At 59.3% G+C, this 57,671-nt stretch carries 43 protein-coding genes, 8 pseudogenes and 1 other annotated feature (1 of these 52 running past the window's edge); of the genes and pseudogenes, 17 read left to right on the forward strand and 34 right to left on the reverse strand.

The features are described from left to right. Positions 1-281: 281 nt before the first annotated feature. From LMG28727_RS27135 to LMG28727_RS27145, 3 genes are all read right to left on the reverse strand, one after another. Positions 282-1,463: a lipocalin-like domain-containing protein gene (locus LMG28727_RS27135; RefSeq protein ID WP_201645423.1), complete on the reverse strand. Its 1,182-nt coding sequence runs from the start codon at positions 1,461-1,463 to the stop codon at positions 282-284. A 331-nt stretch (positions 1,464-1,794) separates the two neighbouring features. Next, positions 1,795-4,365, reverse strand: coding sequence for an FtsX-like permease family protein (locus LMG28727_RS27140; protein ID WP_201645424.1), 2,571 nt, complete (start codon positions 4,363-4,365; stop codon positions 1,795-1,797). Further along, positions 4,355-5,092, reverse strand: a complete 738-nt coding sequence (locus LMG28727_RS27145; protein WP_201645425.1) for an ABC transporter ATP-binding protein — start codon at positions 5,090-5,092, stop codon at positions 4,355-4,357. Before LMG28727_RS27145 ends, LMG28727_RS27140 begins: the two co-directional genes overlap by 11 nt. A gap of 684 nt (positions 5,093-5,776) precedes the next feature. Here LMG28727_RS27145 and LMG28727_RS27150 point away from each other — a divergent pair. The 6 genes from LMG28727_RS27150 (at position 5,777) to LMG28727_RS27175 (ending at position 12,401) form a co-directional block, all read left to right on the forward strand. Beyond that, positions 5,777-7,327 (forward strand): complex I subunit 4 family protein, encoded by a 1,551-nt coding sequence (locus LMG28727_RS27150; RefSeq protein WP_201645426.1) that lies wholly within the window; start codon positions 5,777-5,779, stop codon positions 7,325-7,327. Positions 7,328-7,699: 372 nt separating this feature from the next. Then, a complete protein-coding gene (gene cyoA / locus LMG28727_RS27155) occupies positions 7,700-8,599 on the forward strand; it encodes a ubiquinol oxidase subunit II (protein ID WP_201645427.1) in 900 nt (299 codons plus the stop codon). A gap of 3 nt (positions 8,600-8,602) precedes the next feature. Then, complete coding sequence (gene cyoB, locus LMG28727_RS27160) at positions 8,603-10,588, forward strand: cytochrome o ubiquinol oxidase subunit I (protein WP_201645428.1); 1,986 nt, start codon at positions 8,603-8,605, stop codon at positions 10,586-10,588. After that, positions 10,588-11,205: a cytochrome o ubiquinol oxidase subunit III gene (cyoC, locus tag LMG28727_RS27165; protein ID WP_201645429.1), complete on the forward strand. Its 618-nt coding sequence runs from the start codon at positions 10,588-10,590 to the stop codon at positions 11,203-11,205. Before cyoB ends, cyoC begins: the two co-directional genes overlap by 1 nt. Then, complete coding sequence (cyoD, locus tag LMG28727_RS27170) at positions 11,206-11,538, forward strand: cytochrome o ubiquinol oxidase subunit IV (protein ID WP_201645430.1); 333 nt, start codon at positions 11,206-11,208, stop codon at positions 11,536-11,538. It abuts the gene before it with no gap. Between the two features lie 392 nt (positions 11,539-11,930). Next, complete coding sequence (locus LMG28727_RS27175) at positions 11,931-12,401, forward strand: hypothetical protein (RefSeq protein WP_201645431.1); 471 nt, start codon at positions 11,931-11,933, stop codon at positions 12,399-12,401. A gap of 169 nt (positions 12,402-12,570) precedes the next feature. On the opposite strand, the gene LMG28727_RS27180 is transcribed toward LMG28727_RS27175, so the two are convergent. Together LMG28727_RS27180 and LMG28727_RS27185 are read right to left on the reverse strand one after the other, a co-directional pair. Then, a complete protein-coding gene (locus tag LMG28727_RS27180; RefSeq protein WP_201645432.1) occupies positions 12,571-13,470 on the reverse strand; it encodes an integrase core domain-containing protein in 900 nt (299 codons plus the stop codon). After that, on the reverse strand, positions 13,467-13,853 hold the full coding sequence (locus LMG28727_RS27185) for a hypothetical protein (protein ID WP_201645433.1): 387 nt from the start codon (positions 13,851-13,853) through the stop codon (positions 13,467-13,469). The genes LMG28727_RS27180 and LMG28727_RS27185 overlap by 4 nt, the downstream gene beginning before the upstream one ends. Before the next feature lie 269 nt (positions 13,854-14,122). Here LMG28727_RS27185 and LMG28727_RS27190 point away from each other — a divergent pair. After that, positions 14,123-14,727: pseudogene (locus LMG28727_RS27190) on the forward strand (IS5 family transposase); the annotation flags it as partial. Between the two features lie 162 nt (positions 14,728-14,889). Here the strand turns inward: LMG28727_RS27190 and istB (LMG28727_RS27195) are convergent. Then, positions 14,890-15,657, reverse strand: a pseudogene (gene istB, locus LMG28727_RS27195) (IS21-like element helper ATPase IstB). Between the two features lie 138 nt (positions 15,658-15,795). Beyond that, positions 15,796-16,572, reverse strand: a pseudogene (locus tag LMG28727_RS27200) (Mu transposase domain-containing protein); the annotation flags it as partial. A 59-nt stretch (positions 16,573-16,631) separates the two neighbouring features. On the opposite strand from LMG28727_RS27200, the gene LMG28727_RS27205 reads away from it, so the two are divergent. Beyond that, positions 16,632-16,886, forward strand: coding sequence for a DUF5372 family protein (locus LMG28727_RS27205; protein WP_201645592.1), 255 nt, complete (start codon positions 16,632-16,634; stop codon positions 16,884-16,886). Between the two features lie 74 nt (positions 16,887-16,960). Here LMG28727_RS27205 and LMG28727_RS27210 read toward each other — a convergent pair whose 3' ends face one another. From LMG28727_RS27210 to LMG28727_RS34685, 3 genes are all read right to left on the reverse strand, one after another. Further along, the gene (locus LMG28727_RS27210; RefSeq protein WP_201645434.1) at positions 16,961-17,509 is read right to left on the reverse strand and encodes an IS630 family transposase; all 549 of its coding nucleotides are present in this window, start codon (positions 17,507-17,509) and stop codon (positions 16,961-16,963) included. Further along, entirely contained in the window at positions 17,506-17,967 is a 462-nt protein-coding gene (locus LMG28727_RS27215; protein ID WP_201645435.1) for a helix-turn-helix domain-containing protein, read from the reverse strand. The genes LMG28727_RS27210 and LMG28727_RS27215 overlap by 4 nt, the downstream gene beginning before the upstream one ends. Positions 17,968-18,183: 216 nt before the next feature. Continuing rightward, positions 18,184-18,561 carry a hypothetical protein gene (locus LMG28727_RS34685; protein WP_328811371.1) on the reverse strand — a complete coding sequence of 126 codons (378 nt, stop codon included), beginning with the start codon at positions 18,559-18,561 and terminating at the stop codon, positions 18,184-18,186. A 502-nt stretch (positions 18,562-19,063) separates the two neighbouring features. On the opposite strand from LMG28727_RS34685, the gene LMG28727_RS34345 reads away from it, so the two are divergent. Then, the gene (locus LMG28727_RS34345; RefSeq protein WP_236592396.1) at positions 19,064-19,375 is read left to right on the forward strand and encodes a recombinase family protein; all 312 of its coding nucleotides are present in this window, start codon (positions 19,064-19,066) and stop codon (positions 19,373-19,375) included. Positions 19,376-19,423: 48 nt separating this feature from the next. Then, the gene (locus LMG28727_RS34350) at positions 19,424-20,158 is read left to right on the forward strand and encodes a recombinase family protein (protein ID WP_236592398.1); all 735 of its coding nucleotides are present in this window, start codon (positions 19,424-19,426) and stop codon (positions 20,156-20,158) included. Here the strand turns inward: LMG28727_RS34350 and LMG28727_RS34355 are convergent. Then, complete coding sequence (locus LMG28727_RS34355) at positions 20,097-20,303, reverse strand: hypothetical protein (protein ID WP_236592441.1); 207 nt, start codon at positions 20,301-20,303, stop codon at positions 20,097-20,099. The two genes, LMG28727_RS34350 and LMG28727_RS34355, sit on opposite strands and share 62 nt — an antisense overlap. Here LMG28727_RS34355 and LMG28727_RS34360 point away from each other — a divergent pair. Next, positions 20,253-20,951, forward strand: a complete 699-nt coding sequence (locus LMG28727_RS34360) for a helix-turn-helix domain-containing protein (protein ID WP_236592400.1) — start codon at positions 20,253-20,255, stop codon at positions 20,949-20,951. The two genes, LMG28727_RS34355 and LMG28727_RS34360, sit on opposite strands and share 51 nt — an antisense overlap. On the opposite strand, the pseudogene istA (LMG28727_RS34365) reads toward LMG28727_RS34360, so the two are convergent. Next, positions 20,952-21,686 (reverse strand): annotated as a pseudogene (gene istA / locus LMG28727_RS34365) (IS21 family transposase); the annotation flags it as partial. 252 nt (positions 21,687-21,938) lie between these two features. Between istA (LMG28727_RS34365) and LMG28727_RS27230 the strand changes: the two are divergent. After that, positions 21,939-22,154 (forward strand): annotated as a pseudogene (locus LMG28727_RS27230) (transposase); the annotation flags it as partial. Positions 22,155-22,707: 553 nt separating this feature from the next. Here LMG28727_RS27230 and LMG28727_RS27235 read toward each other — a convergent pair. From LMG28727_RS27235 to LMG28727_RS27260, 6 genes and pseudogenes are all read right to left on the reverse strand, one after another. Beyond that, on the reverse strand, positions 22,708-23,397 hold the full coding sequence (locus LMG28727_RS27235; protein ID WP_201645436.1) for a hypothetical protein: 690 nt from the start codon (positions 23,395-23,397) through the stop codon (positions 22,708-22,710). Between the two features lie 216 nt (positions 23,398-23,613). Then, a complete protein-coding gene (locus tag LMG28727_RS27240; protein WP_236592402.1) occupies positions 23,614-24,327 on the reverse strand; it encodes a hypothetical protein in 714 nt (237 codons plus the stop codon). Between the two features lie 144 nt (positions 24,328-24,471). Next, complete coding sequence (locus LMG28727_RS27245; RefSeq protein WP_236592404.1) at positions 24,472-24,945, reverse strand: hypothetical protein; 474 nt, start codon at positions 24,943-24,945, stop codon at positions 24,472-24,474. 41 nt (positions 24,946-24,986) lie between these two features. Continuing rightward, the gene (locus tag LMG28727_RS27250; protein WP_201645438.1) at positions 24,987-26,075 is read right to left on the reverse strand and encodes an integrase domain-containing protein; all 1,089 of its coding nucleotides are present in this window, start codon (positions 26,073-26,075) and stop codon (positions 24,987-24,989) included. 1,472 nt (positions 26,076-27,547) lie between these two features. Next, positions 27,548-28,366, reverse strand: a pseudogene (locus tag LMG28727_RS27255) (IS110 family RNA-guided transposase); the annotation flags it as partial. A 37-nt stretch (positions 28,367-28,403) separates the two neighbouring features. Further along, on the reverse strand, positions 28,404-29,381 hold the full coding sequence (locus LMG28727_RS27260; RefSeq protein ID WP_201645439.1) for an IS4 family transposase: 978 nt from the start codon (positions 29,379-29,381) through the stop codon (positions 28,404-28,406). On the opposite strand from LMG28727_RS27260, the gene LMG28727_RS27265 reads away from it, so the two are divergent. Next, the gene (locus LMG28727_RS27265; protein WP_201645440.1) at positions 29,380-30,888 is read left to right on the forward strand and encodes an integrase catalytic domain-containing protein; all 1,509 of its coding nucleotides are present in this window, start codon (positions 29,380-29,382) and stop codon (positions 30,886-30,888) included. The two genes, LMG28727_RS27260 and LMG28727_RS27265, sit on opposite strands and share 2 nt — an antisense overlap. A 148-nt stretch (positions 30,889-31,036) precedes the next feature. Here LMG28727_RS27265 and LMG28727_RS27270 read toward each other — a convergent pair. Beyond that, a pseudogene (locus LMG28727_RS27270) lies at positions 31,037-31,227 on the reverse strand (IS3 family transposase); the annotation flags it as partial. After that, positions 31,088-31,204, reverse strand: a sequence feature (AL1L pseudoknot). Its footprint overlaps the pseudogene before it by 117 nt. A 113-nt stretch (positions 31,228-31,340) precedes the next feature. Here LMG28727_RS27270 and LMG28727_RS27275 point away from each other — a divergent pair. Next, positions 31,341-31,472, forward strand: a pseudogene (locus tag LMG28727_RS27275) (IS256 family transposase); the annotation flags it as partial. A gap of 204 nt (positions 31,473-31,676) precedes the next feature. On the opposite strand, the gene istB (LMG28727_RS27280) reads toward LMG28727_RS27275, so the two are convergent. The 12 genes from istB (LMG28727_RS27280) to LMG28727_RS27340 form a co-directional block, all read right to left on the reverse strand. Continuing rightward, positions 31,677-32,477: an IS21-like element helper ATPase IstB gene (gene istB / locus LMG28727_RS27280; RefSeq protein WP_201645441.1), complete on the reverse strand. Its 801-nt coding sequence runs from the start codon at positions 32,475-32,477 to the stop codon at positions 31,677-31,679. Beyond that, positions 32,470-33,993: an IS21 family transposase gene (istA, locus tag LMG28727_RS27285; protein ID WP_201645594.1), complete on the reverse strand. Its 1,524-nt coding sequence runs from the start codon at positions 33,991-33,993 to the stop codon at positions 32,470-32,472. The genes istB (LMG28727_RS27280) and istA (LMG28727_RS27285) overlap by 8 nt, the downstream gene beginning before the upstream one ends. Positions 33,994-34,881: 888 nt before the next feature. Continuing rightward, a complete protein-coding gene (locus tag LMG28727_RS27295) occupies positions 34,882-36,066 on the reverse strand; it encodes a pectate lyase family protein (RefSeq protein ID WP_201645442.1) in 1,185 nt (394 codons plus the stop codon). Between the two features lie 107 nt (positions 36,067-36,173). Next, positions 36,174-37,199 (reverse strand): SDR family oxidoreductase, encoded by a 1,026-nt coding sequence (locus LMG28727_RS27300; protein WP_201645595.1) that lies wholly within the window; start codon positions 37,197-37,199, stop codon positions 36,174-36,176. 75 nt (positions 37,200-37,274) lie between these two features. Continuing rightward, complete coding sequence (locus LMG28727_RS27305) at positions 37,275-39,380, reverse strand: tetratricopeptide repeat protein (protein ID WP_236592408.1); 2,106 nt, start codon at positions 39,378-39,380, stop codon at positions 37,275-37,277. Then, entirely contained in the window at positions 39,346-40,509 is a 1,164-nt protein-coding gene (locus LMG28727_RS27310) for a sugar ABC transporter (protein WP_236592410.1), read from the reverse strand. The genes LMG28727_RS27305 and LMG28727_RS27310 overlap by 35 nt, the downstream gene beginning before the upstream one ends. After that, on the reverse strand, positions 40,502-41,221 hold the full coding sequence (locus LMG28727_RS27315) for a P-loop NTPase family protein (RefSeq protein ID WP_201645443.1): 720 nt from the start codon (positions 41,219-41,221) through the stop codon (positions 40,502-40,504). The genes LMG28727_RS27310 and LMG28727_RS27315 overlap by 8 nt, the downstream gene beginning before the upstream one ends. 5 nt (positions 41,222-41,226) lie before the next feature. Next, complete coding sequence (locus tag LMG28727_RS27320; protein ID WP_201645444.1) at positions 41,227-42,843, reverse strand: ABC transporter permease; 1,617 nt, start codon at positions 42,841-42,843, stop codon at positions 41,227-41,229. Positions 42,844-42,853: 10 nt separating this feature from the next. Further along, entirely contained in the window at positions 42,854-44,008 is a 1,155-nt protein-coding gene (locus tag LMG28727_RS27325) for a polysaccharide biosynthesis/export family protein (protein ID WP_201645445.1), read from the reverse strand. A 34-nt stretch (positions 44,009-44,042) separates the two neighbouring features. Continuing rightward, positions 44,043-46,223, reverse strand: coding sequence for a glycosyltransferase (locus LMG28727_RS27330; protein WP_236592411.1), 2,181 nt, complete (start codon positions 46,221-46,223; stop codon positions 44,043-44,045). 87 nt (positions 46,224-46,310) lie between these two features. Then, complete coding sequence (locus LMG28727_RS27335; RefSeq protein ID WP_201645446.1) at positions 46,311-48,812, reverse strand: CDC27 family protein; 2,502 nt, start codon at positions 48,810-48,812, stop codon at positions 46,311-46,313. A gap of 34 nt (positions 48,813-48,846) precedes the next feature. Beyond that, positions 48,847-50,106 carry a nucleotide sugar dehydrogenase gene (locus tag LMG28727_RS27340; RefSeq protein WP_201645599.1) on the reverse strand — a complete coding sequence of 420 codons (1,260 nt, stop codon included), beginning with the start codon at positions 50,104-50,106 and terminating at the stop codon, positions 48,847-48,849. 390 nt (positions 50,107-50,496) lie between these two features. Between LMG28727_RS27340 and LMG28727_RS27345 the strand changes: the two genes are divergently transcribed. Beyond that, positions 50,497-51,707 (forward strand): IS3 family transposase gene (locus tag LMG28727_RS27345; protein ID WP_407945874.1). Its coding sequence is split into 2 segments (ribosomal slippage): positions 50,497-50,833 and positions 50,833-51,707, totalling 1,212 coding nucleotides; the frame shifts between segments, so codons are not numbered across the junction. 89 nt (positions 51,708-51,796) lie between these two features. On the opposite strand, the gene LMG28727_RS27350 is transcribed toward LMG28727_RS27345, so the two are convergent. After that, entirely contained in the window at positions 51,797-52,348 is a 552-nt protein-coding gene (locus tag LMG28727_RS27350) for a tyrosine phosphatase family protein (RefSeq protein WP_201645448.1), read from the reverse strand. Here LMG28727_RS27350 and LMG28727_RS27355 point away from each other — a divergent pair, their 5' ends adjacent. Both LMG28727_RS27355 and glmS read left to right on the forward strand, forming a co-directional pair. After that, positions 52,349-52,774 (forward strand): NUDIX domain-containing protein, encoded by a 426-nt coding sequence (locus LMG28727_RS27355; RefSeq protein WP_201645449.1) that lies wholly within the window; start codon positions 52,349-52,351, stop codon positions 52,772-52,774. It begins immediately after the preceding gene. A 501-nt stretch (positions 52,775-53,275) separates the two neighbouring features. Beyond that, positions 53,276-55,093 carry a glutamine--fructose-6-phosphate transaminase (isomerizing) gene (gene glmS, locus LMG28727_RS27360; RefSeq protein WP_201645450.1) on the forward strand — a complete coding sequence of 606 codons (1,818 nt, stop codon included), beginning with the start codon at positions 53,276-53,278 and terminating at the stop codon, positions 55,091-55,093. 637 nt (positions 55,094-55,730) lie between these two features. On the opposite strand, the gene LMG28727_RS27365 is transcribed toward glmS, so the two are convergent. After that, positions 55,731-56,426, reverse strand: coding sequence for an HAD family hydrolase (locus tag LMG28727_RS27365; RefSeq protein WP_201645451.1), 696 nt, complete (start codon positions 56,424-56,426; stop codon positions 55,731-55,733). Between the two features lie 255 nt (positions 56,427-56,681). Further along, positions 56,682-57,671: the 3' portion of a HAMP domain-containing sensor histidine kinase gene (locus LMG28727_RS27370; RefSeq protein WP_201645452.1), read on the reverse strand. 84 nt of this gene lie beyond the right edge of the window; 990 of the gene's 1,074 nt are visible here — the last part of the coding sequence; its start codon lies off the right edge, out of view; the stop codon is at positions 56,682-56,684.

Genomic DNA, 57,671 nt, shown 5'->3' on the forward strand with positions numbered 1-57,671 from the left:
ACTCCACGCCGATGATAGTGCGGATTGCCCGTGTGAAAGTAGGTAATCGTCAGGCTCCCCAGCATGTCCAGAAACCCCACCCCAACAAGGTGGGGTTTTTGCGTTTCTGGCATCTCGTTTCCCCCTGCCAGGCAGCAGGAAACTCAGGCGTCACGGACCCTCCCGACTGACTCACCCCGATCGGCATCAGCAACAACCGCGAAGGTGGCCGGTCACCCCCAGCGCTGACCGGCGCCCCTGGCCTCCGCAACAACCCCCTCACGAAATGACGGCCAACGGGTTCAGCGCGTCCCCAGTCGCAGCGCATCCGCGTATCCCGTGAGTTCCAGATAGCCCTGACCGACGTCCGTGCCATCGCGATCCACCCGCACCGCACCTTCCCAGTACACCGCGCCGGTCGATTGCCGCGAATCCAGTTCCTGATCGTCCATCAGCGGCGTGAGATGCCACGTCTGCGAACCCGCCCTGAGCGTCATCGAGACAGGGTACGTGGTGTTCGTCCGCGGTGAGCGCCAGGTGCGAACCGGTGTGAAGTCGACTTCATCCGGCGTGAAAGCCGTTACCCGGCCCTGGCGATTGCGTAGCGCTGCGTGCGCCCACATCGCCCGCCCATCCCGGGTGCGGATCCTGAACGCCATCAGCGAGGAACCGTCAGTGAGATTCGCGCCTAGCCAATCCCAGCCCACTGCATTGGCGTCGAGCAAGGTACTCGACCACTCGTGATCAAGCCACGCTATCCCAGTCACCGCAGTCTCGCCGTGCGATGAAGTTCCCGTGGCGCCTGGGCGTACCACGTTGCCAGTCACGCGTAATTGCGGTTCGCTGTAGTAATAACTTGCCTGTTCCGGCCGTGGGCCTTTTTGCGAATATCCGCGATCGCCTTGAATCAGCGGCGCTTGTGTCGGCGTTAGCGCCAGATGCAACGAGAAGCCATTGGCGTCGGCCGTGACGTCGTAATGGCCGTCCGACGCTCGAATGATTTTCCAGGAATCGAGTTTGACGTCGGTGGTGGCGTCTTTGGCATAAGCGATCCCGAAACCTTGACGGGCAATGCGCTGGTCGTGGGCAAGATGCCCTAACGCGGGATCGCTTAATGCCGCGTGCGCAATGATCAATTGCGACGGTGCGAATGCGCCCGGATCGGCAGTATCGTGACCCGTGGCAGTTCGGAAAAATGTGATCTGGAAGCCGAGCGGCTGATGGTCCGGCGTCGTGAGCCAACCCGTCGCGTACCACCACTCAGTGCGGAAATTGGTGTGAGCACCGGTGTCTTGTAGGAATGAGATCGGTCGATCGGGTGTGACAACAGCAAATTCGGGCGGCTTTGCGAACGCGGACGACGTGCTCAGGATAACGATCCAAAGCAGGCGGTGCAGTTTCCATCGAACCGTTGCCTGGGGGCATGCAGTTGGTGACTCTCGTGTTGATGCCGACGGAGATAGCCGCGAGAAGAACGATGACATCGTCGACTGAATGCTCGACCGCAACCACCGCAGCGACCTCAACCACCGCAGCGACCGCAACCACCGCAGCGACCCCAACCACCGCAGCGACCCCAACCACCGCAGCGACCCCAACCACCGCAGCGACCCCAACCACCGCAGCGACCTCACCCACCACAGCGACCCCACCCGCCACAGCGACCCCACCCGCCACAACAACCTCACCCGCCACAACAACCTCACCCACCCCCGCATCAACCTCAAAACCCCGTCGCCACTTCTCACAATCGTCTCAAACATCGCGTCCTCAGGTCAGCTTATCCCAGCGATCCCAAACAAACCCCCACCGACCTCACCAATCCTCCTTCACTGCCCGCACCGCATCCACCGACACCGCACCGCGTCCCGCCACCACCGCCGTCGAGCAGGACGAAGCCAGCATCACCACCGCAACCGTGCCCAGCACCCTCCATGGCACGTGCAGCGACATGCTCCAGTGAAACGACTGCGGATTAACGACAAACACCAGAATCAGGCTCACCGCGAATCCCAGCACGAAACCCATCGCGATTCCACAGGCTGTCAGCATGCCTCCTTCGAGCGCGAGAATCGACAGAACCTGCGCGCGCGTCACGCCGACATGCCTCAGCATGCCAAACTCACGTGCTCGAGCAAGCGTCTGCGCCGAAAAAGTCGCGGCCACGCCAAACAATCCGATCACGATGGCGACCGCCTCGAGCAGATAGGTCACCGCAAAACTCCTGTCGAATATCACCAGCGTTCGCGCGCGGATCTCGCCCGGTTGCGACATATCCAGCGATGCGCCAAACGGCAATGCCCGCAACCCCGCAATCACCTGTTCGACCCGTGCGCCCGGTTGAACGGTAACGGCCACATCGGTCGCGTTTGCATCGCCGGTGAGACGCCGGTAATCGGCGAGCCGTATCTGAATCGCGCCGCTCTGCCGCACATAGTCCCGCCAGACGCCAGCGACGACGAACCCATGCGATCCCTTTCCTAGCGGCAATTTCACACGCTGACCGAGTCGATATCCATACAGATCGACCATCGCTTCGGATACCCAAACAGGTATTTCGTCCCGCTGAAATTGGGAGGACGGCAACACGGTGCCCGTCATCTGCAGGTTCGCGCCAGGATCGTCGGCATTGATTTCATGCGCCAGCACGGCGATGTCCGGCCGCGCCGGATCGAGCGTGAGATGCGACGTGCGTGCAAACGCGGCGCTCCTGATGCCGGGCACGCCCGCGAGGAGCGCCTGCTCGTCGGGTCGCAAACCGCCGGTATCGCCGTTCGGCGCGACCCGTACGTAGAGATCGGCGGACAGCAGATGCGTCAGCCAGTCTTCAACGGAGACGCGGAAGCTGGCCACCATGATCGCCATCGCGACGATCAGCGCAAAGCTCGACAACACGCCGCCCATCGCAATCGACGCATGGCCAGGTGCATTCGCGAGCCGCGCCAGCGCAAGCGTGCCGGTGGCGCTCACGCGGCGTCGTGCGCCGAACGCATGGCTTGCCGCGCCGAATACCCATGCGGTCACGCGCGGCATCAGCGCAATTCCACCGACCAGCAGCAACGCGACCGCAAGATAACCGCCAATGGGCGCATCGAACCAGGGCGGCACTTGCGTGAGCAGGGCGGCGGCCAGCAGGCAGATCAACGCGGGCCATGGCGTGGCGAGCCTCGCGAGCGCGCCTTCTTCGGCGCCGGCTTTGAGCGCCGCGGCCGGCTTCGCGCGCGCCGCTTCCAGCGCAGGCGCCAGACTGCCCACTACCGATACCGCGATGCCCAGCACCAGAAACACCGCGCTCGCCAGCGGTTCGAACCCCACCTGCGGCTGAACGCCAGGAAAGTATCCGCCGCCCAGATCGCTGCCGAAAAAGTGCAGCGCGCCGCTGGCCATCGCATAACCCAGCACGAGTCCGGACAGCGAACCCAACAGACCCAGCAGCGCGCCTTCTATCAGAATCTGACGCAGCAGCCGTGCGCGCGTCAATCCAAGGACGCGCAGCATGGCAAATTGCGCGCGGCGTCGCACGACGCTGAGTGCCTGGGTCGAAAAGACAAGAAATGCACCGGTGAACAACGCTACAAGCGCAAGCACGTTCATGTTGATCCGGTACGCGCGCGACAGGCGGTCGGTACGGCTTTCCGCGTCATGCGTTTCCGACACCACCCACTGATTGCCGAGCCGGTTCTGCAGATCACGCTTGAACCGCCCCCGGTCGACGCCGCGCTTGAGCAGCACATCGACGCGTGACAGCTTGCCGAGCCTACCGAACTTCCATTGGGCGGCCGCAATGTCCATCACGGCGAGCCGCTGACCTGGACGCGTCCTCACGAGGCCACCGGCGACGCGAAAATGGACAATCGACGTGCCGCTTTGCAGCGCGAGGTCGTCGCCGGTTTTTACGTTCAGCCATTGCTGCGCGGCGCTCGACAGAAACACCGTGTCGGACGCGAGCGTGTCGAACGGCCGCTCAGAGGATGGCACGCCGGTCAGATCGGGCGTGATGAGGCTCGCTTTGAAGACGTCGACGCCAAGCACGGGCAGCGCGGAGCCGCGACCCGGCACGGTGGCGTCGAACGCCAGCACGGGGCTCGTCAGCGCCACGGCCGCGTCGCTCGACAGAAGCGGATAAATCGACTCATCGGCTAAAGGCTGTGCGCCGCGCACCTGGAGATCGGCGTCGCCGGAAAGACTGCGGGCCGCGGCAGAGAACTCGTTAAACGCGGCACTGTTGATCAATTGCACTGCGTAGCCGAGCGCGACGCCGAGCGCGATCGTTGCGATGGCGACCAGTGCGCGTCCGCGATGGCTGCGCCACTCGGCGCCCAGCAGCCAGCGCGAGAGAACCCGATGTCCTCGCACGCGCGGCAACGGGCGGGCGTCAGCGGACATTATCGGCGGACGGGGTGGAGGAGCGCTGACTGGAGCGGGCTGGCCCGACGGAAGAGACGTGCAGCCCGCCGTCGCTCAGAATCAGCACGCGGTCCGCCACCGCCGCGGCGGCCTCCGAGTGCGTGACCATGATCGTGGCCGCGCCGGTCGCCTTGCTTTGCGCGCGGAACAGGCTGAGCACGTCGTGCGCGGTATCGGGATCGAGATTGCCGGTGGGTTCGTCGGCGAGAATCAGTTTCGGGCGATGCACAAGCGCGCGCGCAATCGCGACGCGCTGCATTTCGCCGCCCGACAGTTGCCGTGGGAAATCGTCGCCGCGACCGCTCAAACCGACCGCTGCGAGCATATCGAGAGCGCCATCCACCGGTAAATCGTTGAGCAGCAGCGGCAGTGCCACATTCTGCGCGAGTGTCAGATGGGGCAGCACATGAAACGCCTGAAACACGAACCCCAGTTTCTGCCGACGCAACCGCGTAGCGGCATTGTCGTCCAGCTGTGCAACGGGGTTTCCATCGATGATCACATCGCCGCTATCGGCGTTGTCGAGCCCGGCGATCAGGTTGAGCAGCGTCGATTTGCCGACCCCGGAATCGCCCATGATCGCGACGAACTCTCCGGGCCGCAGCGTGAAATCGAGGCGCGCGAGCACGTTACGGCCATGGCCGTATTGCTTGCTGAGTCCGCGGCATTCGAGTGCGGGAACGACAACTCCGTCACGAAGCGTCATGTGATGTCCGAAAAAGGTAGCCGTCGGCAGAGGTCCGGCGTGGCGAAGCCAGTGTGCCTTGCTGGACGAAATTTCGCTCGCAAGGGGCCCGGGCGCACGCATTTTCGTAATGAATTAGAAAGAAAACTAAGGATGATTGGCGCAGATGAGGCGGTCTTGGTCACCGAGGCGAAACTACGCCTTTAAGCCAGATGAAAGTAATCAATTTAGAGTGCCAGGCCAAAAATATTTTTTGCCTGGAAACGCTCGAAATTTTGTGGAGAGGGCGGAAATCGACGTTCACCGGGTGTCGTCCCTCAGCATGAACTATTCCCGTTCAAAAAGCGCCTCCGGCAATTTTTGCAAGAGACGCTAAGTAGCGGTCAAATTGTTTTCTTCTGTTTATAAAATTCGCCGCGCATAGTGGGCTGAAACGGATTTGTGCAGGCGCACATTTTTTGAACTTCTGCAATGGCACGTGTGGCAACAATGTATTGAGGGCGCCGTCCCTGCGCTGTTGCGCTGCAAAAGTATCCGTATCTTGGTAATCTCCCACCCTTGGTTATTCGGCTGCGGGTAAACGTGTACGGGCCATCACTGCTTACACGTCAATTTCAGTGAAATCCAACTTACATATCCATTTCAATGCTTTCGGGCCCGAAGGCATTGAGGTGGCGTTTTGTACTCAAGTTTTCCATAGCGCACATGCATCTTCTTAGCCTACTCATCTGGATCCCCATTGTCGCCGGACTCGTGGTTTTGCGTGCCGGATCTGACGCGGCACGTGGTCGCACCCGCTGGATCGCGCTGATCGGCGCGGTGGCGGGGTTCCTGCCGGTGATCCCGCTGGTCGCGAATTTCCGCAACGACGTCACGTCGATGCAGTTCGTCGAGAACATGCGCTGGTCGCCCACGTTCGACATTGCGTGGCATCTGGGGGTAGACGGCATTTCGCTGTGGCTTGTCGCGCTGACGGCACTGACCACGATCATCATCGTGGTCGCTTCGTGGGAATCGATCACCCAGCGCACCGCGCAGTACTACGGCGCGTTCCTGATGTTGTCGGGCTTCATGCAGGGCGTGTTCACGTCGCTCGACGGCATGATGTTCTTCATCGCGTTCGAAGCGACGCTGATTCCGCTGTACCTGCTGATCGGCACGTGGGGCAACAAGAACCGCTCGTACGCCGCCGTGAAGTTCTTCTTCGTGTCGTTCCTCGGCTCGCTGATGATGCTGATGTCGATGCTGTACCTGTACAGCCAGACGCACAGCTTCGACCTCGCCACGTGGCGTGAGACGCACCTCGGTACGATTCCGCAAATCCTGATCTTCCTCGGCTTCCTCGCTGCCTTTGGCGTGAAGGTGCCGATGTGGCCGCTGCACACGTGGCTGCCGGACGTCCACCTCGACGGTCCGACCGGCGCGGCCGTGATGATCGGTATGCTGAAGCTCGGCGGTTATGGTCTGCTGCGTTTCGCGCTGCCGATCGCTCCGCAGGCCAGCCACTTCTTCGCGCCGATGATGATCACGCTGTCTCTGATCGCCGTGATCTACTCGAGCCTGCTCGCGCTCGTGCAAACCGACATGCGTCGTCTGCTCGCGTATTCGACGATTTCGCACATGGGCCTCGTCACGCTGGGCCTGTTCGTGTTCAACCGCATCGGCCAGGCCGGCGCGATCGTGCAGATGCTGTCGTACGGCGTCGTGTCGGGCGCAATGCTGCTGTGCACGGGCATGCTCTACGACCGCACCAAGTCCGCCGCGATCAACGAATACGGCGGCGTCGCCAACACCATGCCGCGTTTCGCCGCCTTCGTGATGCTGTTCTCGATGGCCAACATCGGCCTGCCGGGCACGTCGGGTTTCGTCGGCGAGTTCATGGTGCTGATGGGCGCGATCCGCTTCAACTTCTGGATCGGCGCAATGGCCGCCTCCACGCTGATTCTGAGCGCCGCCTACACGCTGTGGATGTACAAGCGCGTGATCTTCGGCGCGATCGCGAATGCGCGCGTCGCCAAACTCAAGGACGTCGGCCGCCGCGAATTCGCGCTGCTCGGCGTGATGGCGCTGCTGGTGCTCGCCATTGGTCTCAACCCGAAACCGTTCACCGATGCAATCGACCCGTCGGTCGGCACGCTGCTGGCCCAGTCGGAGCGTTCGGCTCATCCGGAAGATGCACCGGCGGACGGTGGCGAGCATCTGCAGGCAGCGGCACCGGCACCGGTCGTCGCTACTGCGGTTCGCACGCCGGGTTGATAGAACGAGGCGCGTCGCAATTGCAACATCCGTGTGCGCGGATGCAACGTTGCCGGCGCGCTTTGTCGCATCGACAGAGTCTCTTTCAAATACATGCCGCGCGATGCCACCTTTCAGGTCGTGTCGCGTTTTTAGCGTGTATTCAAGGGGGTTTTGCGATGCGCCAAGTTTTCGATGCTTCTGAATGAGGCATTGCAAACCTACCGCTTGCACTCGGGGTGTGCGGCAACGTGTCGCAATGCGCTGCGGCGCAATAGATCGTTGCAAATTCGAGGGTTTATTACCACTCGTCGCGCCCCTATTATGCGAGCGCTTACTAATGGAGAGCGGTCGAATGACGTTCGTAACAGTCGTAAAAAAGAGGCAATCGATATGAAAGGAAAGACTCTGCGTGGGTCGGTAAGTTTCCTTTCTGCCGGCCTTGCGTTGTTGCTTTCGGGTTGCAGCAACCTCGATATTTTGAATCCGAAGGGCAGTGTGGGTCTGGCGGAACGTGATCTGATTGCCACGTCCACCTGGGCCATGCTGATTGTGGTCGTTCCGGTAATCGCGCTCACGCTGCTGTTCGCATGGCGTTATCGCGCGTCGAACAAAAACGCTGAATACCGTCCGGGTTGGGTTCACTCGACCGGTATCGAAATCGCCATCTGGACGATTCCGACGCTGATCATTCTGTTCCTCGCTGTACTCACGTGGAAAACCACGCACGAGCTGGATCCGTACAAGCCGCTCGAGTCGCAGGTCAAGCCGATCAACGTCGAAGTCGTCGCGCTCGACTGGAAGTGGCTGTTCATTTACCCGGACCTCGGTATCGCGTCGGTGAACCAGTTGGCGATTCCGGTCGGCACGCCGGTGAACTTCACGATCACGTCGGATTCGGTGATGAACTCGTTCTTCATCCCGCAACTCGGCGGCCAGATCTACGCGATGGCAGGCATGCAGACGCGTCTGCACCTGATCGCTGACGAAGCGGGCGATTACGCAGGCACGTCGGCCAACTTCAGCGGCAAGGGCTTCTCGGACATGAAGTTCCGCACGCTCGCGAAGTCGCCGGAAGAGTTCAACGCATGGGTCGCGCAAGTGCGCGCATCGTCGGATAACCTCAGCATGGACCGCTACCACAACGTGGCGGAGCCGAGCGAGAAGGATCCGGTGCGCTACTTTTCCGCGGTCGATCCGAAGCTCTTCCACAACATCATTGCCCGCTACAACAACGGTAACGTCATGGACAACATGAAGGACGCCAACTGCGCGCCCAAGGTTAAGGGGTAACGCATGTTCGGAAAACTCTCACTAGACTCGATTCCGTACCACGAGCCGATCATCATGGTGACGGCCGCGGGCATCGCCTTTGGCGGTGCGCTGGTACTGGGTCTGATCACCTATTTCGGCAAGTGGCGCTACCTGTGGACCGAATGGCTCACGTCGGTCGACCACAAGAAGCTCGGCGTGATGTACATCGTCGTTGCGCTCATCATGCTGTTCCGCGGCTTCGCGGACGCCATCATGATGCGTACCCAGCTTGCTCTGTCGTATAACTCGCCTGGCGTCCTGCCACCGCACCATTACGACCAGATCTTTACCGCGCACGGCGTCATCATGATTTTCTTCATGGCGATGGCGTTCATGGTCGGCCTGATGAACATCATCGTGCCGTTGCAGATCGGTGCTCGCGACGTTGCGTTCCCATTCCTGAACTCGCTGAGCTTCTGGATGACCGCGATCAGCGCAATCCTGATCAACATCTCGCTGGTGATCGGTGAATTCGCGCAAACGGGCTGGCTCGCTTATCCGCCGCTGTCCGAATTGCAGTTCAGTCCAGGTGTCGGTGTCGACTACTACCTGTGGAGCTTGCAGCTCTCCGGTATCGGTACGTTGTTGACCGGCGTGAACTTCTTCGTGACGATCGTGAAGATGCGCGCTCCGGGCATGACGTTCATGAAGTTGCCGGTGTTCACGTGGACCGCGCTGTGCACGAACGTGCTGATCATGGCTGCGTTCCCGATCCTGACCGTCACGCTCGCGCTGCTCGGTCTCGACCGTTACCTCGGCATGCACTTCTTCACGAACGATGCTGGCGGCAACGCCATGCTGTACCTGAACCTGATCTGGGCATGGGGTCACCCTGAGGTGTACATCCTGATCCTGCCGGCGTTCGGTATTTTCTCGGAAGTCGTCGCAACCTACGCCAAGAAGCCGCTGTTCGGCTACAAGACGATGGTGTGGGCAACCTGCGCGATCATGGTGCTGTCGTTCCTCGTGTGGCTGCATCACTTCTTCACGATGGGTTCGGGCGCTGACGTGAACTCGTTCTTCGGTATTGCAACGATGGTGATTGCGATCCCGACCGGCGTGAAGGTGTTCAACTGGCTGTTCACGATTTACAAGGGCCGTCTGAAGTTCACGACGCCGGTTCTGTGGACGCTGGGCTTCATGGTCACGTTCACGATCGGCGGTATGACCGGCGTGATGATGGCGATTCCGGGCGCGGACTTCGTGCTGCACAACAGCCTGTTCCTGATCGCTCACTTCCACAACGTGATTATTGGTGGCGTGCTGTTCGGCTACCTGGCCGGTTTCAACTACTGGTTCCCGAAGGCATTCGGCTTCAAGCTGAGCGAGAAGTGGGGCAAGGCATCGTTCTGGTTCTGGCAGATCGGCTTCTGGGTTGCGTTCACGCCGCTGTACGTGCTGGGCTTCATGGGCATGACGCGTCGTCTGAATCACTATGACAACCCTGCATGGCACCCGTGGCTGCAACTCGCATGGGTCGGTGCGGTGCTGATCGCAATCGGTATCGCCTGCCAGGTGATCCAGATCGTGGTTAGCCTGCGTGACCGCAACAAGCCGGAAAACCGCGATTTCTCGGGCGATCCGTGGGATGGTCACACGCTGGAATGGGCAACGAGCTCGCCGCCGGCGTCGTACAACTTCGCGATCATTCCGGAAGTGCGTGAACTCGACGCCTTCTCTGAAATGAAGTCGCGCAAGAACCAGCCGAAGCCGGTGTTTAGCGACATTCACATGCCGTCGAACACGTCGGCAGGTGTGGTTGCTGCAGTGTTCTCGCTGGTGCTGGGTTTTGCCGCTGTCTGGCACATCTGGTGGCTCGCCATCGTCGGTCTGGTCGGTGCGATCGGAACGGTGATCGTCTACAGCTTCCAGAAGAACGAAGGCTTTTACATTCCGGCCGCTACGGTCGCGGCGATTGAAGAGAAACGCTCCGGCGCTGGTGCGCAGGTCGCGTTGGAGGTGGATTGATGTCAAACACTACGATTACGGCCGACGCGCATCACCACGACGCGCATCACGCCGATCACCCGCCGTCGCATTCGGTATTCGGCTTCTGGCTGTACCTGATGACCGACTGCATCATCTTCGCGTCGCTGTTCGCAGTGTTCGCGGTGATGAGCCACCAGTTCGCTGGTGGTCCGACCGGTAAGGATCTGTTCGAGATTCCGGGCGTCGCGCTCGAAACCACGATGCTGCTGCTCTCCAGTATCACGTACGGTTTTGCGATGCTGGGCGCATACAAGAACCGCAAGGGCGCATTGCTCTTCTGGCTCGGCGTGACGTTCCTGCTGGGTCTGTCGTTCCTCGTGCTGGAACTGCGAGAGTTCTCGCACCTGATCGCCGAAGGCGCAGGTCCGAGCCGTAGCGCGTTCCTGTCGTCGTTCTTCACGCTGGTCGGCACGCACGGTCTGCACGTGACGTTCGGCCTGATCTGGATGGTGGTGCTGGCTATCCAGGTGCTGCGTCACAAAGACCTGACCGAACGCGACATGATCCGTCTGACGTGCCTGAGCCTTTTCTGGCACTTTCTGGACGTCGTGTGGATCGGCGTCTTCACCTTTGTCTATCTTGCGAGCGTGATCTAAATGGACCATAGCCATAACGCACACTCAGGTGGAAGCCACGGCAGCTTCGGCAGCTATATGACAGGCTTCGTGCTGTCGGTCATTCTGACTGTCGCGGCATTTGCTCTCGTTCTGACGGGCACGTTGACCGGCCAGGAAGCGTTGTACGCGATCTCGGGCCTCGCGCTCGTGCAGATCGTCGTGCACCTGGTGTTCTTCCTGCACATGAACACGTCGTCGGAGCAACGCTGGAACGTGACGGCCTTTGTCTTCACCGCACTCACCGCGGTGATCGTGATCGGCGGCACGTTGTGGGTGTTGCATAACGTCAGCATGAATATGATGTCGCGGTAAGCGGGTAGCGCTGTAGCCCGAAAAGAGAAGCCCCGCAAGGATGAAAGTTCTTGCGGGGCTTCTGCCATTTATCGGCTCGGTTTATTTGCACTTATTTTCGTCGAGCATTTCAAGGGGGATGGTTTGTTGTTTGCTGGTTTCCGACTTCGACAATCAGATTCTCAGCTGAAACCTCCACCGCCTTCAATCTCCCGCCTCAGCTCCCCCAAACACGAGATTCGAGCATATCTCCTAGCGTCGAGATCAATCGAACTCCTAGAAATTATATTCTCCATGCACCCTGATTACGTTCTCCGGCGCAGGCTTGACTTTGCAATTTTGGGGAAATACTGGGTTGGCGAACGTCCTCCGGAACGAGGCGATCGCTAACCTCGTTAATCAGGAGAGTTCAGATGACGTTTGATGAAACGCCTCGATGCCAGCGCGGCGAGAATCTCGTGTGTGATGACTGTGAATGCATTTTTGAGATGCTTGCGCATGGGCCACATGAAGGGCGATGCACCGTCAAACACGCGATTGCCCAATCCACAGAAGATAGAGAGATAAAGGGGGCAGTACGTGGCTTCCATTGCCGACGTTGCATGGTGGGATGCGTCGACGAACCCGACAACTGGCTAGCTTCGTATGTCCGTACGAAGCTAAGAGCGATGGCGGGCGATGGCTTTGCGGTATCCCGCCACACCGCTGAACTTACCGCACACGCGTTGCAGGATCATTTCCTTTCGGAGACGGATGCCGTGCTAAAGCGAATCCTCGATCTTGCAGCCCTAAGGTTTTTGCGTGATGGATCGAGCACCATCACGCAAGAGGACGTCAAGCTAGCGTTGCGCCTTGTTACTTATGACGGCCGGCGTCCCATGTGAACCTGGACTGGACGCAGTTGTGCCCGAATCGATTGGCGGCTACGACGTACTGTCGACGAACCTAAAATGTTCCGATCATTAAGGCAAACGGCGGCGCCCACCTCACCGAGCCGGTGCCGCCACACATTCCCGTGTACCGGCTCGGATTGTCTGGACACGGTTTTGCAACTCAGGCGGCCTCTTTCAGGGTGGCTGCCTGACGGGCTTCATGGGGTGACATGAAGCCCAGTTTTTCGAGACGCCAGTGGCGGTTGTAACGATCCTTGAACTCGACGACCGCAGCCCGGACTTCCTCAAGATTCCTGAAGATGCGACCGTGAATGGCCTGTTCCTTCAGCGTCCGGTTGAAACGTTCGGCGACGCCATTCGTTTGTGGCTCGGCAACGAAGGCGAAGCTCGGCGTGACGCCCCAGAACCTGACCTGATTCAGGAAGTCATCGGCCGTGTATTGCGAACCGTGATCCATGCGCAGCGTCAGGCCCCGACCGACCTCGGCACCCGTGCCGCCGAATTCGCCCAGCAGTCCCTGTGCGATCGGCTGCAAGGCGGCGAACCGGTTGCCCGTCTTGACCGCATGGATGCCGACGCAGCAGGCGTGCCAATGATCGACCGCCGAGAACACCCAGACCCAGCCGTCAGCCACGGTCTCGATGCGTACGCCGTCGGTGCCCCACATCTCGTTCGGGCGGCTCGTCGTGATTGTGCTGTCGTGCTGGGCAGACTTGTCCTGCGGGCGCCGATGTGGCGACAGCAAGGTGTTCTCCCGCATCAGACGCAGCACACGGGTGCGGGAGACCCGGATGTCGCGCAGGATACGCAGCCGCGCCCATACCTTGCGATGTTCCTCGCCGGTAAAGGGCGAGGCCGCCAGATCGGCCCGGATGGCCTCCAGAAGGGCGGCGTCCGGCATCTCTGGTTTCGGACCGCGCCGCTGTGCCACGAGTGGCACCACGTTGCCCGACTCGCGCGCACGACCGGCATAGATCGTCGAACGCGGGAATCCGAGCACCCGGCAGACCCGCTGCAGCCCATAAGGCTTGCCGGTACCAGTGGAGGTCGCGCGGCTCATTTCGACGATCTCCGGTTGCCTAAAGGGTGTCGGGCCTGCCTTTCCTTGCGCAGGATCTCGACTTCCATCACCAGCTCGCCAATGCGCCGGGTGGCCTCGCCAAGCGTGGCCTCCAGCGGATCGTTCTCGCGCTCCTTGAGGCCCGCATCCATACCGGCCAGCGCACGCTCGCGCCATTCCTCGAGCCGGTATATCGGCACCGATACCTCGCGCGAAATGGCATCCACCGGCTCGCCGCGCAACAGGCGCAGGACGACTTCCTTCTTCCGGTTGGCCGACCACCGCTTCACTTCGGCGCCCGCGCCGGGGGCGCTTCCAGTCGCGCTACGCGCTCCTTCCACCGCCCCCGGCACAACCTCACCAACATTCGACTTATTCAGCATCTTCAACTCCGTTTCCAGGCATAGCTTTTACCCCAAATTCGTGTCCAGAAAAATCGGAGGCGGTTCAGCCACACATTCCCCCAATGTCGGAGTCGTAATCGCAACCTGCATTCAAATGCGCATCTGCAGGGAGCGGCCCATTCCGCAATCCTTACGACGCCACCCGCCTGCAGCAGTCTTAAGAGACGGAATCAAAAAGACCCCGTTGGGGACTGTTAACCTTTTCGGCAAGCTGATAACCTTGGCCATCTGAACAACTGGAACCAAGGATGGGCGCGCCGATTGTTGATGACGAACTGTGGGCACTAATCGAGCCATTGCTGCCGACGCCAAAGCCACGGCGCAAGAAGTATCCGGGCCGGTTGCCGGTTGCGAACCGAGCTGCACTGAACGGCATCCTGTTCGTGCTCAAGACCGGTATCCGCTGGCGAGACCTGTCGACAAAATTAGAATTTGGCTCGGGTTCAAACTGCTGGAGACGATTGCGCGACTGGCAGAAGGCTGGCGTGTGGAAGCGATTGCACGAGCTACTGCTGGCGAAGTTACGCGAGGCCGGCGAACTGGATTTCTCGCGCGCAGCCGTCGACTCTTCATCTGTGCGAGCCGTTGGGGCGGGCGAAAAACTGGTCCGAACGCCACGGATCGCGCGCGACTAGGCTCCAAGCATCACATCCTCGTAGACGCCAATGGCGTTCCTGTCAGCGCGACCCTGACAGGCGCGAATCGCAAGGACGTCACCCAGCTGCTGCCGCTGGTTGATGCCATTCAACCGATTCGCGGCGTACGTGGCCGGCCGCTTCAGAAGCCCAAGGTCATCTACGCAGACCGTGGCTATGACTCCGAGGAGCATCGCCAGAAACTTCGCGAGCGCGGCAATTGCGTATTCCGGCGATCGTGACCGACATTTCCGGCATCGTGACCGCTGATTCCGTTTTATCGTGACCGCGGTTTCCGGTTGATCGTGATCGGCAATTCCGGCGATCGTGACCGGCGGTCGGCGGGAGGTGTTGCGTGGAACAAATTCTATCCTGAAGGGCTACGCGGCGTCGCCGGCTTTGAGCGTGATGCCTGCTTTTTGAGCGGACTTTCCTAACGACTCTCCTGCCAGTGTGATGCGGTGAATGCGGTGCATCAGCCGATCGAGAATGGCGTCAGCGATGGTAGGGTCCCCGATCCATGCATGCCAGTGCTCGACGGGTAGTTGGGCGGTGATGAGGATGCCGCGACTGCTGCCGCGGTCGTCAATGAGCTCAAGCAAGTCGTTGCGTGTGCTCACGTCCAGCGGAGCGACGGCCCAGTCGTCCAGCACGATCAGATCGGTTTTGGCCATCTGCAGGAGCCATTTGCCGAAGCCGCCGCTGCCATGCAGGATCCGCAGTTCCTCGGCGAGCCTGGGCACGCGCAGGTAAGCGACGGAATGGCCGCGTCGACAGGCATATTGCGCCAATGCTCAAGCGAGCCAGGTTTTGCCGACACCGGTCGGACCGCCTACAAGCACCATGTGGCCGGTAGCGATCCAGGCAGACAGTACGAGGCTGGTGATCTGTCTATGATCGATGCCCCGGGCCGCCCGGGTATCGAGATCTTCGATGGCGGCCTGTGGATACTTGAGGCGGGCACGCTGCAACAGGCGAGCGAGCTTGCGGTCGTTGCGCCAGAGCAGCTCACGGTCGATCAGCAAGGCCAGGCGCTCTTCAAAGGCGAGCGCGCTGGCGGCGGGCTGGGCAAGCTGTTCTTCGAGCGCAGCGGCAAAGCCGTCGAGCTTGAGCGAGCGCAGTTGGGCGAGCGTGGTATGGGTCATCATGAGGTTGAAGGTCCTGGTGATTGGCGCCGGGCGCGAAGGCAGGCTCAAGGGCGGGTGCAGCCCGGCGTAGCACGCCCTTGAGGGCGACCAGAAGGTCAGTCGCGGGTCAGGCTGTGCGCAGCCTGGTGAGCGGCGGTGTCACTGGTAGTAGCTGGGGCCGCGCAGATGCGCGTGGTCGGGACTGGTCCACTCGGTTGTGGCCGCAGCGGCGACCCGGTCGCGGTCGGTTTCGAGCACACTCCTGACATGGCGGTACTGATACGCGCCCAGCTCCAGAGCGACTGCGCAGGCGGCTTCGAGACGATCGTTGCCATAACGCTTTGCCAAACTCAGTAAGCCTAGACAGGAGCGATAGCTGTGTTCGGGATGCCTGTACTGTTCGAGCAGGCGGCGCACGACTGCGCCGGTGGCGCTGCCGATCTGCTGGCCCCAGTGGATCAGTCGTTGCGGCGACCATTCGAGGTGAGCGCGGTGCGCGGCGGGCATGTGCTCGGCCACGGTCGTGAAGCCGCCGGCGCTCGCGCGCAGGTGGGCCGCAACGCGCTGGCCGCGAGGCAGCAGCTCGACGGCATGCGCGGTGATGCGGGCGTCCAGCGTCTGGCCGACCAGCGCGTGCGGCACGCTATAGCGATGCTTGCTGATCTCGACGTGGTGGTCGATGTGAACCTTGACGGTGCGGAACTGCGCGATCTCATACGGGATAGCCGGCAACGGGCGCAGCGCCGGGGCGTCCAATGCAGCGAAGGCGCTGGCGCGGCTGCCCGGCAGCTTCTGGAAGGGGCGCTCATTGAGCGTGGGCGACAGCGCGGCAATCGCGCGATCTACCGCGTACACCGTCTCGAACCGCTGATGGCGCAGTCGCGCCATGATCCAGCGTTCAACGATCTGGACTGCAACCTCGACCTTGGCTTTCTCGCAAGTCAGCAACTGTCTGTCATGAGGAACGTCGTGTAGTCAAAGGCGCGTCCTTCGAGATTACCCACCCATTCCACCCAGCACGTGGAAATCACTTTGTCCTCGTGAGTCGCAAGCAGAATTGGGGTGAAGATCGCGTGATGTATTACGACGCACACAAGCGTCTGTGCTCGGTGCTGGCATCCTGGACCGATGTCCCGGAGCCAGATCTGTTCGCGCAGGCCTCCGATGGACATTCCTGGTTTAGAACAGACGATCTGCTTCGATTGCGTGCGCTCGTCGACGATTTATTGGGAGCGCGCGATGTCAAATAAATTTCGCCATTCACGTAAGGATAAATATGCCGATACGCAGGTGACGTTGGTTTTGACACATCAAGGATAAGTGTTCAGGAAAAATTGATTTGAAAATCGGGGCCGTACCTGCTTAGCAGTGCTGCAAGTTCGGCATCGATGGTTTCGCGGGTCCACGTGAGGGCTCGACGCCATCGGTATTTCAGGTACCGCCAGACGATCTCGATCATGTTGAGCTCGGGGCTATAGGCAGGCAGGTAAAACAGGATGACCTTATGTTCGAGCAGCCAACGTTGGCGCGTCGCGTCGCTGATACCGTGATGGATGCTGGCATTGTCCAGCACGATCACCGTGGGCAGACCGTTCCCGGTGGCGAGCACACTGTCGATGAAGCACTCGACATCCTGGGCTTTAATGGTGCCGGCATGCGCGGCGTGGATCAGCGTGTTCTCGCCGAAGTCCAGTGCGCCGATCACGCTGCGGCGGCAGTGAGGGTTCGGTTCGACCTGGTGAGGCAAGCCTCGTGGTGACCAGCTACGTTGAACCGGCGGCGATCCATGGAAGCCCGCCTCATCGAGATACAGCAACCGCACGGCGTCCTCGCGTGCAGCCTGCTGGCGTTTCTCGAGTGTCGCCTGTTTCATGGCGAACGCTTCCTTGTCGCGCTTTTTTTGAGCGCGTAGCGATTGCGTTTGAAAGAAAAGCCGTTGCGCTTGAGAGCTTCGCCCAGCGTTTCGATCTTGCAGGGCAGCGGCTCGTTGAGCGCGGCTTCGACGCGCTGGGCAATGCCACCAAGGGTCAGCGCTTCGGCGCGGGCGATCTCAAGGGCCACAGCGATCTGGGCTTCAGTCAGCAGCGCATGCCGGCCGCCGTTATGTGCGCCCATCAAGCCGCATATGCCCCGCTCGCGCCATGCGTGCGACCAGTTGTAGACGCTCTGGCCACTCACGCCCAGTTGCGCCGCAATGGCACGCGCCTTGAGGCCACGTCCGAGCATCAACAGGCCCGCCGCGCGTGTGCGCGTATCCCGATGACGGTGATTGATCGACATCTGCTGCAATGTCACCTCCTCGACGGCCTTCAACACTACGACACACTTCATCCATGACCCCGGCACCGACCAAGACGCCAGGTTAGCCAAAGTCAAACCGTTTTACCAGGAACACTTATCCCGTTTTCGTCGGGGAAATAGCCGCATTTTATATAATAGGCCAGATCAAGAAGATACTTGACACATCGAATAGCGCAACGTATTTTATTTGTCGCTACATCAACGAGAGATCATGTAATGACCAAGCCACCGTTAAAGCGCGATCGACTACGCGAACTTGGTGCTCTCAATCCCCATCCCGACCGAATACGGGCGCCATGGTTTCGATCGCGCGATTTCTTCGTTCCCGACGACCTTGTTCAGGTCAAGTACGAGATGTTGCGTCATGTTCGGGTCGATGGCGCTTCCAAGGCCCAGGCGGCCGCCCTGTTCGGAATGTCCAGGCCGACCTTCTATCAAGCGTAGAGCGCCTTTGCGAGCGAGGGGCTGCCAGGACTGCTTCGGAAGCAGCGTGGGCCCAAAGGCGCGCACAAACTCAACTCGATGGTCATGGCGTTCATCGAGGAACGTCTGCAACAAGACAGCAGCATTCGCGCTCGCGCGCTTGCGCAGGAAGTCGAAACCTGGCTGAAGCTTTCGGTCCACCCACGCAGTATCGAACGTGCGTTAGCACGCAAAAAAAACTGTAGAGGATTCGCCTCAATTCCGTCTCCCATCGTCCGCGCTTGCTCGTTACGAAGTGCTACGGGCCGACCTGCTCGGCGCAGGTCCTAGGTCAGAAGGCCACGCGGCTATACGCTTTCATGGCCTGTTGCACGGGCTGGCGATCCAACGCCCGGATGCTTCGCGCATCGAAGCTCCCGCTTCAACCGTGCCTGCTTTCAACTCAGTGCGTGATAACGGCGCGCTTGTTCGCGTGCTTGCCAACCTCGTACTGGGCACCCACGAGGAGCTTGCCCATGTCTACTAACTCCGCTCTGAAGGTCACCGCGGAACATCTGCGGCGTGATGCGTTCCTCTACGTTCGACAGTCGTCGCTTCGCCAGGTGTTCGAGAATACCGAGAGTACGAAGCGGCAATGTGCGCTCGTGCCGTTTCGCTCGGGTGGCCGATCGAATGCGTTCACATCGTCGACAACGATCTCGGCATGTCCGGTTCCAGCGCCCAGGGGCGAGATGGCTTTCAGCATCTGGTCGCTGAGGTCGCCAATGGTCACGCCGGCATCGTGCTGGGATTGGAGGTGTCGCGCCTTGCGCGCAATAACGCAGACTGGCATCGCCTGATCGAACTCGCATCGCTCACGCAAACTTTGATTTGCGACGAAGATGGAGTTTATGATCCTGGCCAATTTAATGACCGCCTTTTATTGGGCTTGAAGGGCGCCATGAGCGAGGCCGAACTTCATGTTCTCAAAGGTCGGCTACAAGGTGGTATCAAGAACAAGGCACGCCGCGGCTAACTGGAAGTGCCGTTACCCATCGGGCTTGTTTACCACCCGAACGGCTCAGTGGTTCCCGATCCTGATCAACAGGTCGGGGGAGCGCTGCAGTTGCTATTCGACACGTTCCGGCAAGCTGCGTCAGCTACCGGCACGGTCAAGCGATTTCGCCAGGAAGGCTGGCTGTTTCCGCGTCGCATCCGCCGGTGGATTGGCAAGGGAGATCTGATTTGGGGACCGCTGGAACACTGTCGCGTTATTCAGATATTGCACAACCCCCGTTATGCCGGTGCCTTCGTATACGGTCGCACACGCGGAGCATATCGTCAGGGACGCAAATCCTTTGGGCTTAAGGTTGACCGAGAGAATTGGCAGGTATTAATCCAGAATGCGCATCCAGGCTTTATTGATTGGGACGAGTTCGAACGCAACCAGGCGACGCTTAAGCAGAATTTAACCGGATTCGGTCGCGATCGACGAGGCAGCATGCCACGCGAGGGCGTTGGGCTCCTGCAGGGGCGCATCGTGTGCGGAGTGTGTGGCGCACGCATGGGTGTACGGTATCAGGTCGTGGGTAATAAACTCGAGCCCTACTATATGTGCACGGAGAATCCAGTGCGCCGTGCGGGCAAACCTTGCCAATCGGTTCGCGGAAGCGCCATCGATGAGGCGATAGGCTCGCTTCTTTTAGAGTGTCGCACCGGCCGCTCTCGACGTCGCGCTAGCTGTCGAAGACGAGATATCAGGGCGCGTCAAACAGGCCGCCGATCAACGTCAGAACCAACTTGCCCGAGCTCGCTATGATGCCGAGCTCGCGCGCCGTCGATATATGAGTGTCGATCCGACCAATCGGCTCGTCGCTGACACGCTCGAAGCGGACTGGAACGACCGTCTGCGTGTGCTGGACGGATTGCAACAGGAGAACGAACGACTGCAGAACGCCGATCATAAGCTGTTAAGCAGCGATGCGCGAACCAAGATCCAGTCGCTCGCCGAAGACTTCCCTCGGGTCTGGAATGATCAACGAGTCGTGCCGCTCGAGCGCAAGCGCATGGTCGCTTTGCTCATCGAAGACGTCACCCTGGTCAAATCCGAACGCGTCGCAATCCATGTACGCTTTCGCGGCGGCCGAACTACCTCATTGGAGATCGATAAGCCCAAGCCCATCGCACTGATTCGAAAGACGCGGCCAGAAGTCGTTGCGAAGATCGACGAACTTCTCGAAACCGGCTCGGACCGACAGGTTGCCGAACAGCTTAATGCACTCGGCTATACAAACTGGAAAGGCGAAACGTTCACGCACAAGAAGGTCTACCTCGTACGCGCTGCGTACAGGCTCAAGAGCCGGTTTGAGCGCCTGCGCGAACGCGGCATGTTGACGGCCAACGAACTCGCGGCACAACTCGGGGTCTGTCCAACCAGCATCCACCTATGGGCCCGGCGCGGGCTGTTGCGTCAGCATCGCTACGGAAATCTGCATCGTTGTCTCTATGAACCCGTCGGCGACGTCGTCCTGGTCAAAGGCCAAGGGGGCCGCTACAGTTCGACTCAACCGACGTTTATCGCTGTTCCACCAACCGCACAAGGTGCAATATGAAGCGTACGCCTTGTCCTGCGGCCGCCGTGCGCGGGCCGGGAGCACCGAGGTGCCGTAATGCCGCGCGAAGTCGAGCACGGTGTCGTTGGCGCGCGGCTCATAACGGTCGGCATTGGCAATCAGAGCCCGCGGATTATCTGGAACGACCAGTTCGGGGGCCCCGCCAATGAAACTCAGTGCGCGCACCATCGAGCCGATCCAGTCAGCCATCGTCTCGCGCGGCGTGGCGCAAGCGAAGGTGTAGCTTGAAGCACCCAGTGCGGCGACGAACACATGCGTGCCATCGGCCACCGCGATCGTCGGGCCAGCGTAGTCGACAAACAGCTTCTCGCCGGCCTTGTGGACCTGGCGCATCGAGCGCTTTAGGCTCTTCGCCCAAGTGTGGTAGTGCTCGCAGAATTGCGTGTGCCGGTAGGTCTTGCCGCCGGGGTGGGCGTCGACATATTCCTGCCACAGCAACGTCAGTGTGACGCCCTTGCGGCGCAGCTCCTGGTGTATGCGCGCATAGTCCGGCGGCACATAGGCGCTGCTGCGCGAGCCCGGCAGCAAACGTGCTGCAATGGCTACTTCGTCGAGTTCACGTAGCTCGTCCCATGTCAGCCCGGCATCCGCGGCGAGCGACACGTACTTGGAGACGACCCCTTTGGAAATCTGCAGCGTTGCCGCGATGCGGGCGTGAGAGAACTGGGACTCGTGCTTGAGTCGTAACACGTCTTTGATCATGCGTATCGTCATTGGGGGGTGGGCATTGCTTCTCCGTGTAAAACGGGGAAGGTTATCCACAACCGGGGTTGAACAATACGCAACATCTCTACGCCCATCATCGCCAGACAGACACCGCGAAACCGGCGACGCATGACTCGTCAATGGGCCGGTCACGATCACCGGAAAGACCGGTCACGATCAGCCGGAAATGCTGGTCACGATGCCGGAATCACCGGTCACGATAATCCGGAATTACTGGTCACGCTCGCCCGGAATACGCACGGCATCAAGCCGGTGATGGCCAAGCGCCGGACAGAACACGGCAGTGGTCTGGGAAAATTCCGCTGGATCGTCGAACCTACTCATGCGTGGCTTCACAACTTCCGTCGCCTTCGCATTCGCTTCGAACGTCGGGCCGACATTCACGAAGCATTTCTGAAACTCGGTTGCTCCCTCGTCTGCTGGAACATTTTCAGACGTACGGAGCAGCCTTTTTGATTCCGTCTCTAAGTCCTTCGAGCCACGAAAAAAGACCGAACTCGACAGTCGGGCCCACCCGAACAAACATACCCACATTCGGAACGAGGCAGGGACCGATGAGCGCTTTCGGGGCGACGCGCATTGGGCAAATCCTGCGCAGGACGGGGCGATCACGTGTATTGAGCAAAACTGGATGCAACTGTTCTGGTGTGGCGAGGGCGCATGGCGGGTGAAAACTTTCAATGCCGTGAAATTGACGTCGACTGTGCATTGGCGAGGGGTAGAAAATGCTTGTCAGATTCGGCGCGACATCAAAAGTCACTCTTTGGAGCCAAAAGAAAGGGAGTTCGTTCAATCACATGGCTTATGGTCATCGCGAAATTGGCGTGCGGTGTCCCGCCACCTTGCGAGAAACCACGCCGCTGGGTTGGACGAAGGCCGAATGGGTGTATGAATTCAGAGCGGGGAGACCCGCCGAGCCCCGGCGGGTACCGTTCACCAAAACGTCGCTTCTTAGCGCAGTCGTGCTTTTAGGTGCCAGGCGCGTCCGCCGAATTCCCAGCTTAAGTGGTCAATGGGGTCGCGTCGTTTCATGAGTGTGACGCGCCTCATGCACCAGCGACACGATTTCCGCATCGAGTTCCGCGGTCATGATTCGGGAGAGCGCGCTGGCAACGCCCGCTCGCTCTGCGGCGTTGCTTGCGTCGCAATATATATTGAGAGCGCATCCCTGGACGAAGTGGCGGCCCTCAAACGGATGCACCACGCCTGGACCACTGTATTCTTCAAAGAATTCATTGATTCGTTCCGTAAGCAGAATGTCGATTGGTAGGTGCGGGAACGGGCCATCGCGGCGAGTGCTTAGGATTAGCGGATCCTCAGCGATGACATTGAGCAGGAACTCGAGCGAAATTGCGTCGCAGTTCCCGTCATAACCTTCGTTAGGGGCAAGGGGCCGCATCAACTTCAAAGCCAAGCTTCCCCACGAGGTAGCCCGATGCCAAACGGCGGCACTCTTTAACTTCGCGTGTCGACGCATGTATGCGGACGACATGCGCAGGGAGTCGGCCCTGGTCGCCCACCGATACATATGGGTTTCATAGTTAATGCGCCGCGCCACGCGCGCTAGTGCGCTGTTCAGAGCGATGGCGTCGGTGAGGAGTGGTGGCAACGGCTCGCAGCGAAGACTGAGAGCGCGAGCGACAGATTCTACAAGGGCCTTTCGTTCAATCTCTGACGTCATTTGATGGAACTTATTCATTGCAATATCCCTATAGTTCAACGGAACGATGTGAGAGCCAGGCTTATTCAACTGCACGGACGCCGGCAGCGCAATGCCAATATGGGAGCGATGGTAGTGCTCTCATGTCTCGAATGGCGTAGGTACGCAGTCTTCGGCGACCAAAAGCCAATTGGCTGCGCGGACCAACAGGCCTTGAGTGGAAGTGGGTCGTCGGTCCGTCTTGATTGAAATCCCTTAATCGAGCGTTGTCGTCTTCGTCCGCTTCCGGTTCGTGGCCGGGGCCAATTCGGCACGCCACTCGTCCTGCGAGATGGTTGGTATTCCGAGTGCATCGGCTACGCGTTTGAACGTATCAACCGCATCCAGAAGATCGCGCTGCGCGATCACCTTGTGGGCTAGCGCGTGCATGACTTTCTCCGGCGCGCCGTTGAGCCGCGCTCCAGTCAGTTCTGTTTCGAAGTCGACTGCGCGGTTCAGGACAGCGGCGATCGGCATCTTGAATTGCTGCGCCTTCGCAAAAGATGTCGATACAGGAAGCGTAGCCTCCGGCGATACCGCGATGCTTGCTTCGCGTACATAGTCAGCGACTACTCGGTAGCCATCCTCGATGGCGGTATTCGCTGGGGCGTCGGTATAGAGGATCCGGATGCAGGATGGCGCCACACCCGCTGCACAAATAGCGCCAAGCGTTTCTACGGTAGCCTGCTGTGACGCTGCGTCCGGAGACGTCGAGACAATGATCGTTTTCAGTTCGGTGAGAACGGTACGCCTCGCCTCGATAAATGCGACCATTGCCTTCCGATATTCAGGTGGCACATCGATAATTCCCCCGCGCCGGGAAGTCATCAAGGTGCAGTAATGATCCTGAAGTGCATTTTCACTGTCCGTCAGATGTGCGCTGCTCACTTGTTCGCTGGTCGCACCGAGTAGGCTCGGATTCAGGAGCAAGCCTCCCGTCCGTGCGTGAAGAATTTGCGCGGCCGAAGTTTGCGCGGCACTGTTCGAGCTTTGAAAGTGAGCCACAATCAGATGAGTCATGGTTGTTCCTTCGATAGATGTAGATGGAGCGATGAAAAGCGTTAAGGACGTTGCTTACATGAGGGCGTTGTCGGCGCGAGCCGCGTCCCGCGCGCACGCTTCGCGCTTCGCCCGGCGTCTGCGACTCCGGGCGAATTGCGAGGATTCGAGCGGCTGGTAGGTTCGCAAGCGAAATGCGTCCCACTGACGGTTCTCGACGGGTCGACGAATACGCGGGATCACGACGGAGCGCAAAATCTTGCCGCTGTAGCCTGCGTGCAGGCAGACAAGAAGAACCGCGCTAAGCGCGACCAGCGCGTCATCGACATGACAGTCCCGGTGGTCGAGATAGCTCGCGTACGCACGAAGCGTATCCTCCGGAATATCGAGGATGGAAGCTGTCGACAGACTGTTCGAGCGCAGGAAGTCTTCAAACTGCAACCATAGTGGCAGCAGCGTTTCGACGGCCTTTTTGCTGCTGTACCGATTAAGCGCGGCGCGAGCGGCTCCGGTGAGTGGTGATTCAAGCACGTTGTCTTGCTCCTTCATAGATGTTCAGGTTGTCTTCGTTATTTAATACGCATTACAGATTAATATGATTTATGCGTGGTTCCTTTCCCTCCATGGTTGACTTGAAAGCGCCGTCCGCTCCTCCGCCCTCGTCGTCTGGGGGCGGCGCCGTTGCCTTGAGATTGATCGTCTGGACGACCTGTTGTCGACGTCTGCAGATTCTTCGTTCGCTGTTTGGGAACGAAGTCGCTCGGCAGCCTAATTTTTTCGGGGAACCGGTGGCGGATCTGCCAGCAGTAGACCTCGAGGATCATCTTCACCCGCGACGGGCCGTGTCCAAGGCGGTCCGATAATTGAGTCAGTACATCGACAGGCGGTATGCCGCGATCCAGTGCGGCGTTCGCGAAGTCGACGGCGTACGTGAATCTCAGGCTGTGACTAGAAAGCTCCCGGCGCATTGGGAGTCGTTCAAAGCGTGACTTAAGGCGGGATTTGGCGCTCTTTAGATCGTCATGGCAGCCGCTTACCAGCTCAAAATCGCGGTCGCGGCAGTACACCACCGCTGCGTCGATGGCCTCGAGCGTTTCGTCGACGTGATTCGCAAGCACTTCCGTGCGACGCGGACGCTTGTTCTTGGCGCCGCGCTCGATAGGCAGGCGAAGATCGCCCTGCAAGATCAGATCTCGCCAGGCTTCCAGTGACTTGCCGCACATGAGTGCTTCGCGCATGCGAAGTCCAAGCCAACGCATCAGTCGAATCACGTGCACGACACTGTTATCGAGCGCTTGTGCCGCGGCGAGCAAGTCGTTGAATTCTTGCTGCGTGCGCGCACGATGCCTGCCATGCCGGTCACGTAGCTCGAGCTGGAGGTCCCGGCTGCGAGTTGAGCGGGACATATCCTGTCCGGCCATCCCCTGTATCACTGAGAGAGACGCCCGATAGTTCGCGAGCGAGCCAGGTTTCATCGCCCCGGCAACGAGGAACCAGACAAAGAACTCGAGCATCCAGTCTTCCGCTTCGTTGACTGTTTCCAGCGTGTGACCAATCCGGGCGGTGAAACGCGAAAACTCGCTCCAATGTTGGCGACGGTGCTTCTGTGAGTCTTTGCTTCCGCCTGCTTCGCGGCTCATCTGTGCGGCATGGTTGACGCCTCTTGATCTTCGTCCCATACGGCTCCTTTCCTGTGGCAGGTTCTTCCGCGTTTATCTGAGCCTCATGCGCGGGCGGGACGCGAATGAGGGCACCCTGTTGCCATCGGCTACGATGGCGACGTGTCCCAGGAGGACACGTAATTGAGCGGGATCAACGAGGGGGCGACGTTGATCTGCTGTGTGATTCGGAAGTGCAAGAAATTGGGCAGAGGTGGTTTAGCTGAGGGTCCCCGGTTGGCACCGGTGGAAAGGTCTGCGCGCTTGGAAGTGAGAGCCCGGCGCGGGACGAACACCGCGCGTCGCCTGACGACGCATTCGATGTCCAGCCGCATTCGTGTGCATGCAGCACATGGGCGATGACGGCTCGCGTGAGGGCGAGCACGATGTGGGCGGAAACTCGGGTGAGCAAGTCACGTCGAGCTCGCGTTTGAGGGCGAGGGAAATGATTGACGGGCGCCAGAGCGGCGCGTCGCAGACCGAAACGAGCGATGGGCTCGAGCGTCTCAAAGATGCAAAGGAAGCGAACGATTATCCGCAAGCGGACAATCGAGGCATCCTGATGACCCCGGTTGCACCGAGAACCATCTCAGCCGCATGCATAAACTACACAAAAGAGTGCTATGCCACGCTCAGATGGCGAGTCATTCGGGGCGGCCTCTGCATCAGAGGAGCGTGCGATGGATGTCGCCTCAGCCCGGAGTCGTCCAGATGGACGCGGGCAGGATTGATGCGTCGACTGCGCTTGACGAATCTGCGCTCGATGCGAGCGCGAGCAGGGAGAACACGGGCAGATGAATCCGCGTGCTTTTTAATCGTGATGTGCTGCGAGCTGCAGCCAGAAAGGTGGTTTTCGCAGGGCAAACTACGCGAGCCGTGCCCGGGGCGTTCATCGATGCGTCAGAGACGCGTAGAAGCTGTTTTCGCCGGATAGACCACGAGAGCCGTGCCCGAGGCGTTCTTAAAAAAGCTCTTCCAGCAGTGCAAGGGAGCTCGACCGAAGCCGTCACTGTTGCAGGGTGCCAGTTAAGCAATTGGCATGGAAACCATGCCGAGTCGTTGCGTCAGAGACGCGAAAGTTGGAACAACATTACCACAGTCTTTTGCGTTTGAAAATCGTGATCATCTGATTTTGTGGGACCTATGGCAAAGCACCCGATTTTTTCACGTAATGAACCGCCGATAAGGACCTCCCCATTTTGACAAGCGGGTTTTGATGCGTCACTGGTCAAGCTCCGGTGTCGTTCGAGACGTTGGTGGTGCGGACGGCGGCGAGACAGACTGCATGCCTATAAACGGCCTTGCTGGGCGCTGTGGTTGCCACGCCCGGGCCCGGATAGTAACCGCGCAGCGGGACTCCATCCCTAGGACGGCGAATAGATGCGATTTGGCGCCTTACGGTTCATCGAGTTCGCCCGCTGCCGGTCTGACCTGTCGCTATCCTTTACCTGTTGCGTCTTCGAGTGCAAAGTGGATCGTGGTTGATGCCTGATTCAGCTGTTTGTTGCGCAAATCACCGCGCGCGGAGCAATACACATGTGCGATGGATCGAATTTCTCGCCTTTCGCGAGCACGGCCCAGAGAATACGCGCATGCTTGTTGGCGACGGCGACCAGCGTCTTGTAGTAGCCGACGCGCGCCTGTAGCTGGACAATCCAGCGCGAGAGCCGGTCGTCACGTCGGTGCGCCGTCAGGACCGCTGAGCGCGCGCCCTGAAACCGCAGGGTTCGGAGATAGTCGTTGCCTTGCTTGGTGATGCGTCCGAGCCGCTGTTTGCCGCCGCTGCTGTTCTGTCTAGGTACGGTGCCGATCCAGGCAGCCATCTGCCGGCCGTTTTTGAATTGTCGCGCATCAACGACGGTCGCAACAGCGGCGGATGCAGTCAGAGGGCCCGCGCCGCACACGTCCATGCACCGCTGTGCCTGAGGATCATGACCGGCGTGTTCGGCAATCTGTTTGTCAAGCCACGCGATTTCCTGATCTAGTGCCTGGCATTGTGCCCAGCCACGCATCAGGGCCAGGCGTGCGGGACCAGCGAGTTCGTTGCTGCCGTCTTCGATACGGTCGACGATGTGTTGGTGTAATGTGCGGACGCCTTGCGCCAGAAACACACCGAACTCGGCAAGCAGTCCGCGCAGGCGATTCACCGGCGCGGTACGTTCCTCGACTAACCCGGTCCGCATGCGGTGAAGTACAAGCACGCTTTGCTGGGCTGGTGACTTGACCGGCACGAAACGCATGTGTGGACGGCTAGCGGCCTCACAGATCGCTTCGGCATCTTGTGCGTCGTTCTTCACGTGGGGACCTCCCTTTCAATACTCAGGATTGCAAACAATTCGTCTGAGCGATCTATTCGTCCTTCCTGAAGATGCGATACATCTCAGTGATTTCATGAAGGACCAGGAAGCCACGCCACATCACGGTAGGGCCGGGTGGGTGGTCGTGCTTGCGGTTCAGATAGCCGCCGAGTTTTGCAATCCACAACATTACTTCGCTGAGCGAGGGTGTTTGAGGTGGCGGTTTTGAGGTGCGGTTAGCGCGGCTATAGAGCGCGCGCCACTCGTCGGGCTGCAGAAGCACCTCGCAGGACAGATCAGGATCGGCGCGGCCCAGCAACGTCGCGTACATGATGCGCCAGGCGATCACGGCAAATAACGCGGTCGACCGGACGAACCGGTCCAGATTGCCGAACTGACGTTTTTCAATGCTGCATCCGCTCTTGAGCACACGGTGCCACGACTCGATCGTCCACCGCCGCGCATACCAGCAAAGTCGCTCGATCGCGTGCTCCAGCGTGATGGTCGGCACGGAACTCAGCAGCATCCATTCGAGTGGCTCAACGCCTGCGGGCGGGTAGGTTTCGAGTGCGTGAATGGCAAACACTTCGACCGCCCCGAGTCCGGGCGAAGCTCGTTTCGGCGCGCGCAGCTGAACCGGCGTGGACCGCACCGTCAGACACGCAGTGCGCTTGGCCGTGTTGCGCTGCGCCGGCACCTGCAGCTCGGTCTCGCCCATGGGCGCTGTCGCGGTCACGGTGTCCCACAGATACTGCTCCGGGTGGGCAGTGCGGCGATCCCATGCTGCACGCACAAGCCAGTCGACGCCCGCTGGCCGCTCGGCCACGAAAACTTCGTAGACGTCGCTTTCCCGGTCGCCTGTTGCCACTATCCGGGTATCGGGGCAGCGCGGCTTGGATAACGTCAAGCAGGATGACCGGCGCATTGACTCATCAGAATTGCAACTCGCGCTGACCTGTTGCCTCACGTAGTTTGCTACCGGTCGGATTGTCCGGCGGGAGCGGCTCGAGGTGACGAGGCAAATCAGCATGACGGCACGCAAGGAGTTGGTTGCAGCATTGCAGTTGCGATATAGCGGCGCGACGTTCGGTGAGCGGAGCAGGATCCTCGACGAGTTCGTGGCTTTGACGGGGTATCACCGCAAGCACGCCATCCGGGTGCTGCGTGAGAACGCCGGCGCGATAAAAGGGCCGCGCGAGCGCAACCGGCTATACGACGAGGCGGTGCGTCAGGCGTTAACGATGCTGTGGGAAGCGGCCGACCGAATTTGCGGCAAGCGCCTGAAGGCGTTGATTCCAAAGCTGGTTGATGCCATGGAACGGCACGGCCATCTCGACATGGATCCGGTCATCAGGGCCAAGCTACTCCAGGTCAGTGCGGCGGCCATCGATCGCATGCTGGCCAATGCGCGTTTGCATATCGATGGGCAGCGCAAACGCCGCAAGGGTGTGGGCTCCGCCATCCGGCGCAGTATCCCGGTGCGTACCTTTGCCGACTGGCGCGATCCGCCGCCGGGCTTCTTCGAGATCGACATGGTCGAACACTGCGGCGGCACAAAGGTAGACGGCGAGTTCGTCCACACGCTGACGTTGACCGATATCGCCAGCGGCTGGACAGAACGTGTGAACATGCGTCGGCGTAACCAGGTACTGGTTATAGAAGCGTTCGACAAGGTGGCGGCCGATCTGCCATTCGCGATGCTTGGAGTGGATTCGGATAACGACACCGCATTCATGAACCAGAGCGTCTTCGACTATTGCAAGGAGCACGGTCTTGAGCAGACCCGCTCGCGGGCCTACAAGAAAAACGATCAGGCCTGGGTGGAGCAGAAGAACGGCTCCGTCGTGCGGCGACTGGTCGGTTATGGCCGACTGAGCGGCACAGATGCAAGGAACGCGCTCGCGCAGCTATACGCGTCATCGCGTCTATACATTAACTTCTTCCAGCCTTCATTCAAGCTGAAGTCCAAGACGCGCGACGGCGCTCGTGTGCACAAGGTCTACTTAACGCCGGCGACGCCGTGCGACCGGCTTCTGGCCCACGACAGCATCGACCTCACCATCAAGGAGAAACTGAAGGCTCAGTTCGATGGTGTCGACCCCGTGCAGCTGCTGCAGGAGATACGGGTGGCCCAGCAGACATTGAGCGAATTCGCGGCCCACGGCGTGCGTGTCGAAGCAGTACCCGCGGAAGAGCCAGACGTTGCAGTGTTCCTCACGAGTCTCGCTTCGGCATGGAAAGAAGGTGAAGCACGTCCGACACATCGGAAGCAGCCCAAGGCAAAGCACTGGTGGAGAAGCCGGGTCGATCCGTTTGCCGACGCATGGCCGGTGATTGAAGGATGGCTCGTCGCCGAGCCCGGTGTTCAGTCCAGGGAGCTAATGAACCGACTGGCCACGATGGTGCCGGATGCGTATGCGAGCAAGGCGCAGCTACGAACGCTGCAACGCAGGGTCAAGGCATGGCGAGCCGAGCGTGTGAGGGAAATGGTTCTAGGAAACACGGGCAGGTCCGCCGACGCGTCAGCTGAAGTGTGAAACGCAAAACCTGAAAGTTGCCGGGGGCCGGCGCTCCGCGCCCGGGAAACCAGGAAAGAAAGAAAAAAGAAGACGGAACGACAACAACCCCTCGGGTAACATTCCTTCTTGAGGCAACACGCCGGCCAACATGATTGTCGCTGTCCACGCAGCGGCGCGACGGATCGCGAAGCTGCGCAGCATGGCGCCGGTAGCCCGACGGGGCAATCCGCAAGACCTTGCAGATCGGCTCGACCCCGAAGGTGTCGCGATGCTGATCGATGAAGGCCTTCAGGACTTCAGGCGGCGGTCGAGCTCCGCCTGGGCGAAAAACGCACTCGCCAGTTTCAGAATCTCGTTCCGTACCAAAGCCTGTATTGAGATCATGCCGCCTATACACCGGCTGCCATCGGGCCCGTAAGCAGGTAGCGAAACGCAATAACCGTGTAAAGCCGGATCCTGAACTCGTCAAGCTGGCGGACAGCCTGCTGGCGAACTACCAGAAGCCTGAAGACCTAATCGGCGAGAACGGCCTGCTCAAGCAGCTTACCAAGATGCTGGTGGAGCGAGCACTCGAGACCGAGATGTCCGAGCATTTAGGGCACGGCAATGTCCGCGCCGACGGAATTTTGAGCCACCGGGCCGATTGAATTTTGAGCCGGGGTGGAGACCGGTCTGAAGCAGAACCGGTTGTGGATAAGTGTATGGGTTTCCGGGGTCGTTGTCCTCCTGCGTATGAGGGCGCGTTGCGCAGGGGATTCTGCGAAGGGCGTAGCCCGTAGCAGATTCCCCTGCGCTGGCGAACGACGTCAGGCTGATTCGGCGGGGTTCGCGCCGTCGCCTCTGCGCATCGCTTCACGCGAGCGGATGCGTTTCTTTGCACTGGCGCTGCTATGCCGGAAACGGTAGCTCTCGTTGCCGGTCTCCACGATGTGGCAGTGGTGCGTCAGCCGGTCCAGCAATGCCGTGGTCATCTTCGCGTCGCCGAATACACTGGACCATTCGGCGAAGTCCAGATTTGTTGTGACGGCAACGCTCGTGTGCTCGTACAAGCGGCTCAACAGATGGAACAGCAACGCCCCGCCGGCCTGGCTGAAGGGCAGATACCCGAGTTCGTCCAGAATGACCAGGTCAAGACGCAGCAGACTCGCCGCGATCCGTCCGGCACGGCCCTGCGCTTTTTCCTGCTCCAGTGCGTTGGCCAGATCTACCGTCGAGTAGAAGCGCACCCGCTTGCCGTGATGCATGATTCCGGACACGCCGATGGCGGTCGCCAGATGCGTTTTGCCCGAGCCCGGGCCACCGACCAGAACCAGGTTCTGTGCGCGCTCGGTGAACGTCATGGCGGCCAGTTGCGCAACGAGCTGACGGTCGACCGGCGAGCCATCGAAGTCGAAGCCCGCGATGTCGCGATGCACCGGGAACTTCGCCGCGTTCATCTGGTGGCTGACCGAACGCACGGCCCGATCCGCGACCTCGGCCTGCAACAGCCGTTCGAGCAGCCATTGCGAAGACGCCGCCTCGACATTCACCTGTTCGAGCAGTTCGGCCCAGCCGGCAGCCATGCCGTGCAGCCGCAAGTGTTTGAGTTCGACGATCAGATCACGCATGACCGTCCTCCGGCTGTTGCAGTGCCGGGCGCAGCCCGTCGTAGCGCGATGTGTCGGCCAGCGGCGGTGTCGTCAGTTGTAGCGCAGTATCGATCTTCGGCGGCATCTGCACGCTGCGCATGCGCGACAGCACGTTCACTACATGCTCGACGCTCACGCGCCCTGAGGGCGGCGCCTGCTCCAATGCGAGTTCGACGGCAACCACTACGGTATCCAGACCGCTTTCCGGAACCAGTGCCAGCACCTTCGCCATGACCCGGTCACCACCTGGCTCGCGTAGTAACGCCCGACGCAGCCGTTGCAGCGGCTCGGGCATATCCTGGAACGGTGCACCGTTGCGCAGGGCTCCTGGCTTGCGCTGGATCAGCGGGATGTAATGCTGCCAGTCATATCGCACCAGACCTTCATCGGCCAGTCGATCGTGTTCGGCCACCACGGCATCGTCGCCCACCACCACGACACGGCCAGGATAGAGCCGCGTGCTCAGCATCTGGCCTGCAAATTCGCATGGCACGGAGTAGCGATTGCGGCCAATCACCACCAGGCAGGTCGACGAGACCCGTGCTGCGCGCTCAACATAACCGTCAAACGGTGTTGGCATCGGCATCAGATGGGCGCGTTCCTGCTCGAACACGTCGGCGACACTCAGCTCACGATAGTCAGGATGCTTCACCTGATCCCACAATGACCGGCATCGCGTCGCCAACCATGCATTCAGCTCGGCGAAACTGCCGAAACGTTGCCCACGCGCCTCAATCCAGATACGCAGGCGGCTGTCCTGCACGTTCTTCTCGACGACGCCTTTCTCCCAGCCGCTGGCCACGTTGCAGAAGTCCGCATCGAACAGGTAGTGCGAACACATCACTGCGAAACGCGGATTGACCGTACGACCTTTGCCTTTGTGGACCTTATCGACCGCCGTCTTCATATTATCGTAAATGCCCCGACGGGCCACCCCGCCGAAGGCCGTGAACGAGCGCGTATGCGCGTCGAACAGCATCTCGTGACCCTGGCTTGGGTAGGCCACGAGCCAGAACGCCCGCGACGCGCACAGCTTCATGTGCGACACCTGGAGCTTGCGGTAAATGCCGCCGACAACCAGTCCTTCCTCAGACCAGTCAAACTGGAATGCCTCGCCCAGCTCGAATCGCAACGGCACAAACGCCGACTTCGAAACCGCCTTGCCTTCGCCTTGCCGCCAGGCCCGGATGAAATCGGTCACCCGCGAGTAACAGCCGTCGTAGCCGCCAGCCTTGATCTCCTGGAACAGCATCCAGGCGGTGCGGCGTTCCTTCTTCAGTCGCCGCGCGTCGACACTGAGCGCCTGCACCAGCACCTCATGAAACGGCGTCAACCGCGTCGGCTGCGCGCGCCGCTGATACTTCGGTTCTTCCTGAACATCCATGTTCAGGTATTTGCTAATCGTGTTGCGCGACAGGCTTGTGAGACGCGCTATCTCGCGTACCGACTTGTTCTGGCGGTGGAACATCCGCCGCACCTTGCCAATCATGGTCATCGGGATCATCCCCAAACACCCTGCCAGAAAAACTAGCAGGATAGGTTGATTGCCCGGCTCAGTTTTCAGTCGGCGCGATCCCTACAAGTGGCTCAATTTCCGGTCGGCGTAAACATATCTGCGCGCCGAAGCCATTGTGTGCCCGCCGACCTTGGACCGCCAGTCCGCGATGGCGCATATTTATGGCCGATACCTGGACTATCTGAGGCAGGATCGTGGACTCGCAAAGAACTCTCTGCTTGTCTACGGCCCGTTCATCCGCGACTTTCTCGACAGCCACTCGGCCAGCGACGGAAGTTTATTGCCAGATGCATTTTACGCAGTAACGATCCGGAATCATCTCCTTGCCCGCAGCAAAGGCCGATCGCCACAGTACACGCGGCTGATGGCAGTTGCGCTTCGCTCGTTTTGCCATTTCCTATTTCTGCGCGGCGATACGGCCCGAGACCTGGCTGGGTCAGTGCCCTCGGTTAGTAAGTGGCGACATTCAGCTGTACCGACGTTCCTCACGCCTGAGCAGCAAGAAGCTCTCATTGCATCTGCAGACCGGTCGACTCCGACTGGTCGCCGTGAATACGCAATCCTGCTGTTGTTGGCGCGGCTCGGTCTACGTGCTGGAGAAATCGTCGCAATCGAGTCAAGGTCTCGCTCGGCTCTCTCAGCCCACTTGAATACCGGCAAAGTCTTGGAATCGTGGCATCAACCAGTCCAAGAATTTAGCCGCACCCCCTGTGGGTCAGGTTTCAGTCGGCGTTGACAAATCAGCTTTTAATGCAGAAATTCAAGCTTTCCTCTGGATCATCTGTTTCGCGAAATCTGTAGGAATAAAGTCATCAGGAAAAGGGTTCAAGAATGCGGCTATTGCATTACGGAAGCAAAGCCGGCGTTTCAACGGGTGCATTTGCTAGGTGCCCCTTGTTCCCGCTGAACATTTCCTGCTTCCTCACGAATACGCTGGGCCAATGACTCAGTCGGACGTTCGTAGGTATAGAAATAGGGCGGCTTGGGTACGTTTTGCGGGTTGTAATCGTCTATCACAGCCTTCGCTTTGCCTAAATACAGGTTGTCGCGTACGGTCAGGCTCGCCCGATAGTCATGTGTGTAGTGATACAACGGATTAGTCTTTTCGTAGCGCTCACGATCCGACTCGCCATTAACCAATGTTGTTCTCGCCGGCGCTTTCGCTATGTAACTGCAATAGCTTGCGTTGATACCCTCGACCGTCGGGAAATAGGGCGGCTCGGTGCACGACCGTTGCGACGTGTTTGAAAAGATATTCCCTTCAACTGTGGCCTTCGCATCGAGGCTGAAGCTCATGCCGTAGAAGTCCCAGTTTTCCAGAAGATTGTTATACAGGTGGAAAGTGCCGAATTGGGCCCGGGGATTTCTTTGAACGGTGTTGACGAACCAGTTGTGATGCAACGTGACTCTTGCAATCGCATCGCGTTCGTAGTTCTTGAAAAGATCCTCTGACGTAATATTGTTCAGAAGCATGACCTTGTCGTCATCATGGAACTTCACCCATGAGACGGTGACATCGGTCGAGCCGTTTTTGACGTTCAGCAGGCGATCGGCGAAGCGCGATAAATCCAGGTGGTCAATCCAGACATTGCGCGAACCATTGGCAATGTTGACGGCCTGCGAGAATGTGCGCAACTCTCCGTCGATGGTCAGATGAGTCACGATGACATTTGCGCTTCCATAGATACCCAATCCATAGTCGAGCAATTTCACCTGATGTCCTCGACCGTCGATGGACACGTTTGAAGGAACCCGGAGTTGCGAGTGCAGCGCAATCGTCATGTCACTCGCGAAGCGAATCCACGTCGGGCCATTTGTGTTGCGAAGCGCTTCCCGAAGTGTGCCGGGCCCGGAGTCAGCCGCTGACGTGACGACGACCACTCGGCCACCAGCGCCTCCTATGGCCTCACGACCATAACCTTCGCGCTGGCTGAGAAGCTGGGACACGAATGGGCAAGAAGCTATATCAGCACTTGCGTAGGCAGCCTGAGGCTCCGCCTGCGCATGGCCTGTCAGGTTTACCAAGGCAGCCATCGCGCCGGCCAGAACCATCGCGATTCGCTGGCTCGAATGGACTGACCGTCGTGCTTTGCTAGAGGGGCCAGACGTTTTACGCGTGTGGCCTTGGATATGCCTGAGAGTTTGCCCAATCATGCGATTTACGCTGCGATGTTCTGGTTGGCTTTGAAAAAACCGAGATACCACGGCAACGCTTCGACCATGCCGGCGCGAAGGTCAATCAATGGCGCATATCCCAGTTGCTTCTGTGCTTTGGAAACGTCGGCCTGCGAATGGCGAACGTCGCCTGCACGAAAATCCTGATATACCGGCTTGTTGGGATAGCTGAAACCGAGTTCGCCAAGGCTGTCGCGAATGATGTAGAACAGGTCGTTAAGCGTTGTCCGGCCGCCAACAGCCACGTTATACACTTCGCTCGAAGTCAGGTTCTCAGCCAGTGCCGCTCGCAGATTTGCCTGCACGACATTGCCGACATAACAGAAGTCCCGGCTGGACTCGCCATCGCCGTTGATCAGGACATCTTCACCGGCGAGAATTGCCGCGATCCATTTAGGAATAACTGCAGCGTAGGCGCCGTGCGGATCCTGCCGCGGACCGAACGCATTGAAATAGCGCAAGCCTACCGAATTGAACTGGTAGGTACGGCTATAGACGCTTGCATAGATCTCGTTGACAAGCTTGGTGACCGCGTACGGGGAAAGCGGATTACCAATACGTTCTTCACGCTTCGGCAAATTTGGTTCGTCGCCATAGGTCGAGCTCGATGCAGCATAGACAAAACGGCGAATGCCGGCGCGACGCGATGCGTCCAGCATATTCAGAAAGCCAGACGCGTTGACATCGTGCGACGTGATCGGGTCTTTGACCGAGCGCGGCACCGATCCGAGCGCTGCCTGATGCAGAACATAGTCGATCCCGCCGACTGCACGTTCACAAGCAGCAAGGTCGCGGATGTCCCCTTCCTGGAACGAGAAACGGGCCCAGCGCTCAGCGCCTACACGTGCCTTGATCTCATCGAGATTGCGCTGATGGCCGGTGGCAAAATTGTCCATGCCACGGACATTCTGACCCAACATCAGCAGCGTCTCGACCAGGTTCGAGCCGATGAAACCCGCAGCGCCGGTTACCAGCCAGTTGCAACGATTGGCCAGCAGGAATTCGCACAGGCTGTGTTGAGTATCATGCTGCAGCCAGCCGGGAACATTGGTTTCGTTTGCAAAGAGTTCTGCTTTCACTTTAATTCAGTCCGTCTCATCTAAGGTTTCAACATTGTACGTGCGCGTTTGCGTAGCGGCCTCATGGACCGTCTTATGGGAAACATGTTCAGTTCGATCGACACTCGTGACGTGACGCCAGATGCCTCCGCTCAATCTGAGATTTTCTGGGGCCCCCGCGAGATGTTCGCGCAGGCATGAAAAGTATGCGTGCTGCCATCGAATGCTATAAGCCTCCACATCTTCACCGGGTAGCGGCTCGGGAAGTGTTTTGATGGTGTGCATGACTTTGCCGTTTTCCCATCGCGGAGCATAGAAAACAGAGGGCAGTCCAAGTCGATGTACGGCACGCGAGGCGAAGCTGGAATAGGTAACTTCCTGTCCTTGGAACGTAACGCGTGGTGCTGCCGGATTCGGCGCGCCTTCAACTGCGAGACAAACTGCGTACCCCGACTGCAATGCTCTCAGACATTCCTTGGCAACCTGAGCCTCGGTCTGGTCTGCGGTGGAAATCAGTGCTGGTGAGTAGCTTGCTCGCGTCACGCTGGGGGTAGTTGAAAGCCAGCGGGACGGAATGCCGAGCAATTCGAGTGTCATTAGTCCGGCGTACATGGGGCCTACGTGCGCGGTCGCGATCACAAAGCCCTTGCCTGTTGCGAGATAGGGAGCGAAGGCGCCTTCGGCGTCGTCGAGGCTCCCCAGCAATGTCATGGCCTCTTCGATCTGCTCTTCCCGGCATTCCATCCAGTCGAGTAGCAAGTAGTCGACCAGATGTCCCCAACGCGCCGCACGTTCCCATTGAGCATAATCGATATTGTCACCGGGCCGCCGCATCGACCATGCCCAGTCCAGACGTGCCTGGGGAATCGGTGCCGTGTCCAGCTTGCTATCCAATTGCGCTAGGGCTTCCGCAAACGTAGCCGGTAATGCATCTGCGCGCTTCTTCAGATAGCGTTCATAGAGTTCTGACGCCTCTTCCTTGCGCTGCGACTGTGAGAGCGCGGCAACGGCCGCGCGCTGCCAGCGCAAGCGCTCTGGCTGCTGATGGACTAGCGTCAACAATTCCTCAGCAGCGTCTGCGTGACGCCCTGCGTAACGCATGGCCCGCGCAGCCATTGCGCGGGTGTGTTCGAGCTGCGGAGCAAGGGCGCACGCAGCCTGCAAAGGCGCGATGGAGTCCGCATATCGTCCGGCGCGCAAAAGCGATTCGCCATACAGCGATACCGCACGCACGTCGCCCGGTGCAAGCTCGGAGGCGACGGCGAAGTGCCCCAGCGCGGTGACCGTACGATCCTCGTGACTTCCCCGTTCGAGATATGCTTGCCCGAGAGCGGAGCGCAGCGCGGCGCCTTCGTGCCCGGCCTCCAGCGCCCGCTCGCCTGCGATGATAGCCGCGCCGATACGTTTGTCTGCGAGTAGCGCCTGGACTGCCGCCGCAGCGGTCTTTTCATTTGGCAACGCGTCATGATCGAGCGTAGCGGCCGCATGCGCCGCGAGCTCGCGGTCGCCATTGCGAATCAGCGCGGTCATCCAGATATGAGCTTGCGCGTCGGCGACTTCCATCTGGTCTAGAGTTGTCCGGGCGATTTGCGCCGCGTCGGCAACCCGCCCGGCCTGCAGACACAACTGAATCCGGGCGCCGCTGATGCCAACGTTTTCCGGTGCGATACGCGCTGCGGCGTCGGCCTGCGCAATCGCATCGTCCCAACGTTTCAGCCGTCCCAGCAGGCTTGCAAGAAGCCGACGATCGTCGATGATCTGCGGCCATGCTTCGACCAGCACCTGAAGTACCGCTACGGCTGCTTCGAGTGAGCCGTCCCTGACCAGTTGTCCGACGACCAGCCGCCGCACGTCGACTCGCGCGGCGGTTCCACTCACCATCGACGCATCGAGCTCTGAAATGGCCTGAGTGGCGTCTGCCTCGGAGCGGATTCGCGCGATCAGACTGTAGAGTCGCGCCGACGCATCGGGGACTTCACCTGAATCGAGAGCGTCCTGGTAAGCGACGAGGGCCTCCTGCCATTGACCGCGCCGGACCGCCTGCAAGCAGGCGTCGAAGCTCTCGATATCCATGAGACCAGTAGATGGGGTGGCCGTTTTATCCATGACGGAACTCCTTCGCCAGTGCGCCAAAGACTCGTACAAGCAGCGCGAGCACGAAACCGATTGCCAGTGCCTCGAGCAGCAACAGCGGCGTGTTCGGACTGCCCGGCTGGCTATCCGGCAACGGTTTTGCAATCACGCTGAGGTAACGTTGCAACCTGAGCGTATCCGTAAATGCCTGCTGATAGCTCTGTTGTGCGGAGGTCAGGTTGGAGTCCGCAAAAGTTTGAGCATTTTTCAGCTCCTCGTATTCTTTCAGTTGAGTCGCTTCGGTGTTGCCTGCGCCACTAAGGCGTCTGCGCGTGTCAGCCAGACGTTTTTGCAGCACGTCCACCAATGTTGCCGCAGGGTGCAGCATCGGATGGTCCGGATTGCCGAGTGCACGAATCTTGTCGAGATTGATCTGCGCGCTGTTGAGTTCGGCTTCAATCTGACCGACGAGCCCCAGCAGCATGTTCGCATCGGCGACCGGGTCCATGTTTCCATGCGTAATGCGCCACTTGGCCAATGAGGCGCGCGCAAACTTCGAGTCCTTCTCGGCCAGCGTTACTGCTTCACGACTGACTTTCAGCGCATCGTTGACGCCTTTTTCGTCCATGCGATTGACGAAATCCTGGGTGATTTCGAGCAACGCATCGGAAATCACAGTGGCGTCATGCGGCGAAAAAGCACGCACTTTCAGCACATCGACCTGCTCCATCATGTTGTACGACACACTGATGTTACTGGTGTACGCACGATAGAGAGCATCATCGCTTGCGTTAGCTGGCAAATGGGTCGCAGGATCAAATCCCGTCTGCGTCAGACGTTGCCGCAAGCCAATTTTCCGGTCGAGCTGCTGCATGCAGTCGCGTGAACTGAGGAAATCGCTGACTGCCCAGCCATCGACGAATCCGCCCGCGATCGAGGAGGAGTTGTCGCCAGTGCTTAGCAGGCCGCCGGCAGCAGTCGACGCAGCCGTTTGCCCCGAACTCGAGCGAACGGAGAAGCGCGACTCCGCCGAATAGCGCGGCACTGCGATAAATTCCACATACAGAAAACAAAGCAGCACAGGCGCCAGAATTACGCCGACAGTGATCCATCGGCGACGCCTGCGTTCCCGCTGCGCTGCGATACGTGCGCGGCTGCGCACGTCGATCGTCGATTCGGTCTCAGACACCGAATTGTCCACCCGAGAGCGCATCGATGGTGAGTTCTTCTCCCGTGTCTGCGGACTCACTTCTGGACCGCCGCGCGGGGTACCGGCGGATGCACTCGTCGAGGTCATCCTCGATCCGAAGGCTACTTCGCTCATAAACCAAACCTTTGATGCAATAGTCCGCCATCTGATTCTGGCGGTATGTAGACAGTATTAGCGTCCGGCCAACCAGACGTTCCTCAAACAACGCGAGCCAAAGACGCGTAAAGCGACATGGTTCAAATGGTATTGCGCCCTCAATGATGTAGACGTCGCAAGCCGGGGCGAGTGCTAACGCAAACGAGAACTCCTGCCGCGTATAGAGCGGCCAGTGTTCCATCGGCTTCGCAAGGTGGTCAGGGGCAGTGAGCAGATCCGAGACGAGATCGATAGCAGGCACCGCTTCGACGCCGTACAGCGAACAGACGAACCGGATCATCTGAAGCCCGTTGACCTTGCCGCGAATAAAACCCTGACGGCCTAACGGCCATGAAACGCGTCCGTTGTGCCTGACATACCCCTCGCGGGGCGGGCGCAACCCTGCCAGCACGTCGATCACCGTTCGATGCACTTCCGGCGTGCGCGACAGCAGTGCGTAGCGCCCTTGGGGTAAGTCAAAGTCGACATTGGCCAACAGAGGAAGCTCCGAGCCAAACAGTTTTGGAGTATCGGTAACGTCGGTAAGACTGATCATGGCGCTCACATCGGTTGGACCCGGTTGCGCACGAGGCGATCGCAGGTGAGGGCGACCACCATCAAGAGCACAAGCGATGTAAGGAAATAGGACACGCTGGCGTCGGACGATTTGTAGCTTTCAAAGTAAGCCGAGCGCAATAGCTGCATCCCATGTGCGAATGGCGACCACAGAAAAAACGGCCGGTATTGTTCTGGTAATTGTTCCGAGACAAAAAACACACCACTAAACACTTCCAGAAAGCGTTCAATGACGGCTGCGAGTCGGAGAAAGAAGTGCCAGCCGGTCGCAATCGTTCCGAATAACAGGCCGATGGCCGTACCGCCTGTCGCCATCGCAAACACGCAAGCGACAAACCCGAGCCAGTTGTCGGGGAGTGTCACTAGGTTCAGCTCGACACCGACACTGATGAGGATAAAGAAGACGAACAAGTAGATGCCGAGATAGATCGACGCCTGAACCAGCAGACACATTAATGGATTCACCTGCTGAAGGTTGAGCAGGCCGCGCGCTGATACATAGCTGGTACTGCAGCGGAAAATGATCTGGCGAAACATGATCCACGTCGTTGCGCCGAGCAGTGAGAACGTAGCCACATCCATGCCGAGAATAAACTGCGTTCCGGTCAGCAAATAGAGCGAAGAGATGAGCCCAAGCAGGACCGCCGGTCCGAACAGTGCCCACACCAGCGCGAAACGGCTTTCTCCGTGCATGGTCTGCAACTGCAGGATCAGTAGCGGCAGGAGAGCGAAGAGCCTTGATCGGCCACTGCTTTCAGTGGACTGTTGTTGCGTCGCATGAAGCATCGCGACACGCTTGCGCAGCTTGGCCAGATCCGCAGCTTCGTCGGGTGCAAGTTCGACATCGAGAGCAATATCCTGACGCGAAGCATGGCGCCGCGCGTCGCGGGCTTCCTGTTGCTTGCGCCGTTGCGCGCGCATTTCAAAGGCCGCACTGAGCCGCAATTCCTGATCCGACAGATCAGCAGGTGCGTAGCCGGGCGCGAATACATCGATATTCGCGCGAATATCGTTTTCAAGAAGACGAATCGTGGTGCGATACAGGCGTCGGTGAAAATCGGCTGCGTCGCTATCCAGATCGGATAGGGCTTCTTCCTGATTGAGCGCCTCTTCCAGTGCATCATAGGCGGCGCGGCGGTCCGCCACAGAGTTTCTGGGCACAGCGCGCAGCACTTCGAGCATGCGCATGAGCAATGCGGCGGCTCGCGATGGCGATACCTGCCCAAGCTGTGCTTCGGCCTCGTCTCCGGAAGAGGACGTGGCAAGACCGCCTGTATTTTGCCGGACGGAGCCCGAAAACGACGGCGATTCGTCGTTTCTGGCGACGTTTGCATCCGGAGCGGGTACAACCGGGGTCGCCTTGCGCCCGGCTAGCCGGCGCTCGCGCCACTTCGCGATCCGGTCGTCATTGCCGCCGGTTGCCGGGCTTGCCAATGATGCTGATTCATTGCCGCCGGCGACGTTGGAGTCGGAAGCGGCCGCACCGCGAGCAGTGTTGCTGCTTGCAGTGTCCAGAGGGGGGCGGCTAACAGCGCCGGCTCCCATTTTGACACCCGCTGCCCGGCGCTTGCGCCACTCCGCGATTCGATCGTCGTTACTCATAGGCGCATCATCAATTCGCGAGTGCGCTAACCGAGCGCGCCGTGCCCAGCGTTGCACTGAACGCCGAGAGTACCTTCTGTACCTGCGTGAAAGGCGCGTCGGAAATGTAAATTGCATCTCCGTTATGCACCGCGAACTCGCGGGCAAGCGCAATCTGGGCGGGCTGGGTGAAGTCGAACTGGTACACGACAGGGGGGCGGTCGCTCGAATTCGCGTTTGCCACGGTGTCTTTGTTCGACTGCAGTCGCATCAGGAACACGGCTCGCGGATTGGCGAGCGGATCGCTCAAGCCTCGCGAATCGGCCAGCGCGTCCAGCACGCTGTAGTTCCGCTTCGACAGTTTGATCTGACCTTGGGTGCCAGCGGCCCCCAGAACGATCATGTGTTCGAGGATGTCGTGTACGACGACCGAGTCGCCAGGACGCAGAACGATGTCGTCCGCCTGGTCGCGATAGATATCGGCCAGTCGCACAGAGGCCGACTGGCCATTGCGTCTGACTGTGACGGCAAGTTGTTCAGGGTTGGTCTGATTGGGTAGCGACAGGCTGAGCAAACCGCTCAGACGAGCCATGTCCGGACCGAGCGGATACACACCGGGTTTGGTGAGGTCGCCTTGGATCGTGACCGTTTGCCCCTTGTGGGTAGTAGGTTGCACGCTGACATCAGCGCCTGTCGTGAGACGGCTCAGATGCGTCAGAACTGCATTGCGCAACTGCGCGGGCGTGAGCCCCTGCGCCCTGACTTTCCCGCTATAGGGCAGGTAAATATCGCCGGACTGATCGACAATCAGTTCGCCCAGATTCGTCGCGCCATTCGGCCCAGGCGTAAATACACCTAATCCGTCGTTTTCCCAGATGGTGATCTGAATACCGTCACCTGGGACGAACCGGTCATAAGCGAACGGTTGAACACTCTGGAAAGCCGGAGGGAAATTTTCCGTATCCGGGCCGCGGCTTTCGCGCGCGAGTTCCGCCGTCACCGGCACGAGGACAATGTTTTTGTTTTCGTGTGCAGCCTGCACTTCGCTCAGCAATGGCCCGCTGCGCGGCAGGACGCAACCTTGTAGCGCAACCGAGCCAAAGAGCGTGACCAATAACATACCTGTGGGCTTCGGCAACGATAGCCATGCGGCAGACATCAGGCTTCGAACGTCGAAGGACTTCATATTTACTTTGCGAACCATCTGGGGGTGAGCCCGGTTATTGGAGGTGATGAGGCCGGAGGCCGGCATCGAGCGGCTTTATCGCAAGATCGCCATCACTGATTTCATCGGAGTTCTCTGTCGGCAGGCAGAGCAGCGAGAACCGTTCAATCATCGCGTCGACAGAAAACAACATGCGGGCGCGGTGACGCGCGTGTTCCCGTGCGGAGCCATCGGCCTGAAAACCGTCGATCATGGTGGCGAGCTTTTCACATGCCATGTTCAGGTCGGGATGTTCTGCGCATTCCAGCAGATGCCCTGTCACACCGTTGACAAAGCACTCGCCCGCGCCACCGGCCGGAGTCGATAACGTGGCAATACCCAGCATCTGCGCTTCGATCAGCACGTTGGGCAAACCTTCGTAGCGCGACAGCAGCACCTTGGCGTCCATCTTCGAGTACCAGTAGCCAACATGGCTTGACAGACCGACGAGCAGAAGCCGATCGACCACGCCGAGCTCGGCCGCCAGCGCCACAGCGCTTTCCTGCAAACGGCCATCGCCCACGATAACGAAGCGTGCCTGCGGACGTCGCTTCAGATAGCGTGCAGCGAGCTTGATCCACGACAGCGGGCGCTTGTCCGGCTCGAAGCGGAATACGCCGCCGATGGTTTCCGTTGCATCGGATGTACGTGCGGCAAACGCTTCCCAGCGGGCCTGTTCTTCGGCGGGAGCGGTCGTGTTGATATCCGGTACGCCGTTATAGAGAATCTGGAAGCGCGTCAGCGGCAGATCAAGCCAGCGTGCGTATTCTTCGGCGGCCGTGCGGCTGTTGCTGCAAAACTGCACGCCGGGCACCTGCGCCAACGCGCGATACAGCACGTCGTATTCAGGCCGGTGACGTTCCTTCCGAATGCTCGGCGGCAAGCCGCGGAACACGAGATGGATCACCGGTACGCCTGCGAGAAGGGCAGCCAGCGCGCCGAACAGACAGGTTCCATCCTGCCAGAGGCTGACCACGTCGAATTTGCGTTCGCGTAAATGCGGCGCGAGGCGTGTGACGCCGTAGTGCACCGGGGCCGGCAACTTTTCCAGCAGCCGGCGTAACGACGGGTTGTCGATCGGCTGATGAACCACCGAAACAGGCGCAAGCGAATTGATCTCGGTCAACGCAACACCTGCTTCCCGCAGACTGTCGGCAAAGAAATCGAGTCTTTGATTCTTGCCAGAGCTGGCAGCTTCCCTATATTGCTTGACAAGCACTTCGACGGCTGCGGGTTTCAGGCTCGTTGCTTCTTTCACGCCATCTGCCAGCTTCTGCAGATTGCAGGCGAGTCGCGTCAACTGCCGTTCTGCACCGCCGGGTCCGAGGCTGCCAGTGAGCAAAGCGATGGATGGCGCGTGATCGGCCGCCAGCTGGGGCAGCACGCGATGGCGGAATGACAGGATCGCGTGCTTCATTGCAACGATCTTGATGTCTTGGCCCAACAAGCCGCTCTTCGGCTCGAAACGCTGAAAGAACGCGTAGTCGTCGGCAAGGGACTCGGCAAGCTGCCCGGCCTTGGATTCGGGAGCGAGCGATGCCGAGACCGGCGCGAGTGTCTCGATCGCATCGGCGAGAAAACCCCGCTTGGAGAGTCGCTTTGCCAGTGCGACACGCAGGTCGCGTCGATTGTGCAATTCGATCAGCTTGCCGAACAGCGCGTCAGATGCCTCGTGTGCACGAATGTCCGCGAGAAGCTCGGCGCGCGCCAGCCCAAGACGCGGGTCATCGAGCGCTTCCGGCATATATTCATCGACCAGCGCAAGCGCATCGGCGTTACGGTGTTCCCGGACGAGATGCGACGCGCAATAGCGGACGATGCGAATGTTCTCCGGCTGTTGGGTCAGAAGCTCCGACCACTGGGCAAACATGTGGTCCGTATGGCCCGCTGCTTCCTTGAGCTGCATTCGCATGAAGCGCACAGTCCAGTCGCCCAGATAGGTCTGAGCCAACGCTTCAACGTGATCCAGCGCTTTCTGCGCAGCTTGAACGGTAGTCGCTTCAGCAACAAGATGCGCGAGCTCGTCTTTGACCTGAGCAAGAGCCTCGTCTTCCGGCGTGACGACTGCACTTTGTATTCCGTGCGCCGTGTCCCGCCTGTCGTCCGTCATCTGGATGCCGTGCTGACGAGGTACTGTGCCGGACAGGTCTGTCAGATCGACAGTGCTGGAGCCACGCTGGTTGCTTTGTTCTTTCATCGATGAGCTCTTGCTTCTCGGGAAGGCCGGCAGGGGATGAATAGTGACGCCGCCCGCAATCGATGCGGGCGGTGTCACTGGCTACGATCAGGCAGCAGATACCACCGATCTCCGAACAGCTTTCATTAAGCGGTTGCTGCGCTCAATGGAGGCAAGGCATTTCTTGATATTGCCTTCTATGTATTCCACGTTTTCCCCCATTTCATGCAACGCTTGCCAATGGGTGAGTGCCTGCGTGAAGCGTTGAAGGCGCATCGCTGCGACGGCCGCTGTTTTCAGCCCAATATGATCATCGGGCGCCAGCCGCAGGATAGTTTCACTGACAGCCATCCGCTCTTCAGCGCTAGCCGGATCCAGCAGGCGGATTTTTGCGTGCAGCGACGAAATCACACGTTTCTTTTCTGGTGCAATGGGTGCGTCTCCCACAGTCAGTTGTTCAATCAGCTCGAGAAGAGTCCAGGCCTCATCGGGCAGGCCGCTTGCATTCAATTCGCGGGCGGCGCGGATACCGCGGGTTCGCAACGAGCTAAGCTGGCGTAGCGCTTCTTCTTGCGATGCCTTGTCGGCAGAGCTATCGCGTGCGACCACGGCATATGCCTCAACAGCATCTCGAAGACGCTCGTTGCGAATGGCGACACGAGCAAGGTGCAGGCGCACCGACACCGGCGCCTCGGGTTGGTCCGCCGCCAGCCGCAGATGATGAATCGCCGTCTCGATGTCGCCCAACGCATCCGCCGCGCGTCCGCGGTAGTTGTCGAGTTCCGGGAAGGTGATACGTGCGTTAATTGCGACATCGATGATGCGCAGCAATTTGGCGTAGTCTTTGGCAACGAATGCAGCGCGTGCTGATTTTTGCAATTGTTTCTCGAGATCCCACTCTGCGCGCAACGCATTTCTGTTGGTGGGATCGATTTGGCAAATTGCCTTGATCCGGTCAGTCGCAACGGCAAGGTCGTCGCGTTCCAGCGCCTGCTCACCGTCGTTCAGCCATTGCGGCCCCTGATTGGAAACCCAACGCTCAAAATCGGTGCTTTTTCTGCCCAATAGATCCTGGCTGACCAGAAGGGCAGCGGCGGCGGAGGCATAGCCCCGATCCGACGCATAACGGGCGAGCGACACCGTATCCCGATCTTCGAGTCGAGGGGCCTGTTCCGCGACGGCGAGAAGCGCGAGACGGTCGCCGGCAGCGATGCTGCGCTTCCATTGAACCGCGTAGCTGGCACCATGGGTTGGCAGTACCGCGCGTACCTCGTCGGCCCAATGTCCAGCAGCCTCTACAGCACTGGTCATTTCGAGCAGGTTGAGCACGGCATCCGCGGCTTCGGTCGAGTCGGGCGAAATGCGGAACAGACGTTTCCAGTTCGCAATGGCCGTTTCGATTTCGCCGGTGCGAGTGGCGGAGACTGCGCAAATGCGCAGAATTTCGGTTGTTTCCCGTTCGTCACCCAGCAAAGCAGCCGCAGTGCGTTGAGCTTCCTGATAACGCTCAAGCTCGAAATAGCAGCGCATGAGCAGTTCGTCTACCTGTTCGGTGGAATCTTCGTCCTGCCGCGCTGCTTCGATCAGCGCGATCGCAGCCTCGTAATTGCCGAGTTCAGACTGCATCCGGGCCAGCAACATCTGGTGTTCCGGACGACCCCGGTCCGTGCGCAATACTGCATGCACCCGCCGGGAAGCATCCAGCAGATTTCCGCTATTCCAGGCAGCTTCTATACTTTCGGCAGGATCGGGCAGATCGACGACCGGTGTCGTATTGAGCAGTGACGCAAAATCGACCAGTTGGAGGAAATACTGCGAATACCAGTCGGCGCAAATTCGCTGGGCGAATTCGTCCGTATAGTGAGTCAGATCCAACCCGCCATTTTCCAGCGCATTGGCCTGCCCCATCTCCTGCATGACAGCTGTAGGCTCATAGCACGGTACTTCCAGACGTGCCGAAATGCTCTTCACCGTTTGAATCAGAGTGTGCCGTTGATCAATAACCTCATCATCAGTTGTTCGCGCATCGACGTGCGTCACGAACACGATTTTGTCCCGACCGATGAGATTGACGATCTCCTGCATTTCCTGCTCGATCTCGTCATCCGACTGTACACGCCTGACCATCCGCGCAAGCAGATTACGATCCTGCTCTGACAGGTGAAGAAAGGCCGGATCCTGGTCAAGCCACGCGCGTCGTTCTTCCAGGCGGGCCGGCGACCCCATCGTCCAGAATTGGCGCGTGCGGTTGCGATCGGCAAAGAATTCAGCGAAATAGCGGCTTAGATAGTTCGTTTGTACGGGACGTTCGTCAACCGTGACCAGTTTACGTGACGAAATCTCTACCAGATAGAGGTCGGCGGCCGAATAGGGCAAGCCCAACTTCTCCGCAACGACGCTCGGTCGAAAAAGCACCGGCTGAATGTCGGACGGTATGCTTGCCTTACCGAACATGAAGCGCAACTGCTGCAGCGCCTCAGCACTTGAATGCACGAAACCATAATTGCGCAACGAGTGCGCCTTGATCGGATAAACCGACACACCTTTACGCAAGGGGCCGTGGATACGACAGGTTCCGATCGGCGCGATCTTCAACTTTAATGCTTTCATGACGCAATCCGGCAGAGAAAACGAAGGTGGCGACTTAGAGCGCCCAGTACTGGATGTCGGACTTCAGACGGCTGCGGTCGAGCGCCGATTTCAGGTCACACACCATGCCGCCGTCGCGGATCATAAACGGCAGATCACCCCAGAATGTCGACATGATGTCCTGATGCGGAACGGCCAGAATGACCACATCCAGTTCCGACAGTTGCGACTTGTCGACCAACGTGATGTTGTATTCATGGGCCATCTGATCTTTGTCGGCCATCGGGTCGTACGCGAGCGGCGTGATTCCGAACGACTCCAGACTGCGATAGAGATCGACAACCTTGGAGTTGCGGATATCGGGCACGTTCTCCTTGAACGTCATGCCGAGAATGCCGATACGCGTGGACGGCGACAGACGGTGCATACGCGCGAGTGCCTGCACGAGGCGCGATCCGACGTATTCAGCCATGCCGTCGTTAATCCGTCGACCAGCGAGGATCACTTCCGGGTGATAACCCAGTTCTTGCGCTTTCGACGTCAGGTAGTAAGGGTCCACGCCAATGCAATGGCCGCCCACGAGACCCGGCGTAAAGCGCAGGAAGTTCCACTTGGTGCCTGCAGCCGCGAGTACTTCCGTGGTCGAAATGCCGACGAGATCGCAGATTTTCGACATCTCGTTCATCAACGCGATATTGATGTCGCGTTGGGTGTTTTCGAGTACTTTCGCGGCTTCAGCAACCTTGATCGAGGACGCGCGATGAACGCCTGCCTCAATGATCTGGCCGTATACGTCCGCAATAATTTCTAGGGATTCGGCATCCTGGCCGGCGACAATCTTGACGATCTTCTCGAGCGGATGCTCGCGATCGCCCGGGTTGATCCGCTCAGGGCTGTAGCCGAGCTTGAAGTCGACGCCGCAGCGCAGGTTCGATGCTTTTTCCAGTTCCGGTCCGCAGATTTCTTCCGTTGCACCTGGGTGGACGGTCGATTCGAATACGACGATGCTGCCAGGACGAAGAACCGGTCCGATCGTCTGGCACGCGCGAACAAGAAGGGAGAAGTCGGGACTGCACTTTTCGTCGACAGGCGTCGGAACTGCGACCACGAAGAAATTGCAGTCGGACAGATCTTGCGAGTTGTCGGTGAAACGCAAAGTGGATGCTTCTAGAACGTCGCGATCGATTTCGCCGGTCCAGTCATCGCCTTGGCGAAGGCGCTCAATGCGGCGGCTGTCGACATCGAAACCAATAACGTCAAAACGGCGGGCAAATGCTACTGCAACTGGCAGGCCGACGTAGCCCAGACCACACACTGCAATCTTTTGAATAGCCAAGAGAACCCTCAATTAGGCCTAGCGGACTTTAGCCGCTTTTTTGATTTTCACGGTCCCTCTTCCACCCGCGTTGCGGATGGCGAACATGACGGAAGCGCCCCGAAATAGTCCGCACAACGTCGTGCTCTAAGGGGGTAGAGGCCCCCTCAAAGTGCAAGGAAAAGCGGCCGAACTATAGGCCCGCAATATTAAGTGAACAGTTAAGCAGCAGTCAATTTATTCTTTCGCTAAATTTCTCATTGTTTGCTTTGCAACACAGGCATTATTTCCGTTTGTTACGACGCCTGTGGAGTAGCCCCTTGATTCTCAGGACACGAGACACCCCTTAAAATAAGAGGGAATCTTGTGACTAGTTTCAAGCCTAGGCAAATGGTGGAAAGCATTGAAGTTCTGACCGAGCCGGAGCGCCGTCGTCGGCGTTCGATTCAAGAAAAAGTGGCCATCGTGCAGGAAACCCGGGAGCCGGGAGCAACGCTTTCATCGGTTGCGCGACGGCACGGGGTCAACCCAAACCAGGTGTTTGCGTGGCGCAAGCAATACGAGGAAGGCAGCCTGGCTGCGGTGAAGGCGGGAGAAGCCGTGGTGCCCGCCTCGCAGTTAGCCACAGCGATGAAGGAAATCAGGGAACTGCAGCGTCTGCTTGGCAAGAAGACGCAGGAGGCAGAAATCCTGAAGGAAGCAGTCGAATATGGCCGCTCAAAAAACTGGATTGCGCGCTCGCCCTTACTGCCCGGGGACGACCAATGAAAACGGTCTGCGATGTTCTCGGCGTGGCGCGCTCTGCTCTGGCAGTCAGAAAAACCCGATCTCCTGACTGGCAGGACGGACGCCGCGCCCGACGGACCGACGACACGGAACTGGTAGCTGCGATCCACGAGCATGTGGCGGGCTTGCCGACTTATGGATACCGGCGAGTCTGGGCACTGCTGCGACGTAGTCACGAAATGGCTGGTGTGCCGTGCGTGAACGCCAAGCGGGTCTATCGCGTCATGCGCGACCACCAGTTACTGCTTCAGCGCCTTGGCCAGCATCGCGATACCCGCCGGCATGACGGACGCATTGCCGTTGACCAGAGTAATGTCCGCTGGTGCTCGGACGGCTTTGAGTTCCGTTGCGACGACGGCTCGCCGTTGCGCGTGACGTTTGCGCTGGACTGCCATGACCGGGAAGCTATCAGCTGGGCAGCGACTACCGGCGGTCATAGCGGCGACGTCGTGCGTGATGGGATGCTCGCAGCGGTCGAGCAACGCTGCGGCACGACGCAGGCAGGCACGCCCATCGAGTGGCTGTCGGACAACGGCTCTGCCTACATTGACCATCGCACGCGCAGTTTCGCTCGCGAGCTGGGTCTGGAGCCGTTGACTACACCCGTTCGTTCGCCGCAGAGCAACGGCATGGCTGAGTCGTTCGTGAAGACAATCAAGCACGATTACATTGCCTTTATGCACAAGCCTGATGTGCCAACAGCGCTCTCGCATCTGGGCGGCGCCTTTGAACACTACAACGAACGCCACCCGCATAAGGCCTTGAAGTACCGTTCCCCTCGGGAGTTCCGGCGAACCGCTGCATCATCAACCTAACGGTGTCCGAGTGTCCTGAGTTACAGGGTCAACTCCAGCCTGGTATTTTAGAGGCGAAGCGCTTGCTGTGTATCCGGTGGTAATCGTCGTTAGCGTATAATCTCAGCGGTTCTGCCTAACCTTTCCAGAGTGCGCGCCCAGTCAGGATCTGCAATGAGGCCTTGTTTGTACAGTTCGTGAGCGGCACTCACCAGTTTTCCATCGCGCCCTAATAACTCGTCGCCGTATTGAATCATTAACAGATTGGGCCAGGCTTGCGGTCGCACTCGCAACAGATGGCCCATAATGTACTGCTCGTCATGCTGCGGAAAAGCCTGAGACCAGATCAGTACAGCGGCGGCTGTCGATCGTGATTTACCCGACAGGCAGTGAATAAAGAGTCGCGATGCCGGATCTTCGCTTGCCTGTTTTCCGAATGCGAGAATCTCGGCAACGTGTTCGCGGGTAGGTGATACCCTTTGGTCTCGCTGTTCAATGTCGTCATGGAAGCGTAGCAGGCGCCAGCGGTCGGCCTGCCAGGTGGCGAATTCCGTCGGTTCGGTCCATTCGGGATCGATGAGAGAGAGTACGTGAGTGTGCCCGGCGGGATCGCTCAGGTTGCGCAATCCACAAATAGTTGTGCTTTCAAGAAAATTGTGCATATGCAAAGCGAGTCGATCAGACTAAGTAGTGTGAATATTATCGTTCGTGATTCAGCGGGGCGCACACTTCTCCAGATGCGTGACGGTATGGCTCGAAGCTCTCCACTGCTTTGGGGTTTCTGGGGTGGAGCAGTAGACGCCAATGACGAAAGCGCACACCATGCTGCAGCTAGGGAGCTAGGCGAAGAGCTTTGTGTTCCTGCTGAATCGGCTAATTTTGTTTCTATGGGCCAGCGCATTGATAGCCGCGGGCGGATGGCTGCGCTGCTTCTTTACCAAATCCCCCTTGCGTGGGGAACGTTCCGGGTCAATGAAGGCGCCGGTGCCGCGTTCTTCTGGCGGGAGGAGATGAAGCAACTGCCCCTTTCAAATTCCGTCGTGTGGTATTTGCAACGGCATCCTGAATTCTTTCACGATTTGAATTAAAAATAAAAATGGACTTCGAAAAATGGCTGCCTTGCTGCCGTTCCTGGCAGAATGGCTAGTATAGCGCAGGTGGTTATCTGTTCGGGGTATTGGTGAGCGTGAGTCAGAGCTGCCAGCGTCAAGTATTTGTCGTGTCCTAGGCGGTACTCGCGTTTAATAAGAAAGATCAAATTAACTGGCTACGTCCGTTCTGCTGCTGACAAACCGAATTAGCCTCCATTGTCTGACATCGTTTGATATCGATGGTGGTTCAAATCAACACGTCCACTATGAATCAAATCACAAAATTCGAGGAATGTGTGGATTCCTGTGCGATATGTCATTGCCAGATCTGGCTTTGTCTGTCGTATTCAGGACAATTGCGTGTTAATTGTTGACGCAATTGAGAGGCGATTGTTAGTAGCGCTATCCGGGGATTTCGAAGGCGTATCGTGAGCGTAACGCAGCGGCCAGTAATTTAATTCTGCATACTGATTTTAAGGTTCAAGAGGAGCATCTTTTATGTGTGGCATTGTCGGCGCGGTTGCGCAACGTAATATCGTTTCCGTCCTGCTCGAAGGACTGCGTCGCCTCGAATATCGCGGCTACGATTCATGCGGCGTCGCCGTGCTGGGCGAAGAAGGCCCACGCCGGGCGCGCAGCGTGGCGCGCGTCACCGACCTCGACGAGCAGGTGCGCGAGAGCCATCTCGACGGCATCACCGGTATTGCGCATACGCGCTGGGCGACCCATGGCGCACCGGTCACGGACAACGCGCACCCGATCTTCTCGAAAGACGAGCTGGCGTTGGTACACAACGGCATCATCGAGAACTACGAGTCGTTGCGTGAGATGCTGCGCGACAAGGGCTACACGTTCGTTTCGCAAACCGATACGGAGGTTATCGCCCACCTCGTGCATAGCCTGTACAACGGCGATCTGTTTGCCACCGTGCGCGAAGCGATCGGGCAGTTGCACGGTGCGTACGCGATTGCGGTGCTGCATAAGAATCAGCCGCACACCGTCGTCGGTGCCCGGCAGGGTTCGCCGCTGGTGGTCGGGATCGGCAACGGCGAGAACTTCCTCGCGTCCGACGCACTGGCACTGGCGGGCAGCACCGAACGCTTCATCTTCCTCGAAGAAGGCGACGTGTGCGAACTGTCGCTCGACGGCGTGAAGATCAGCGACCGCGATGGCTACGACGCGCAGCGTGAAGTGCGCCAGGTCGCGGCATATGGCGGCGCGGTCGAACTCGGCCCGTATCGCCACTTCATGCAGAAGGAAATTTTCGAGCAGCCGCGCGCCATCACCGACACGATCCCGCAAGCCGATTCGTTCGACCCGTCGATCTTCGGCGACGACGCGCAGACGGTGTTCGGCGAGATCGACAATCTGCTGATTCTCGCGTGCGGTACGAGCTCTTACGCAGCGCTAACCGCGAAGTACTGGCTCGAATCGATCGCGAAGATTCCGACTCAGGTGGAAATTGCGAGCGAATATCGCTATCGCGAGTCGGTGCCGAATCCGAAGTCGCTGGTGGTGGTGGTCTCACAGTCCGGCGAAACAGCCGACACGCTCGCCGCGCTCAAGCATGCGCAGTCGCTTGGACACAAGCACACGCTGGCCGTCTGTAACGTCGGCACGAGCGCGATGGTGCGTCAGACGGAACTGTCGTTCCTCACGCACGCAGGCCGTGAGATTGGCGTGGCGTCGACCAAGGCGTTCACCACGCAACTGGTCGCACTGTTCGTGCTGGCCGCGACGCTCGCGAAGCTGCGCGGGCATCTGAGCGCCGGGCAGGAAGCCGATTACGTGAAGCAGTTGCGCCACCTGCCGGCGGCGCTGAATAGCGTGCTGGCCCTGGAGCCGCAGATCATCGCGTGGTCGGAGGAGTTTTCGCGCAAGGAACATGCGCTGTTCCTCGGCCGTGGGTTGCATTACCCGATCGCGCTGGAGGGCGCGCTGAAGCTCAAGGAGATTTCGTATATTCAAGCTGAGGCGTATCCGGCTGGCGAGTTGAAGCACGGGCCGCTCGCGCTCGTGACGGAGGCGATGCCGGTGGTGACGGTCGCGCCGAATGACGCGCTGCTCGAAAAGCTGAAGTCGAATATTCAGGAAGTACGGGCGCGTGGCGGCCAGCTGTATGTGTTCGCCGATGCCGACACGAAAATCGTCAATGACGAAGGCCTGCATGTGATCCGGATGCCGGAGCACTATGGGCTGCTGTCGCCGATCCTGCACGTCGTGCCGCTGCAGTTGCTCGCGTATCACACGGCGTGTGCGCGCGGTACCGATGTAGATAAGCCGAGAAACCTGGCTAAATCCGTGACGGTGGAGTGAGGGGAAAAATCTCGGTGAACCAGAGGAGGTAGCACGTTGTGGCAATGACCGATGGAGCCAGGCGTCACGATGACATCGCTCATGTAAGCAGGTCGTTGCCATGCTCCGCACGTGAGCGGACAAAGTGGTTGACAGCAACTCATCAGGCCGCTTTGTCCTTTGCTTATTAAAAGGCGCCACATTTGCCGTGGCATCTGACGTCACACCGGTTGACACATTAAATCCTCATGCGGGACGACCTTCGTGCTGCAGCCCAAATGGACCGGAGGACAACCGCCCCATTCGCGATGCACCGGTACAGGAGGAAAAAAACCTCCACAGCACGACAGCGGGTTTTCACGCGTCAAACATGCGATTCCGCCGCGCACGGCCAAAGACGCCGCGCGGTCGAGTTCATCGAAATGGGAAGGTCTTTGAGAACTAGCGTGGACATGATGGATCTCCGACAAGTTGGGATGGGTAATGAGCGCGGACGCCGCCGCGCTCAGGCTTTCCATTTGCACGCACCATGCCATGCGCTGCAACGGCCTGTCAGGGAGATCTGCTGCACGCTTGCGCGTGCGAAGTGATGGCTGTGCGCCAACGGGCGAAACCGTCAGTGTCGCAACGCCGCCGACAGCTCTTTCTCAAACCCGTATCAGCCGATACTGCCGCCCGTCCATCCCGCGAGCAAAACGGGCAACGCCGCCATATCGCGAAACACCTGCACCGCGCCTGCGCCATGCAATGCCGTCGCGCTGCTATGTCCCAATTCCATCGGACAATAACCGAACACCGTCGCGCCGGCCGCGACACCTGCCGTCGCGCCCGTCACCGTATCTTCAATCACCGCGCAACGCTTCGGGTCCACACCCAACGCCGCGGCCGCCGCCAGATAAACATCGGGAAACGGCTTGCTACGCGGCATTTCATGTCCGCTAAAAATGCGTCCTTCGAAACAGTCGAGAATGCCGGCCTTCGCAAGTTGCAATTCGACCTTCACACGGTCGGCACCCGAGGCCACCGCAATACGGCCATTCAGTTGCGCCAGTAACTTCCGCACCGCCGGCGCCGCGCCGGCAATCGCCACCAGCTCCTTGTCGAGCGCGGCATTGCGTCGCGCGCGAAACTGCATGAGCCATTCGGTGGTGATTGCGAAGCCGGTGCGCGCTTCGATCAGCGCGGCTTCGTCTTTCACTGCTTTGCCGACAAAAATGCGCATCGTCTCTTCAACGCTCAGTTGCCAGCCCAGCTCGCCGAGCATTTCGGTCAACACGCGGTTAGTGATGGGTTCGGAGTCGACGAGCACGCCGTCGCAGTCGAAGAGTACGGCGTCGAAGGGGAAATCGGCCATCGGGTAGGGAAGTGATGAAAGTCGTGGGACCAGAAAGCATACCTTACCGGCCCGTCCGACGTTGACCGTCACCGCGCGACAGGCCCGTATGCATGCTGGTCCGCTCGTACGAATAGACAACGGCTACAGCGGCTATGGCGGCGCCCGCCACTCCCGTTCCCATACGCACGCAGCCCGCGCAATTAATTCTTCATGCGCGCTGTTTGGGCAGGTCGGGACGGCGAGGCCGCTAACCGGCGTGGTGCGTGCGTGAGTTCAAAGGATCGAATTCGCGTCGCGCTTCGCGGCGGAAAACACCATCCGTACCAACAGGCCACCGCCGGGATGGTTGCCCAGAATAAGACGCCCTCCGGCATCGGCAACGAGCTTCTTGACCAACGCCAGACCCAGTCCCCAATGACGTTCGTCGTCGTCGTGACGACCCAGCCGCACGAAGATTGCCGTCGCGTTCGATAGCTCCGACTGTTTGATACCAGGACCGTGGTCTCTGAAGCTCAGCGTCCACTCGTCGCGTGTGCGGGACGTTTTGATCTCGATCGGCGGGACCCCGTGCTCCAACGCATTGTCGACGAGGTTGGACATCACACGTTCGAGGAACGTGCGCGGCAGGCTGAAGTCCGCGCCTGCGTCGAACGTGCAGTTGAAGAGTCCGGCGTCCAGTGAGCTGGTCAACACGAACCGGTCCCGGATGAACGCTTCCACCGGCATGTCGGTCGCGCGCGCAGGCGTGCATCCGCTTACCTCGATGAACTGCGTGGCGATATGCGAAAACAGATCGACATCCTCGACTAGCGCAACCCGTTTATGCCACTCGTTGACCTGCAACGCGGTGCCGCGCAGGCGGATCGCATGGGATTCGAGGTGCATCGCGAGAGCCGCGAGCGTGGCCGACTGCTCCGCATTCGCGTGATAACGCCGGGTCAGCATGTCGTTGAACGTGCGGGCGAGACGACGCAAACCTTGCGGGCCTTTTTCTGCGGTGATCCTGGACGTATCGCCATCGCACGCGACCTCGCAAAAAGTGCTCGCGAGGCGTCGCATCGGCCTGCCGAGCAGCCAGCTTCCAGTCAGTCCAAGCACGATGGATAGCAGCAGAATCAGACTTGCGGGGAGCATGGGGTTGTCCAGCGCCAGATAGCCAGCATCGTCATCGAACTCTGCCGAGTCGTCCTGCAATGTGCCCGGTGAGCGCAACAAGCGTTGTTCTACGGTGCTCGGCCAACTGGGCTCAAAGAGGCTGCTGTC

The sequence above is a fragment of the Paraburkholderia metrosideri genome, assembly GCF_904848625.1.
Classification (GTDB): Bacteria; Pseudomonadota; Gammaproteobacteria; order Burkholderiales; family Burkholderiaceae; genus Paraburkholderia; species Paraburkholderia metrosideri.

What these genes read in the sequence shown, in the direction of transcription:
- LMG28727_RS27135 (WP_201645423.1), bottom strand. Translation starts at nt 1,463, where the DNA reads ATGTCATCGTTCTTCTCGCGGCTATCTCCGTCGGCATCAACACGAGAG.
- LMG28727_RS27140 (WP_201645424.1), bottom strand. Translation starts at nt 4,365, where the DNA reads ATGTCCGCTGACGCCCGCCCGTTGCCGCGCGTGCGAGGACATCGGGTT.
- LMG28727_RS27145 (WP_201645425.1), bottom strand. Translation starts at nt 5,092, where the DNA reads ATGACGCTTCGTGACGGAGTTGTCGTTCCCGCACTCGAATGCCGCGGA.
- LMG28727_RS27150 (WP_201645426.1), top strand. Translation starts at nt 5,777, where the DNA reads ATGCATCTTCTTAGCCTACTCATCTGGATCCCCATTGTCGCCGGACTC.
- cyoA (WP_201645427.1), top strand. Translation starts at nt 7,700, where the DNA reads ATGAAAGGAAAGACTCTGCGTGGGTCGGTAAGTTTCCTTTCTGCCGGC.
- cyoB (WP_201645428.1), top strand. Translation starts at nt 8,603, where the DNA reads ATGTTCGGAAAACTCTCACTAGACTCGATTCCGTACCACGAGCCGATC.
- cyoC (WP_201645429.1), top strand. Translation starts at nt 10,588, where the DNA reads ATGTCAAACACTACGATTACGGCCGACGCGCATCACCACGACGCGCAT.
- cyoD (WP_201645430.1), top strand. Translation starts at nt 11,206, where the DNA reads ATGGACCATAGCCATAACGCACACTCAGGTGGAAGCCACGGCAGCTTC.
- LMG28727_RS27175 (WP_201645431.1), top strand. Translation starts at nt 11,931, where the DNA reads ATGACGTTTGATGAAACGCCTCGATGCCAGCGCGGCGAGAATCTCGTG.
- LMG28727_RS27180 (WP_201645432.1), bottom strand. Translation starts at nt 13,470, where the DNA reads ATGAGCCGCGCGACCTCCACTGGTACCGGCAAGCCTTATGGGCTGCAG.
- LMG28727_RS27185 (WP_201645433.1), bottom strand. Translation starts at nt 13,853, where the DNA reads ATGCTGAATAAGTCGAATGTTGGTGAGGTTGTGCCGGGGGCGGTGGAA.
- LMG28727_RS27210 (WP_201645434.1), bottom strand. Translation starts at nt 17,509, where the DNA reads ATGAAACAGGCGACACTCGAGAAACGCCAGCAGGCTGCACGCGAGGAC.
- LMG28727_RS27215 (WP_201645435.1), bottom strand. Translation starts at nt 17,967, where the DNA reads ATGAAGTGTGTCGTAGTGTTGAAGGCCGTCGAGGAGGTGACATTGCAG.
- LMG28727_RS34345 (WP_236592396.1), top strand. Translation starts at nt 19,064, where the DNA reads ATGTCCGGTTCCAGCGCCCAGGGGCGAGATGGCTTTCAGCATCTGGTC.
- LMG28727_RS34355 (WP_236592441.1), bottom strand. Translation starts at nt 20,303, where the DNA reads ATGATCGGCGTTCTGCAGTCGTTCGTTCTCCTGTTGCAATCCGTCCAG.
- LMG28727_RS27235 (WP_201645436.1), bottom strand. Translation starts at nt 23,397, where the DNA reads ATGAATAAGTTCCATCAAATGACGTCAGAGATTGAACGAAAGGCCCTT.
- LMG28727_RS27245 (WP_236592404.1), bottom strand. Translation starts at nt 24,945, where the DNA reads ATGAAGGAGCAAGACAACGTGCTTGAATCACCACTCACCGGAGCCGCT.
- LMG28727_RS27250 (WP_201645438.1), bottom strand. Translation starts at nt 26,075, where the DNA reads ATGGGACGAAGATCAAGAGGCGTCAACCATGCCGCACAGATGAGCCGC.
- LMG28727_RS27265 (WP_201645440.1), top strand. Translation starts at nt 29,380, where the DNA reads ATGACGGCACGCAAGGAGTTGGTTGCAGCATTGCAGTTGCGATATAGC.
- LMG28727_RS27260 (WP_201645439.1), bottom strand. Translation starts at nt 29,381, where the DNA reads ATGCTGATTTGCCTCGTCACCTCGAGCCGCTCCCGCCGGACAATCCGA.
- istB (WP_201645441.1), bottom strand. Translation starts at nt 32,477, where the DNA reads ATGCGTGATCTGATCGTCGAACTCAAACACTTGCGGCTGCACGGCATG.
- istA (WP_201645594.1), bottom strand. Translation starts at nt 33,993, where the DNA reads ATGACCATGATTGGCAAGGTGCGGCGGATGTTCCACCGCCAGAACAAG.
- LMG28727_RS27295 (WP_201645442.1), bottom strand. Translation starts at nt 36,066, where the DNA reads ATGGTTCTGGCCGGCGCGATGGCTGCCTTGGTAAACCTGACAGGCCAT.
- LMG28727_RS27315 (WP_201645443.1), bottom strand. Translation starts at nt 41,221, where the DNA reads ATGATCAGTCTTACCGACGTTACCGATACTCCAAAACTGTTTGGCTCG.
- LMG28727_RS27320 (WP_201645444.1), bottom strand. Translation starts at nt 42,843, where the DNA reads ATGAGTAACGACGATCGAATCGCGGAGTGGCGCAAGCGCCGGGCAGCG.
- LMG28727_RS27325 (WP_201645445.1), bottom strand. Translation starts at nt 44,008, where the DNA reads ATGAAGTCCTTCGACGTTCGAAGCCTGATGTCTGCCGCATGGCTATCG.
- LMG28727_RS27330 (WP_236592411.1), bottom strand. Translation starts at nt 46,223, where the DNA reads ATGAAAGAACAAAGCAACCAGCGTGGCTCCAGCACTGTCGATCTGACA.
- LMG28727_RS27335 (WP_201645446.1), bottom strand. Translation starts at nt 48,812, where the DNA reads ATGAAAGCATTAAAGTTGAAGATCGCGCCGATCGGAACCTGTCGTATC.
- LMG28727_RS27350 (WP_201645448.1), bottom strand. Translation starts at nt 52,348, where the DNA reads ATGCACAATTTTCTTGAAAGCACAACTATTTGTGGATTGCGCAACCTG.
- LMG28727_RS27355 (WP_201645449.1), top strand. Translation starts at nt 52,349, where the DNA reads ATGCAAAGCGAGTCGATCAGACTAAGTAGTGTGAATATTATCGTTCGT.
- glmS (WP_201645450.1), top strand. Translation starts at nt 53,276, where the DNA reads ATGTGTGGCATTGTCGGCGCGGTTGCGCAACGTAATATCGTTTCCGTC.
- LMG28727_RS27365 (WP_201645451.1), bottom strand. Translation starts at nt 56,426, where the DNA reads ATGGCCGATTTCCCCTTCGACGCCGTACTCTTCGACTGCGACGGCGTG.